Consider the following 54,836-nt stretch of genomic DNA (forward strand, 5'->3'; position numbering starts at 1 on the left):
GCGGGTCGTCGCGCTCGACCTCACCGCGATGGTCGCCGGCACGCGCTACCGCGGCGACTTCGAGGAGCGCATCACGAAGGCGATGGACGAGATCACCGAGCACCGCGACGAGCTGATCGTCTTCATCGACGAGCTGCACACGATCCTCGGCGCCGGGGGCGGCGGCGAGGGCGGCATGGATGCGGCGAACATCCTGAAGCCGCGCCTGGCCCGCGGCGATCTGCACATGATCGGCGCGACGACGCTCGCGGAGTTCCGCCGCATCGAGAAGGACGCCGCGCTCACGCGCCGCTTCCAGCCCGTGCTGGTGGCCGAGCCGAGCGTCGAGGACGCCGTGCGCATCCTCGAGGGGCTGCAGAGCGCCTACGCCGAGCACCACCGCGTCACCTACACGCCCGAGGCGATCCGCGCCGCGGTCGAGCTCTCCCACCGCTACATCAGCGACCGGTTCCTGCCCGACAAGGCCATCGACCTCATCGACCAGGCAGGCGCCCGGCTGCGGCTGAGCCTGGGCGCGAAGGTCGACGTGGATGCGCTGACGAAGGAGCGCGAGCACCTCGAGGAGCAGAAGCGGCAGGCGGTCGAGGCCGAGGAGTTCGAGGAGGCGACCCGCATCCGCGACCGCATCGCCGCCATCCAGGCGTCGATCGAGTCGGGCTCCGGCGAGGACGGCATCGTCGACGAGGAGGAGATCGCGGGCGTCGTCTCGCGCGCGACCGGCATCCCGGCCTCGCGGCTCACCGAGGGCGATCGGCAGCGGCTGGGCCGCCTCGAGGAGGAGCTGCACGAGCGCGTCATCGGACAGGAGGATGCGGTGGGCGCGGTGGCGAAGGCCGTGCGGCGCTCGCGGTCGGGGCTCGGCGACACCGGCCGCCCGATCGGCTCGTTCCTGTTCCTGGGCCCCACCGGCGTCGGCAAGACCGAGCTGGCCAAGGCGCTCGCGTCGAGCCTGTTCGGCTCGGAGCACGCGCTCGTGCGCTTCGACATGTCGGAGTTCGGCGAGCGCCACACGGTCGCCCGCCTCATCGGCGCGCCTCCCGGGTACGTCGGCTACGACGAGGCGGGCCAGCTCACCGAGCGAGTGCGGCGGCAGCCGTACTCCGTGGTGCTGCTCGACGAGATCGAGAAGGCGCACCCGGATGTCTTCAACCTGCTGCTGCAGGTGCTCGAGGACGGCCGGCTCACCGACGGCCAAGGCCGCACCGTCGACTTCCGCAACACGGTCGTGATCATGACCTCGAACCTCGGCGGCGAGTTCCTCGCGTCGAAGTCGGGCCCCATCGGGTTCCAGGCCGGCGACGGCAGCGGCTCGCCCGACGAGCTGCGGGCGAAGGTGATGGGCAGGCTGCGCGAGCAGATGCGGCCCGAGCTCATCAACCGCATCGACGAGATCGTGCTGTTCCACAAGCTCGAGCCGGCGCAGCTGCGGCAGATCGTGACGCTGCTGCTCGACCGCGTCGGCGACCGCCTGCGGGCGCAGGACGTCGAGCTCGAGGTGACGGATGCGGCGCTCGCGTGGCTCGCCGAGCACGGCTACGAGCCGGAGTACGGAGCACGGCCGCTGCGCAGGCTCATCCAGCGCGAGGTCGAGGACCGGGTCGCCGACCTCATCGTCGGCGGGCTCGAGTCGGGCGTCGTGCGGGTGGATGTCGAGGGCGACGGCATCGCGGTGACCACCGCGCCGGCCGAGCACCCGACGCCCGCGATGTAGCCCCCGCCGCCCCTACCCGCGCTGGTCGAGGAGCCGCCCCCTCCGCTGGTCGAGGAGCCGCCGCAGGCGGCGTCTCGAGACCACCCGCCCCCTCCGCTGGTCGAGGAGCCGCCGCAGGCGGCGTCTCGAGACCACCCGACGCCCGCCCCCTCCGCTGGTCGAGGAGCCGCCGGAGGCGGCGTCTCGAGACCACCCGACGCCCGCCCGGCGGCGAGCCCGGGGCACGAGACCCGAACGGACCTCTTGCCCCGGGCCGCACCGCGCCGTCATGCTCTCCTGACGAGGAGGCGACATGGCCGAGCTCTCCCCGCGGCTCGCCGCGGTGCTGGAGGCGCTGCCCCTGCGCCCCGGGATGCGCGTGCTCGAGGTGGGCTGCGGCCCCGGCGCGCTCGCGCGGGCGATGGCCGAGCGGGTCGGTCCCGACGGCTACGTGCTCGGCGTCGACCGCTCGCCGACGGCCATCCAGGCCGCGGAGCGCGTCTCCTCCCACGGCAGCCTCGACTTCCGCGTCTCGACCGCCGAGCAGTTCCGGCTGAAGGGCCGCGAGCAGCCGTTCGACCTCGTCGTCGCGATCCGCGTGGGCGCGCTCGACGGGCGCCACCCCGAGCTCGAGGCGGCGGCGATGGCGCAGCTCGCGGCGGCGACCGTACCCGGCGCGGCCCTCTACATCGACCGCGGCGACCCGCTCGAGGCGGTCCCGCTCCACTGACGCGGCGCATCCGCCGTCCGTCGACCGGCTCCGCGCCGGTCGGGCAGGATGATCCGGTCGGACGAGCACGGAGCCGGTCCGGGAACGGGGGAGCGCGGATGGGCGAGCGGATCGCGGTCATCGGGGCGGGCGTCATCGGCCTCTCGATCGCGCACGAGCTCGCGGCGGCGGGCTGTGACGTGACGGTGCTCGCCGACCTCGCGCCGCTCGAGACGACGTCGGCCGTCGCGGGCGCCGTGTGGTTCCCCTACGCGGCCGAGCGCTCGGCCGAGGTCGACGCGATGCTCGCGGTCTCGCTGCGCCGCTTCGTCGCGATCGCCGAGCGCCCCGAGGCGGGCGTCGACCTGCGCGAGGGGATCGTCGTCGAGCGCGCAGCGGCGCCCGACCGCTCGTGGACGGCGCTGCTGCCCGCCGTCCCGGCCGACGCCGCCGACCTCCCCGTCGGCACCACGGGCATGCGCACGAGCGCCCCGCTCGCGACCATGTCGCAGTACCTGCCGTGGCTGCAGGCGGAGTGCCAGGCGCTGGGCGTGCGCTTCGCGCACCGGCGGGTGGAGGATCCGGATGCGCTCGCGGGCGCCTTCGACGTCGCGGTCGTGGCCGCCGGGGCGCGCGGGGGCGCGCTGCTCGGTGACGACGCGACGGTGGTGCCCATCCGCGGCCAGGTCGTGCGGGTCGAGAACCCGGGCGTCACGACGTTCGTGATCGACGACGAGGATCCGGCGGGGCTCACCTACGTGCTGCCGCGCCGCGACTGCCTCGTGCTCGGCGGCACGCACGAGGCCGGCGCGACCTCGCTCGAGCCCGACCCGGCGATCGAGGCGGGCATCCTCGCGCGGTGCGCCGCGCTGGTGCCGGAGGTGGCCGGCATGCGGATCCTGTCGCGCGCGGTGGGGCTGCGGCCCGGGCGCGCACGGCTGCGCATCGAGGAGGTGCCGGGCAGGGCGCTGCGGGTGATCGCCGCCTACGGCCACGGCGGCAGCGGCATGACGCTGTCGTGGGGCACGGCGGCGCGGGTCGCGGCGATGCTGGCGGGCCCGTGACCGAGCCGGCGACGGTCGGCGACCTGGCCGCGCGCATCCGCAGCCTGATGGCGGAGCGCGCCGTCGTGGTCGTGGGCATCGCCGGCTACGGCGGAGCCGGCAAGACGACGCTCGCGCGCGCCCTCGCGGAGCGGCTGCCGGCGGCGCGCGTGCGCGGCGACGACTTCCTCGACCCGCTCGGCAGCCGCACGGCGAGCGACGACTGGGCGGCGCTGCACCGCGACGAGCTCGCAGCGGTGCTCGCGGCGCTGCGGGCGGGGGAGCCCGCGCGGTTCCGGCCGGTCGACTGGGCGACGGGCGGCCGGCAGCCCGAGCGGCTCGCGCCCGCCGCTCCCGTGCAGCTCGTCGACGCCGTCGGGCTGCTGCACCCGCGGCTGCTGCCGCTGCTCGACCTGGCCGTCTGGGTCGACGTGCCGCTCGAGGTGGCGGTGGAGCGCGGGATGCGCCGCGACCGGCAGGCTGGGAACGACCACGACGCGCTGTGGCGCGAGGTGTGGGCGCCGACGGAGCGGGCGTTCGAGCGGCGGTTCCGGCCGCGCGAGGCGGCCGACGTCAGGGTCGCGGGCGGTCGCTAGCGGTCGTCGGAGTGGCGGCCGTGAGCGGGCCCCGCGTCGCCGGGCGACGCGTCGGGCGTCGAGCCGTAGGGCGCGGCGCCGTACGACTGCCCGCCGTAGCTCTGGCCGCCGTACGACTGGCCGCCGTAGGCCGGGCTGCTGTACGGCTGCTGCTCCGCCCGCGGTGGGTCGTACGGCGACGACTGGCCGGACGCGGCGCCCTGCCCGTAGCCGCCGCCCTGCCCGTAGGCGGCAGGCGCCCCGTACCCGCTTGCCGCGTACGGCTGCGCGAGCGACGGCTGGCCGGCGTCCCACGCCTGCGCCGTCGCGCCGCGGTCGAAGCGCGCGCCCAGCGGGTTCGACGGGAAGAAGCACATCACGAGCGGCACGATGCCGAGGCCGACGAGCGACAGCAGGGCGAACGCGCCGTGGAAGCCGGCATCCTGCACGCGCCGCCACATCACCGCGTAGGTGGGCACCGCGAGCGCGAGCGAGACCACGACGAGCAGCGCGAGCCATCCGAACATCGCGCCGAGGGGCGCCAGCAGCGCCTCCTGGTCGGCGCCGACGCCCGCGGCCTCGACCGACACCGCCTGCATCATGAAGCCGATCCATGCGATCCAGAACGGCACCTGCGACAGGAGCGAGACGAGGAAGGTGAACAGCATCGCCCACCAGAACTCGCTGCGGCTCGCGCGTCCCGAGAAGACGAGGAAGCCCTGGAAGAAGCGCCGGACGGACTGGCCGAAGGACGCGCCCGGCAGCGGCTGGCCGACGGGGACTGCAGAGGTGCTCACGGGGGACATCATCGCCCATCCGCGGCGCGGCGCGCCGCGCCGCGCGCGGGCGGATCCTGCGACTACGGAGCGAGGCCCGCCCGCAGCACCGCCGCCGCGAGCGCGCGGTCGCCGCGCACCTCGATGCCGCCGTCGGCGTCGGCCGCCTCGGCGAGCGGCACCCGGCCCCACGCCAGCAGCGCGAGCGAGCGGGCGGGCCCGGCGAGCACCATCTCCGGCGCACCCGGTGCCGAACCCGTGAGCGCGAGCCGCGCATCCGTCTCGGTCGGGGCGAAGACCAGCCGCGCGGCCGGCGCCTCGACCCGGCCGAGCCGCAGCTGCCGGGGGTGCATGACGGTCACGAGCTCGTCGAGGCAGTCGATCCACGCGCCCGCGTCGACGTCGAGCGGCTCGCCGATCGCCGTGCGCAGATCCCACAGGTGCACGAGCGTCTCGAGCGCCTGCCGCCGGTGCCAGAACCGCACGGTGCCGGTGTGCTCGTCGCGCGGCACGCCGTCGTCGACGAGCGCCCACGCCCGCGCGTCGGGGTCGAGCTCGGCGAGCGCCTCGCGCACCTCGAGCGCGCACGCGGCGTAGAGCTCGGGCAGGTCGAACGGTCCGCGGCCGAGCGGCTCCTCCTGCACGCGGCGCGCCTGACCCGCCGCCCAGTGGTGCACACGGGCGAGGTGCACGACGAGCTTCTCGACCGTCCACGGCGCGAGCCACGGGATCGGCGTCGCGGGGTCGGCGCGCCGCAGGGTCCCGAGGAACTGCGCCTGCCAGTCGGCGAGCGCCGCCAGGTGGTCGAGGGGCCGGATGCCGTCGGTCGCCATCGGCGCCTCAGCCCCGGCCGGTGAACGTGGGCGTGCGCTTCTGCTGGAACGCCGCGAAGCCCTCGCGGTAGTCGGCGGTCTCGGCGAGCGCGGCCTGCGCGGCGCTCTCGCCGCCCATCGACTGCCACAGGCCCAGCCGCTCGTCGCGGAGGCCCCGGATGAGCTCCTTCGAGGCGATGAACGCGAGCGTCGGCCCTTGCGCGGCATGCGCGGCCGCGGCACGGGTGGCGGCGAGCACCTCGTCGTCGGGGAAGACCTGCGAGAAGAGCCCAGCGGCGACCGCCTCGGCGCCCGTCAGCAGCCGGCCGGAGTAGATGAGGTCGAGCGTGCGGTGCGCGCCGAGCCGCTCGAAGAAGAGCGCGTGGCCGCCGGAGTCGAGCGTGGCGCCGAGCGCGGCGAACGGGCTGCCGAGCTTCGCGGTCTCGGCGACGTAGACCACGTCGGTCGCGATGAGCAGCCCGAGCCCCACGCCCAGGCACGCGCCGTGGGCGACGGCGAAGGTGGGCGCGGGGAACGCGGCGAGCTGCTGCAGCAGCGGCTGCACGCGGTCCTGCAGGAACCCGATCGTGTCGTCGGTGCGCGGATCGACCTGCGAGATGTCGCGGCCGGCGCAGAACGCCTTGCCCTCCCCGCGCAGCACGAGCGCGCGCACACCCGCCCGCTCGGCCTCGGTCAGCGCATCCGACATCGCCTGCAGGGCGGATGCGTCGACGGCGTTGCGCCGCTCGGGCGCGTTCAGCACGATCTCGGCGATGCCATCGGCGAGCTGCAGCTCGATCATGGGGCTCCCTCCGTCGGGCGCGGAGCCGGGGCGCCGGCGTCGTCGCGCGTCGAGACCATCATGGCCGAGCGCGGGCTGCATGGCCGGGCGCGGGCGGGCAGTTCTCCCCATCGCCGACGGGGCGCGTCGCGGCCTACCGTGGAGCCGTTCGGTCGACCGGGGGGTGATGCAGCGTGGCGATGAACCTGCCGGGCGAGCTCGTCTGGGTGCTCGACATGCTCGGCTACGACTGGCCGCCGCTCGACGAGGACGAGATGCGGCGCGCGGCGAGCATCATGCGCCAGTTCAAGGACGACGTCGAGGGCACCGTCGAGGTGGCCGAGACGCGCGTCAAGACCGGCGTGGCGACCGCGCTCACCGGCCAGGCGTCGACGTCGTTCGCCAACGCGTGGGACACCGACCGGGCGACGAACATCCAGCAGCTCGTCGACGCGCTCGACCCGGTCGCGGGCGGCATCGAGGTGGGCGCCGACGCCGTCGTCGCGCTCAAGGTGAAGGTCATCGCCGAGCTCGTCATCACCGCCGCGCAGATCGCCGCCGCGGCGGCGAGCGCGATCATCACGCTCGGAGCCTCCGCCGCCGCGAGCGCAGCCATCATCGCGCTGCGCAAGAAGGCGCTCGACGTGCTCACGAACATCGCCGTCGACCAGCTCGCGCAGCAGCTGCTGCCGCTGATCATCGAGCCCCTGCAGGGGCCGATGATGGACGGCATCACCGCCATGCTCGAGGCCGAGCTCGTCGAGGGCGCGATCGGCGACGTCTCCGAGTTCCAGGCCGACCTCGACGCGCTCGACCAGGCCGCCGGCGACCTCGAGTCGAACGCCGCCGACCAGGAGCGGCTCGCCGACGACTTCATCGTGCAGCTGTCCTCCTGCCAGATCTTCACGGGGTGATGCGGGATGTCGACCATCAAGATCGTCATCAAGGAGGCCCTCGACGTCATCGAGGAGCTCGTGCCGGAGGCGGCCCGCGCGGTCGCGAAGAAGTCGACGAGGCTCCGCGCGAAGACCCGGCAGATCCGCCAGCAGATCGAGGCGAAGGACGTCGAGCTCTCGCGCTCCCAGCGCACGCCCGACCGGGCGCCCGACCACGACGCGCCCGAGCGCACGACCCCGAGCGCCCCGGGCCTCCGCGATCCCGACGCCGCACCGGATCCGGATGCGCCGCCGTCGACCTGGCCGGACGCCGACACCGAGGCGGCGAACGCCGCGACCGCGGCCGCTCGGCAGGCCGCGGTGGAGGCCGGCGACCTCACCGCGCCCGACTTCGGCGAGCTGACGACCACGTTCCACGGTCCCCGCCCGCCCGACATGGAGGCCCCGCACGGCCACCACATCGTCTTCAAGAAGGGCGTGGGTGCGCGCCAGCAGGCGCTCATCGCGCAGGCGAAGGAGATCCTGGAGCGCAACGGCGTCGACTGGTACACCGGGCCGCACAACCTCACGTGGGCGCCGAACGTGGCCGGGCAGCACAACATCGCGAACGTGCGCGAGGTGCTGCAGCGCCTGCAGGCCGCCGACGGCGCGGGCCGCGAGGCGGTCATCGACGCGCTCCGCGGCGCCGGGCGAGACGTCTTCGGCGGCCGCCCGTGACCGGGATGCGCTCGGCGGCCGTCGGTAGGGTGACGCCATGACCGCAGACCTCGCCGCCTGGCAGGCGGAGCTCGCCGACCGGATCCAGCCGATGCTCGAGGCGGCCATGCTCGCCGCCGCCGGGTCACGGCCCGACGGCGAGATCGCGGGCGTCGGCATCTCGACCGACGCGGACGCGACCTCGGTCGTCGCGTTCGCCAACTCCCGGCAGAACCTCGACGCGATGGTCGCCGACGAGCCCGAGTTCGCCCTCGACTCGAAGTGGCACATCGGCGAGTGGGATCTCGACGTCACCGGCAGCGGCGAGCCCGATCCGCTCGAGCACCTGCGGGCCGAGCTCGTGCAGGCGAAGCCGAGCGCCGACGGGTCGACGGGGACCGCCGGGTTCGCGGTGCCGGGCATGCAGGAGTTCCGGCACGCGGTGTGGGGCGCGATCGCCGCCGCGATGGCGGCATCTGCGGCCGAGGGCTTCTTCGACCGCTGGCCGACCGCCGCGCACGTGTTCATGCCGCTCGACGCCGACGTCGACGAGCAGCAGCTCGCCGACTGGAGCGCGCCGCTCAACGACGCCGAGGGCGTCGCCGAGCTGCGCGCGTTCCTGCAGCTCGACTGAGCGCGCCGGGGCGCGCCCGGCGCGTCACACGTCGTAGTCGACGACCACCTTCGCCGTGTCGCCCTTGGGGTGCGACTGGCACGTGAGCACGTAGCCGCGCTCGAGCTCGTCGGGCTCGAGGGCGTAGTTCTCGGTCATCTGCACGCTGCCGGAGACGACCTTCGCGCGGCACGTGCCGCAGACGCCGCCGGCGCACGCGAACGGCACGTCGGGCCGCACCCGCAGTGCCGCGTTGAGGATCGACTCGCGCGCCGCGACCGGGCTCTGCACCTGCGACGACTGCCCGTCGAGCGTGAAGTCGAGCGTCCAGGTCTCCTCGCCCGCCTCCAGCTGCACGGGCCGTCCGCGGTCGCCGCCCGCCGCATCCGGCTTGCCCGTCGTGAAGAGCTCGAAGCGCACGTGGGCCTCGTCGACGCCCTTCGCCGCGAGCACGTCGCGGCACAGCTGCACGAGCTCGAACGGGCCGCACAGGAACCACTCGTCGACGCTCTCGGGGCGGATGAGCTCCGACAGGATGCGCTCGAGACGCTCCTCGTCGATGCGGCCCGACATGAGCGGCGCAGCCCGCTGCTCGCGCGAGAGCACGTGGTGCAGGGCGAGCCGGGCCGGGTAGCGGTCCTTGAGGTCGGCGAGCTCCTCGATGAACATCACGTCGAGGGTCGAGCGGTTGGAGAACACGAGCGAGAAGGTCGAGGTCTCGGAGCGCGAGAGCACCTCATGCGCGAGCGCCATCATCGGCGTGATGCCGCTGCCGGCCGCGATGCCGACGACGTGCGCGCCGTCGACCTGCTCGAGCGCCGACGTGAAGGTGCCCTGCGGCACCATGACGTCGATGCGGGCGCCCGGCTGCAGCTCGCTGTTGGCCCAGGTGGAGAAGCGGCCGCCGAGGTCGCGCTTGATCGCGACCGAGATGGATCCCGGGGTCGGCGGGCGGCAGATGGAGTACGAGCGCCGCACCTCCTGCCCGTCGATCGTGGCGCGGAGCGCCAGGTGCTGGCCGGCGACGTAGCCGAAGTCGTCGTGCAGCTCGCCCGGCACCGCGAAGGTGACCTCGACGGCGTCGGCGGTGAGCGGGCGCACGTCGGCGACCTCGAGCTCGTGGAAGCGGGCGCGGCGCCGCGAGGTGCTGCTGCCGAGGTTGATCGCGGCCATCTCAGTGCACCTTGAAGTGGTCGAAGGGCTCGAGGCACGCGAGGCACTCGAAGTGGCTCTTGCAGGCGGTCGAGCCGAAGCGCGACACTTCCCGCGTGCGGAGCGACCCGCAGCGCGGGCACTTGACGCCGAGCGACAGCGGGATCGGGCCGCTGCGCTCGCCCGCGCGGTGCGTGGGCGGTGCGATGCCGTACTCCTCGAGCTTCGCCTTGCCGGCGTCGCTCATCCAGTCGGTCGTCCAGGCGGGGCTGAGCGTGAAGTCGACGCGCACGTGGCGGAAGCCCTCCGCCGTGAGCGCGAGCAGCACGTCGTCGCGCATCTGGTCGATCGCCGGGCAGCCGGAGTAGGTCGGCGTGAGCGTGACGACCACCGTCTCGCCGTCGAGCCGCACGTCGCGCAGCACGCCGAGGTCCTCGATCGTCAGCACGGGCACCTCGGGGTCGACGACGGCGGCGGCGACGCGTCGGGCGCGCTCCATCCGCTGGTCGAGTAGCCGGTCGGAGACCGGCGTATCGAGACCACTGGCGCGCGGCGTCTCGATACGGCCCTGCGGGCCTACTCGACGAGCGGGGGATGCCTGCGGGCCGACTCGACGAGCGGGGGACGCGGCGGCGGGGGAGGGAGCCATCGTCACCACGTCGCTCCCGGGTGCCGGCGAGCCAGCACCTGCATCTCGGCGAGCATCGGGCCGAGGTGCGTCGAGTGGTTCCCGTGCCTGCCGCCGCCCGACGACTGCCCGATGCGCGGGTGCACGAAGTCGGACTCGACGATCCCGGCCTCGGCGAGCACCGCATCCCACACCTCGTCGAAGCCTGCCCGCAGGCTCGACGGCCGCGGCGCGACGCCCTCGAGGCGGTCGTGCAGCGCGTCGTCGCGGAAGAGCTCGTCGGTGTACGGCCACAGGTCGGCGAGCGCGACGAGCATGCGCCGGCGCGACTCGTCGGTGCCGCCCGCGAGCCGCAGCGTCCACTGCACGGCGTGGTCGCGGTGGTAGGCGACCTCCTTCACGGCCTTCGCCGCGATGGCCGCGAGCGTCGCATCCGTCGACTGCGACAGCGCCGTGTAGAGCTCCTGCATCCAGATCGACGCGATCAGGCCGCGCGCGATCGTGTGCGCGAAGTCGCCGTTCGGCTGCTCGAACAGCCACGCGCAGCGGAACTCGTGCTCGTCGCGCCAGTAGGCGAGGTCGTCCTCGGAGCGGCCGGATGCGGTGCCGGCGTAGTGCAGGAGGCTGCGGGCGTGCCCGAGCAGGTCGAGCGCGATGTTGCCGAGCGCCATGTCCTCCTCGAGCTCGGGGGCGCGCGAGATCCACCAGCCGAGGCGCTGCGAGAGGATGAGCGCGTCGTCGCCGAGCCGCAGCGCGTACTCCGCGACGTCGTCGCTCGCCGTCGCCGACGCATCCGCCCCCGTCAGCTCGGCCGAGAGCGCGAGCTCGTCGACCGAGACGTCGCCGTGCACATCGGCGGCCTCGGCCTCGTAGGCGGCCGCGACGGCGGCGGCGTCCCTGGGCTTGATGTCGCTCACAGGTGCGGCACCTCCGCGCTCTTCTCGTAGTACTTGGCGTGGCGGTAGTTCTTGCCTGCCGGGCTCTCGAAGAAGGCGCCCTTCTGGTCGGGGTCGCTCGTCGTGATGGCGCTCGAGCGCACCACCCACACCGAGACGCCCTCGTTGCGGCGGGTGTAGAGGTCGCGCGCGTTGCGCAGCGCCATGTCGTCGTCGGGCGCGTGCAGCGAGCCGACGTGCACGTGGCTCAGGCCGCGGTTGGCGCGCACGAACACCTCGTACAGCGGCCAGCCCTCGCCGGCGACGTCTCCGGGTGTCGACATCCTCGTCTCCTCGTTCGTTCGTCTCTTCGTCGAACTTCCCTCGAGCGCGGGGTCTCGGGGTCGAGACCCGCGGTTCGGGGAAGCTCGGTGATCTCGGTGGGGTCAGGCGGCCGCGCGGTCGCGGGCGGCCTGCTTCTCGGCGTAGGCCGCGGCGGCCTCGCGCACCCACGCGCCCTCCTCGTGGGCGTCGCGGCGGTGCTGGATGCGCTGGGCGTTGGCGGGGCCGCGGCCGGCGAGCACCTCGTTGAACTCGGTCCAGTCGATCTCGGACATGTCCCAGGCCTGGCGCTCCTCGTTCCAGCGCAGGTTCGGGTCGGGCAGCGTGAGCCCGAGCACCTCGGCCTGCGGCACGAGCATGCCGACGAAGCGCTGGCGCAGCTCGTCGTTCGAGAAGCGCTTGATCTTCCACGCCATCGACTGCGCCGAGTTGGGCGACTCGTCGTCGGGCGGGCCGAACATCATGAGCGCCGGCCAGTACCAGCGGTCGACCGACTCCTGCGCCATCGCGTGCTGCTCGGGCGTGCCCTGGCTCAGCTCGAGCAGGATCTCGAAGCCCTGCCGCTGGTGGAACGACTCCTCCTTGCAGATGCGCACCATCGCGCGGCCGTAGGGGCCGTAGGAGGCGCGGCACAACGGCACCTGGTTGCAGATCGCGGCGCCGTCGACGAGCCAGCCGATCGCGCCCATGTCTGCCCAGGTCGGCGTCGGGTAGTTGAAGATCGACGAGTAGCGGGCGCGCGCGGTGATGAGCTGCTCGGTCATCTCGTCGCGGCTGATGCCGAGCGTCTGCGCGGCGGAGTAGAGGTAGAGCCCGTGGCCGGCCTCGTCCTGCACCTTGGCCATGAGGATGGCCTTGCGCTTCAGGCTCGGCGCGCGCGAGATCCAGTTGCCCTCGGGCTGCATGCCGATGATCTCGGAGTGCGCGTGCTGCGAGATCTGCCGGATGAGCGTCTTCCGGTAGGCGTCGGGCATCCAGTCGCGCGGCTCGATGCGCTGGTCTGCCTCGATCAGCGCGTCGAAGCGCGCCTGCAGCTCGGCCTCCTGCTCCGCGTCGATGCGGGCGGATGCGTCGGGTGCGGTGAGCGTCATCGTCGACTCCGTCTCCATCACGGTCCGGAATTAGTGACCGAACGTTCAGTAAGTATAGACTGGCCGCATGCGGGCCTGCAACGGGGCCCGGAGAGCGGACGCAACGGAGCGCGCATGGCACTGCAGACGACCCGGGACGACACGTGGCTCGCCACGGTCATGGCCGAGACCGACCGCGCCAAGGAGGCGTTCGGGATCGAGATCGCCGAGCTCGCGCGCGGCCGCGCCGTGCTCACGATGCCGGTCACCGACCGCATGGTGAACGGCTTCGGGATCACGCACGGCGGCCTGGTCTTCACGCTCGCCGACACCGCCTTCGCCTACGCGTGCAACGAGGACGCCACCGTCACCGTCGCATCCGGCGCCGACATCACCTTCGCCAAGGCCACCCACGCCGGGCAGACGCTCACGGCCACCGCCGAGCGGCGCTGGCGATCGGGCCGCAACGGGCTCTACGACGTCACGATCGTCGACGAGACCGGCGAGACGGTCGCGGAGTTCCGCGGCCGCTCCTTCTCCACCAACCGCACCGCCCCCGCCGCGCCCGAGGGCGCCGGCGGCCCCGCCTGACCAGACCCATCCCCCCGTCGGTCGAGCAGCCGCCGCAGGCGGCGTGTCGAGACCACGACCGATCGCCATCTCGACACGGCCCTTCCGGCCTCCTCGATGACCGCAGAGACAGGAGCAACGATGCTCGACCAGCCCACCGCATCCGCCGACCTCCGCGACGCCGGCGAGCGCGTCACGCTCGACGAGCTGCGCGCGCTGCAGCTCGAGCGGCTGCAGCAGACCGTGCGCCACGCCTACGCGAACGTGCCGACGTACACGCGGAAGCTCGACGAGGCGGGCGTGCACCCCGACGACATCCGCGCGCTCGACGACCTGCAGCGGCTGCCGTTCACGACCAAGGAGGACCTCCGCGCCTCGTACCCGTTCGGCATGTTCGCGGTGCCGATGGAGCAAGTGGCGCGCATCCACGCCTCCTCCGGCACCACCGGCCGCCCCACGGTCGTCGGCTACACGAAGGACGACCTCGACGTGTGGGCCGACGTCGTCGCGCGCTCGCTGCGCGCCGCCGGCGTGCGGCCCGGCATGAAGGTGCACAACGCCTACGGCTACGGCCTCTTCACCGGCGGGCAGGGCGCCCACGCCGGCATCGAGCGGCTCGGCGCGACCGTCATCCCCGTCTCCGGCGGCCAGACGGCGCGGCAGGTGCAGCTCATCCGCGACTTCGAGCCCGACGCGATCATGTGCACGCCCTCGTACCTGCTGACGATCGCGGATGCGTTCGAGGAGGCCGGGCTCGACCCGCGCGAGACGTCGCTCAAGGTGGCGATCTGCGGCGCCGAGCCGTGGACGAACGAGATGCGGGCCGAGCTCGAGCGGCGGATGGGCCTCGATGCGGTCGACATCTACGGCCTGTCGGAGGTCATGGGGCCGGGCGTCGGCAGCGAGTTCGCGTCGACGAAGGACGGCCCGACCATCTGGGAGGACCACTTCCTGCCCGAGGTGATCGACGGCGAGACCGGCGAGCAGCTGCCCGACGGCGAGATGGGCGAGCTCGTCTTCACGTCGCTCACGAAGCAGGCGTTCCCCGTGATCCGCTACCGCACCCGCGACCTCACCCGGCTGCTGCCGGGCTCGGCGCAGTCGACGATGCGCCGCATCGAGAAGATCACCGGCCGCAACGACGACATGCTCATCGTGCGCGGCGTCAACATCTTCCCGACGCAGATCGAGGAGATCGTGCTCGAGATCGAGCACCTCACGCCGCACTTCATCCTCGAGCTCGTCAAGCGCGGGCGGATGGACGGGCTCGTCGTGAAGATCGAGAGCACGCCGGGCGTGAAGCCGGTCGTGTCGACGGCCGCCGCCGAGATCCTGAAGCTGCGCGTGAAGGAGCGCATCGGCACGACCGTCGACGTGGAGATCGTGCCGACGGGCTCGCTGCCGCGCTCGGAGGGCAAGTACAAGCGTGTGTATGACCTCCGCTGACCCGCCAGCGGTCGAGCGCCGCTGAGATGATGTCCCGATGACCACCGCCACCGAGCCCGCCCGCCGCGGCCGCCCCGGCTACGACCGCGACTCGATGCTCGAGGTCGTCGTCGAGGCGTTCAACGAGCGCGGCTACGACGCGACCTCGCTCGGGGTGCTCGCCGAGCGGCTCGGCCTGTCGAAGTCGGCGATCTACCACCACTTCGCCTCGAAGGAGCAGATGCTCGAGGTGGCCCTCGGCAAGGCGCTCGACGCGCTCGAGGCCGTCTTCGACGCACCGGAGGCGACGAGCGGACCGGTCGTCGACCGCATCCGCCACGTCATCCGCGGCGCGGTGCTCGTGCTGTGCGAGCACCGGGCGTTCGTCACGCTGCTGCTGCGGCTGCGCGGCAACACCCCGATCGAGCTCGAGGCGCTGCGGCGTCGGCGCGAGATCGACCGCAAGCTGCGCGCCATGTTCGAGCAGTCGCGAGCCGAGGGCACGCTGCGGCCCGACATCGACCCGCGCGTGGCCGAGCGGCTCACCTTCGGCATGGTCAACTCGATCGTCGAGTGGTACCGCCCCGACGGCCCGATCACGCCGCAGCAGCTCGCCGACTCGGTGCTCGAGCTCGTGCGCACGGGCCTGCGCGAGCCGTCGTCGCTGTAGCAGGAAGCGGAGCGTGCGCTGACCGGCTTGCTACGCTCGGGTCGATGCAGGAGCCCGACAGCGCACAGGTGGAGATGGCAGCGCTGGGCGCTGCGCTCAAGGTGGAGCGGCAGCGGCAGGGTCTCAGCCTGCAGTCGCTGAGCGCTCGGGCAGGCGTGAGCTTCGGCCTGATCAGCGAGCTCGAGCGAGGGAGGGGCAACCCGTCGTTCTCGTCGCTGCACCGGGTCGCGACGGCGCTCGGCGTGAGCCTCTCGAAGCTGCTCGGCGGGATCGCCGGCGATGCGATGGTGGTGCGCGCGGCAGAGCGCCACGTGCTGCCGATCCCGCCCGATGCGGCCCCGGAGCAGCGGGTCGAGCGCGAGCTGCTCACACCGCGCACGCACAGCAACCTGCAGCTCATCCGCAGCACCATCCCCGCACGATTCTCCAACGAGGACCAGCCGTTCCGGCATCTCGGCACGGAGAGCGTGACCGTCGAGCAGGGCGCCCTGCTCGTGGTGCACGGCGACCGTCGCGTGCGACTGGAGGTCGGCGACACCATGACGTACGGCTGCTCCACGCCGCACTGGTGGGCGAACGCCTCCGACGGCATCACCGTCGTGCTCGGCGCCGTGACGCCGCTCGAGGTCTGAGCGGCCCTAGCGTGGCTCGAGCGCTCCCCGCGAGCGGTCGTCGACGAGGATCTCCTCTGGGCGCTCGAAGCGCCGTGCGAGCAGTCGCTGGAGCTGCTCGAGCGGCTGCGGATCGTGGTCCGCGCGGAGATCCACCGCGAGCTCCGGCGGCCACTCGCGGCGCGCGGCGACGCGCGCGACCTGGAGCGCCGCGCTCTCGCGACCACGAGCATCGCCGCCGGCGCGCTCGCCAGCGGCGACGGCGGCGAGGAGCCGCGAGGCGAACGCGTGCAGCACGTCCTGCTCGCTGCCGAGCGCACCGGCAGGAGCCGATGCCGTGAACGATGAGCGCATCGCTTCGAGGACCGCGCCGCCGGTCAGCAGGTTGCCGGTCACCACGCCCTGCTCGAAGCTGCGGCCGCCGGCCCAGCCAGAGCACTCCGCGCCGGTGAAGTGGGCGCTGCGGCCTCCGATGTCGAGCACCGCGACCTGCCGCAGCGCCGCGCCGTCGTCCCAGTCCGGGATGCGTTCGACGACCTGCTGCGGCGACAGGCCCGCCGCGAGCGCATCGAGCGCCCGCGCGCGCAGCCGACGATTCGTCCACGCCTGCGAGACGACGGCGCCCACGGCCGGATCGATCGCAGGCACGGCGTTGCCCACGGCGAGGGAGCGGCTGGCGGTCGCGACGCCGATCAGTCCCGCAGACGTGTCGACCGCCATCAGCGAATACGTCACTGGGCCCCATCCCTCCGCTCCATGCTCCTCGACCAGCGCCGCCATTGTCACGATCGTGTTTCGAACCGGTCCACCGCTTTGCGCTTGCCTCATGGTGGCACATAATGATGCAATCATCAGCATTCTGATGGGTAGCCCATCCGGGCTCTCCCTCCGAGGAAGCGGGCAGTCATGCGAAAGATCCAAGCGCTTGCGGCAGGTGCCGCAGTCGTCACCCTCACCCTGGTCGGCTGCAGCGCCGGCGAATCGGTCGACCTGGGCACCTCCTCCTCCGATGGCGCGGCCCCAGGCGAGACGTTCGTCGCCGCCATCGGCGGAGAGCCTGACCAGCTCGACCCGCACAAGACCTCCTCCTACTTCTCCTTCCAGGTGCTCGAGAACGTCTTCGACACGCTCGTCGAGCCGGACGAGAACCTCGAGATGCAGCCCGCGCTCGCCGAGTCGTGGGAGCTGAGCGACGACCAGCTGACCTGGACGTTCGCGCTCCGCGATGGCGTGACCTTCCACGACGGCTCCGAGTTCACCGCCGACGACGTCGTCTACTCCTTCAACCGGATCATCGACGAGGAGCTCGCGAACGCCTGGAAGTTCGGCACCGTCGAGTCGGTGACCGCGGTGGACGACGCCACGGTCGAGATCCGGGTGACCCAGCCGAGCCCCAACCTGCTGTCCAGCCTCGGCGGCTTCAAGGGCATGGCGATCGTCGAGCAGGAGAACGTCGAGAGCGGCGAGATCAGCACCCACCCGGTCGGCACGGGACCGTTCGCCTTCGAGGACTACGCGAGCGGCGACTCCATCTCCCTGACTGCGAACGAGGACTACTGGGACGGTGCACCCGAGGTCGCAGGTGTCGAGTTCCGCTTCATCTCCGAGTCGTCGACCGCGATCTCCGCGCTCCGCGGCGGCGACATCCACTGGACCGACGTGATCGACCCGCAGCAGCTCGGCAGCCTCGAGGGCGACGACGCGCTCGTGGTCGGGCAGACGCCCAGCAGCGACTACTGGTACCTCGCGCTCAACCAGAACCGCGAGCCGTGGAACGATGTGCGGGTGCGGCAGGCGATCGCCTACGCCATCGACCGCGAGTCGATCATCCAGGCCGTGAGCTACGGCACCGCCCAGGCCAACCAGCTGGCCATCCCGGAGGCGAGCTTCTGGCACACCTCCTACGACGGCTACGGGACCGATTCCGACCGGGCGGCACAGCTGCTCGAGGAGGCGGGCGTGAGCGGGCTGGAGCTCGACATGCTCGCGACGTCCGACTACCCGGAGACCGTCACCGCGGCGCAGATCATCGCCGACAACCTCGCGCCGCTCGGGATCACGGTGAACATCCGCCAGCCGGACTTCGGCACCTGGCTCGACGAGCAGAGCTCCGGCAACTTCGACATGCTGATGATGGGCTGGCTCGGCAACATCGACCCGGACGACTTCTACTACTCGCAGCACCACTCCGAGGGCGGCTCGAACGCCCAGGGCTACTCGAACCCGGAGGTCGACCAGCTGCTGGACGACGCCCGTGTCGAGACCGACCCGGAGGCGCGCAAGGAGCTCTACGCACAGGCGGCGACCATCATCGCCGACGAGGCGAGCTACATCTACCTGTACAACCCTGCTGTGCTCCAGGTCTGGAGCGCCGACCTCGAGGGCTACGAGGCCCGCGGCGACCGCGCCATCCGGTTCCGAGACGTGAGCCTCGCGGGCTGATGATCCGGAGCTCCACGGCACGCTTCCTGGCAGGGCGGCTGCTGCATTCGCTGCTCGTCCTGCTCGGCGTCGTCGTCGTGGTGTTCCTCCTCATCCACCTGGTGCCGGGTGACCCGGTGCGCATCGCGCTGGGCACCCGGTACACCCAGGAGGCCTACGACGCGCTGCGGGCGGCGAGCGGCCTCGACCGCCCGCTGCTCGAGCAGTTCGTCACCTACCTCGTCGACGTCGTGCGCGGCGACCTCGGCGTGAGCTTCCGCAGCGGCCAGCCGGTCTCGCTCAGCCTGCTGGAGCGGCTGCCCGCCACCGCATCGCTCGCGCTCTTCGGCATCGTGCTCGCCCTCATCATCTCGATCCCGGCCGGCACGTGGGCCGCGATGCGCGAGGGCCGCATCAGCGACGGCATCATCCGCGTGACGAGCCAGTTCGGCGTCTCGGTGCCCGACTTCTGGATGGGCCTGCTGCTGATCACGCTGTTCGCCTCCGTGCTCGGCTGGCTGCCCTCGTCGGGGTATGCAGCGATCACCGACGATCCGGTGCAGTGGCTGCGCCGAGTCGTGCTCCCCGGCGCCACCGTCGGCCTCGTGGCAGGGGCGATCCTCACTCGCTACGTGCGCGCGGCGGTGCTCGACGTGCTCTCGGCGACCTACGTCCGCACAGCCAAGGCGAAGGGCCTCCCGCCGCGCATCGTGACCGTGCGCCACGTGCTGCGGAACGCGCTCATCCCGATCATCACCGTGGCGGGCATCCAGCTCGCGACCATCCTCGGCGGCGTCATCGTCGTCGAGGTGGTCTTCGCGTGGCCGGGGCTCGGCCGGCTGGTCTATGACGCGGTCGCCGCCCGCGACTACCCGCTCGTGCAGGGAGCCGTGCTGCTCATGGCCGTGCTGTTCCTCGCCATCAACCTGCTCGTCGACGTCCTGTACGCCGTCGTCGACCCGAGGATCCGCCTCTCATGACGAATGCTTCACCGGTGGCGCCGGCCGTCGCGCCCGACGAGCGCCGCATCGCCGCATGGCGGCTGCTCGCGGGCAACCCCGTCACCCTCGCGAGCGCCGTCGTGCTCGCCCTGACCGTCGTCGTGGCGCTGCTCGGGCCGCTCCTGGCGCCCTACGGGGTGAACACGATCGACGTGCCCGACGCGCTGCAGCCGCCGAGCGCTCAGCACTGGTTCGGGACCGATGATCTCGGGCGCGATGTGCTGTCGCGGGTGCTGATCGCGACGAGAGCGTCGCTGCTCGTCGCCGTGGCGAGCGTCGCCTTCGCCCTCCTGGTGGGCGTGCTCGTGGGGGTCGTCGCCGGCTACGCCGGAGGATGGGTCGACACGGTGCTCATGCGGGCCAACGACGTCCTGTTCGCGTTCCCGGTGCTGCTCCTGGCGCTGGCCATCGTCGCGATCCTCGGCCCCGGCGTGCCGACGACGATGCTGGCGATCGGCGTCGTCTACACGCCGATCTTCGCGCGCGTCGCCCGCGGCAGCACGCTCGGCGTGAGGGTGGAGCCGTTCGTGCAGGCCTCCCGCACGATGGGCACCGGACACGGCTACATCATGGCGCGCCACATCCTGCCGAACATCGCCGGCCCGATCATCGTGCAGACGTCCCTCTCGCTCGCCTTCGCGATCCTCTCCGAGGCGGCCCTGTCGTTCCTCGGCCTCGGCATCCAGCCGCCCGAGCCCTCCTGGGGGCGGATGCTGTTCGACGCGCAGGGGTTCCTCGACATGGCGTGGTGGCTGAGCGTGTTCCCGGGGGCTGCGATCTTCGTCACCGTGCTGGCGTTCAACCTGGTCGGCGACGGGCTCCGCGACGTGCTGGACCCGAAGCAGCGCACGATGCTGGAAGCGAGGCGACGCCGATGAGCGCCCCCATCTTCTCGGTGCAGGACCTCGGCGTCCGGATCGGCAGCCGGCAGATCGTCGAGGGCATCTCCTTCGCCCTCGAGCCCGAGCAGACGCTCGGCATCGTCGGGGAGTCCGGGTCGGGCAAGTCCATGACCGTCCTCGCGGCGACCGGGCTCCTCGACGCGCCCGGCGCCGAGATCCGCGGATCCAGCGTGCTCGAGGACACGCAGCTCGTCGGGGCGAGCGCACGCACGCTGCGATCGGTGCACGGCGATCGAGTGGGATTCGTCTTCCAGGATCCGAGCACGTCGCTGAATCCGCTGCTCACGCTCGAGCGCCAGATCACCGAGGCGCTCGAGGTGCATCGCGGGATGACGCGTCGGCAGGCGCGCGCTCGGGCGCTCGAGCTGCTCGAGGCCGTCGGCATCCCGGGGGCCGAGGACCGGCTCGGCAGCTACCCGCATCAGCTCAGCGGAGGCCAGCGCCAGCGCGTCATGATCGCGATCGCGCTCGCGTGCGACCCGGCGCTCCTCGTCGCGGATGAGCCGACGACCGCGCTCGACGTCACGACGCAGGCCCAGATCGTCGAGCTGGTGCGCGCCCTGCAGCGCGACCGCGGCACGGCCGTCGTCTGGATCAGTCACGACCTGGGCGTCATCGGTCAGGTCGCGGACGACGTCGTGGTGCTGCGCGCGGGCGAGGCCGTCGAGCATGCCGGCACGCAGGCGATCTTCGAGGCGCCGCAGCATGCCTACACGCGGGAGCTGCTGCTCGCGCGGCCCGTGCTCGGCAAGTCGGCACCGCCCGCTCCGCCGGTGGCTGACGAGCCGCTGCTGCAGGTGCGCGACCTCGATGTGCGCTTCAGCGTGCACGCGCCGGCCGGCCGCTCGGTCGTCCACGCGGTGCGCGGCGTCTCCTTCGACGTGCGTGCCGGGCGCACCCTCGGCATCGTCGGCGAGTCGGGCTCGGGCAAGTCGACCATCGCGAACGCGCTCACCGGTCTCATCACGCCGCACGGCGGCACCGCCGAGCTGCGGGGCATCGACCTCCTGGGCGCTCGCCGCGGCGAGCGCAAGCAGGTGCGCCGCAGCATCAGCATGGTCTTCCAGGATCCGTTCTCCTCGCTCAACGGCCGCAATCCCGTCGAGGTCTCCCTGCAAGAGCCGTTGCGGGTGCACAGGCTCGTGCGCGGACGGGCGGAGGAGCGCCGCCGCATCGTCCAGCTGCTCGACATGGTGGGATTGCCGGAGGCGTTCGCCGGGCGCTACCCGCACGAGCTCTCGGGCGGGCAGCGGCAGCGGGTGAGCATCGCCCGGGCGCTCGCGCTCGAGCCCCAGCTGATCGTCCTCGACGAGTCCACCGCATCGCTCGACGTGTCGATCCAGGCTCGTGTGCTCGACCTGCTCACGTCGCTGCAGCGAGACTTGGGTCTCAGCTACCTCTTCATCGCGCACGATCTCGCGATCGTGCAGGAGATGAGCCATGACGTGCTCGTGCTGCGCGACGGAGCGGCAGTCGAGCACCGGCCGGCAGCGGATCTTTTCGAGGAGCCACAGCACCCCTACACGCAGCAGCTCCTCGCCGCGATCCCGCCGCTTCGGCCCCGCGTCGCGGACTGAGCCTCAGGCGTCGCGGTGCGTGGCGCCCGACAGTCCTGGTAATCGCGGTCGATTGTTATCGAATCGTGATCTTTGGTAGCGTAGCCGGCTTGAACCGCGAAGGACGGCCGTCGCATCCGCCCCTGGAGTCCTCCGCGCCATCGAATCGAGTCATTCCGGTCGGGCGGTCGGATGCGCGGGATCGCGCGCCGAGACGGGGCCGTGGAGTTCAGCTCATGCAGAAGCACACCACCGACGACGCCCGCCGATCGAAGCGATTCCTGCGCGGCGGCGCCGTGACGGCCGCCGGCGTGGCCGTCTTCGCGGGCGCGATGCTCGTGCCGACCGCGGCGAACGCCGCGAGCGACGCCACCTGGGACGCGCTCGCCGAGTGCGAGTCGGGCGGCAACTGGTCGATCGACACCGGCAACGGCTACTACGGCGGCCTGCAGTTCTCGCTGTCGACGTGGCAGGCCTACGGCGGCTCGGGCAACCCGGCCGACGCGTCGCGCGAGGAGCAGATCCGCGTGGCTGAGAACACGCTCGCCGGCCAGGGCTGGGGCGCATGGCCCTCCTGCTCGGCGCAGATCGGCGCCTCGGGCGCTGCCGAGCCGAACTCGACGCCCGTCGACACCGCCACGCAGCAGGCCGCGCCCGCCGAGGCGCCGGCGGCCGCCGAGGCTGCTCCGGCTGCGCAGGCCGCACCGGCCGCGCCCGCCAGCTACGACCTGCCGGACGTCGAGCCGTCGGATGAGCGCGTCACGGTCGAGGCCGGCGACTCGCTGTTCGCGATCGCCAAGTCGAACGACGTCGAGACCGGCTGGCTCGGCCTCTTCGCCGTGAACCAGGACATCGTCGAGGACCCCGACCACATCGAGGTCGGCCAGGAGCTCGTGCTGCCCGCCGAGTGATCGGTCGCACGGGGGCGGAGATCCGGTCGGGTCTCCGCCCTTCGTGCTGTGGCCACCTCGACCCGTCAGGCCACCTCGACCCAGCGCGAGCGCCAGTCGGGCGGGTCGAACGGCTCGCTCCAGTAGGCCGTCTCGCGGGCGATGCGGTCGCCCCGGAACTCGAAGACGAAGACCGTCTTGTAGACGGGGCCGCCGTAGTCGAGCGTCGCCTCGGCCACGACGAGGTCGCCGGCGCTCACGATCCGGCGCGGCGTGATGGTCGGCAGCTGCGGGAACGCGCGGTAGATGCCGCGGCCGTTCTCGCCGCCGACCACCCGCTCGCCCGACTGCGGCCAGTCCATCACCGCATCCTCGTGGAAGAGCTCGTCCATCACCTCGATGCGGCCCTCGTTGATGCAGGCGATGAGCCGCTCGACGACGGCCTCGTGCTGCGCGTTCCTGTCGGCACCGTCCACGGTGCACCCCCTCGTCACGCTGTAGCCGCATTGTCGACCCGCGGTCGGGCGGGCGCCAGGGGCGACTTGGGGGCCGGATGTGCTCCGGTACCGACTCGCGGGTCGTGCGGGCTCGCATCCGCAAATCGGTACCGGCGGCCGGTGCGCGCGGCCGCTCAGGCCGCGGGCTGCTCCTTCGCGACGTAGGTCAGCAGGTCGTACTGCGCGACGGTCTCGTCGTCCTGGTTCGTGAGCACCGCATCCCATCGCACCTCGCCGTAGGGGTCGGTCTCGCGCGGCGTGATCTGCTTCGCCGTGAGCGTCACGCGCAGCGTGTCGCCGGGGGAGACCGGCGTCATGAAGCGCAGGTTGTCGAGGCCCGTGTTCGCGAGCACGGGGCCCGGCGCCGGCTCGACGAAGAGGCCGGCCGCGAACGACAGCAGCAGGTAGCCGTGCGCCACCCGGCCGGGGAAGAACGGGTTGGCCTCGGCGGCCTCCTGATCCATGTGCGCGTAGAACCGGTCGCCCGTGAAGTCGGCGAAGTGCTCGATGTCGTCGAGCGTGATCTCGCGCCGCTCCGAGACGACCTGGTCGCCGATGCGCAGCTCGGCGAGCGACTTGCGGAACGGATGCGGCGCCTCGGTCGACGCCGTCGCCCCCGGGTGCCAGACGCCCGTGAGGGCCGTCAGCATGGTCGGCGAGCCCTGGATGGCCGTGCGCTGCATGTGGTGGAGCACCGAGCGGATGCCGCCGAGCTCCTCGCCGCCGCCGGCGCGGCCCGGCCCGCCGTGCACGAGCATCGGCAGCGGCGAGCCGTGCCCGGTCGAGGCGCGAGCGTCGTCGCGGTCGAGCAGCAGGATGCGGCCGTTGTGCGGCGCGATGCGGCGCGTCAGCTCGCTGACGAACGCGGGGTCGTGCGAGGCGACCGAGGTCACGAGCGAGCCGCCGCCGCGGGCGACGATCTCGGCGGCCTGCTCGGGCGAGCCGTACTCGACGAGCGACGAGACCGGGCCGAACGCCTCGATCTCGTGCAGCGCATCCGCGGCCGGGTCGTCGAAGGCGAGCAGCGTCGGCGCGACGAACGCGCCGCCCGCCGCCTCGCCGAGCGAGCCGTCGGCGAGCGTGACGTTCCCGGCGTCGCCGCCGACCACGATCTGGCCGCCGCCCTCGCGCAGCTTCATCACCTGCCGCAGCACCTCGTCGCGCTGCTCGGTGGAGGCGAGCGGCCCCATCGTGACGCCCTCGGCGCGCGGGTCGCCGACGACCACCTTCGCGGCGATGCGCTCGCGCACCGCGTCGGCCACCGCATCCGTCATGCCCGTCGGCACGATCGCGCGGCGGATCGCGGTGCACTTCTGGCCCGCCTTCGCCGTCATCTCGGCGACGAGGCCGCGCACGTAGGCGTCGAACTCGGGCGTGCCGGGCACCGCGTCGGGGCCGAGCACCGAGGCGTTGATCGAGTCGGTCTCGGCCGTGAATCGCACGCCGCGCGCCTGCACGGCCTCGTGGCGGCGCAGCGAGTCGGCGGTGGATGCGGAGCCGGTGAAGCCGACGGTGTCGCCGAGCCGCAGGTGGTCCATGAGGTCGCGCGCGGAGCCCGAGACGAGCTGGATCGCGCCCGCGGGCAGCAGGCCCGACTCGGCGAGGATGCGCACCATGTGCTCGGCGACGTAGCCGGTCGGCGTGGCGGGCTTGATGAGCGTCGGCATGCCGGCGAGGAACGCCGGTGCGAGCTTCTCGAGCGAGCCCCAGACGGGGAAGTTGAAGGCGTTGATCTGCACCGCGACGCCCGGCAGCGTCGTGCAGATGTGGCGGGCGAGGAACGAGCCGTCCTTCGACAGCGGCTCGACGGGCCCGTCGAGGTAGATCGTCGACTGCGGCATCTCGCGCCGCCCCTTCGACGAGTAGGTGAAGAGCACGCCGATGCCGCCGTCGATGTCGACCCACGAGTCGCTCTTCGTCGCGCCGGTGCGGCTCGAGAGCTCGTACAGCTCGCTCTTGCGCTCGGTGAGCGCGAGCGCCATCTGCTTCAGCAGGATCGCCCGCTGGTGGAACGTGAGGGGCGCGAGGCCGTGCTGACCGACGGTGCGGGCGTGCTCGAGCGCGGCGGCGGTGTCGAGGCCGGTGGTCGAGACGCGCACGACCTCCTCGCCGGTCGAGGCGTCGCGCACGACGGTCGCGTCGGCGGCGTCGGCCTCGGTCGGCTCCCACCAGGCGTCCTGGATGTAGCTGGGCAGCAGTCGGGCCCGGGTCATCGTGTCGGTCATCGTCGATCCTCTCCTCCCCGTTCGTCGAGCAGGCCCGGAGGGCCGTATCCAGACGGAGTGCGGTGTGCTCGGTCCTCCCCGTTCGTCGAGCAGGCCCGAAGGGCCGTATCGAGACGGAGTGCGGTGTTCGGTTGTCGCGACTGGTCTCGACACGCCGCCTGCGGCGGCTGCTCGACCAGCGGGGGTCAGTCCCAGTCGTAGAAGCCGCGCCCGCTCTTCTTGCCGAGGCGGCCCTCGGCGACCATCTGGCGCAGCAGCGCCGGCGGCTCGAAGCGCGGCCCGAGCTCGCGGTGCAGCTGCTCGGCGATGCCGAGCCGCACGTCGAGCCCGACGATGTCGGTCGTGCGCAGGGGCCCGACCGGGTGCTTGTAGCCGAGCTCCATCGCGGTGTCGATGTCGCCGGGGCTCGCGACGCCCTCCTCGACCATGCGGATCGCCTCGAGCCCGAGCGCGACGCCCAGCCGGCTGCTGGCGAAGCCGGGCGCGTCGTGCACCGTCACCGGCGCCTTGCCGATCGCCTCCACCCACGCGCGCGCGTCGTTCGCGAGCCGCGGCTCGGTGGCGTCGCCGAGCACGATCTCGACGAGCGCGGATGCGGGCACGGGGTTGAAGAAGTGGAGCCCCAGGAAGCGCTCGGGGCGGGCGAGGCCGCGCGCGAGCCGGTCGATCGAGATCGACGACGTGTTGCTCGCGAGCGCAGCGCGGTCGTCGAGCACCGCCTCGACGCGGGCCAGCGCATCCGCCTTCAGCCCCTCGTCCTCGGGCACCGCCTCCACGACGAGGCCGCAGCCGCCGAACGCGGCGACGTCGACGGCGACGCTCAGTCGCCCCTCGAGCTCGTCGAGCGGCTCGGCCCAGCCGCGCTCGACGCTCTTCGCGAGGCTCGCGGCGACGCGCTCGCGGGCGGCGTCGGCCGCCGCCTCGTCGCGCTCGACGACGACCACCTGGCTCCCGGCGAGCACGAACGCGTGCGCGATGCCGGCGCCCATGCGGCCGCCGCCGAGCACGCCGACGCGCTCGGGGGCGCCGGCGCCGACCTGCGCGTCGGTGTCGTCGGCGGCCGGGCTCGTGCGGGCCGTGCCGTGCCCGCCGTCGGGGGCCGTCGCATCCGTCACATCGGTCATCGGGTCTCCTGGGTGCGCTTGGCCGAGCGGCGCTCGAGGAACGCCGTCATGCGCCGGTGCTTCTCGGGGCTCTCGAAGAGCACCGCCTGCTCGGCGAGGTCGATCTCGGGGTGGGCGCTCGCGGGCGCGAGCAGCGAGCGCTTCGTCGCCTGCGTCGCGGCCGGGTCGAGCGCGGCGATGCGGTCGGCGAGCTCAACCGCGTGCGCGAGCGCGGCCTCGGGCTCGAGCACCGCGCTGACGAGCCCCGCGGCGAGCGCCTCGTCGGCGCCCAGCAGGCGCCCTGTGAGCAGCATCTCGCTCGCGAGCGCGTCGCCCACGATCTCCTTGAGGCGCCAGGTGGCGCCGGCCGCGGCGATGATGCCGAGGCCCGTCTCGGGGTTGCCGATCGTGAGCGTCGGCGTGCCGATGCGGATGTCGGCGGCGTAGGCGAGCTCGGCACCGCCGCCGAGCGCGTAGCCGTCGAGCACGGCGATCACCGGCATCGGCAGGGCGCGGATGCGCTGGAAGCAGCGGGTGTTGATGCCGGCCAGGGCGTCGGTCGCGCGCCGCTCGCGCAGCTGAGCGATGTCGGCGCCGGCCGCGAAGGTGCCGCCGGACCCGGCGAGCACCAGGGTGCGCCGCTCGACCTCGAGCCGCGCGCAGAGCCGGTGCAGCGCGTCGACGAGCTCCTGGTCGATCGCGTTGCGCTTCTCGGGCCGGTCGAGCACGGCCAGCACGTGGCTGTCGCGCTCCTCGATGCGCAGCCCCCCGCTCATGCGCGCCCCGCCCATGCACCGGTCGTCGAGGAGCACTCGAAGCGCGCGCAACGAGACGAGACCCGGTTCAGGTCTCGATACGGGCGGCTCCGCCGTCCTGCTCGACCAGCGAAGGGGCGGACGGGAGTCACGGGCGCTCCAGCAGGATCGCGGTGCCCTGGCCGACGCCGACGCACATCGTCGCGAGGCCGCGGTCGGCGCCCTCGCGCTCCATGCGGCCGAGCAGCGTGACGACGAGCCGCGAGCCGGAGGAGCCGAGGGGGTGGCCGAGCGCGATCGCGCCGCCGTCGGCGTTCACGATCGCGTCGTCGAGGCCGAGGCGGCGCATGCTCGCGAGCGACTGGGTCGCGAACGCCTCGTTGAGCTCGACCGCGCCGATCTCGTCGATCGCGACGCCCGTGCGGGCGAGCAGCTTCTCGGTCGCCGGCACAGGGCCGAGCCCCATGATCTCCGGCGCGATGCCGGCGCTCGCGCCGCCGACAATGCGGGCGCGCGGCGCGAGGCCGAGCCGCGCGACGGCGGCCTCGCTCGCGACCACGATCGCCGATGCGCCGTCGTTGAGGCTCGACGCGTTGCCCGCGGTGACCACCGACCCGCCGGCCACGACGGGCCGCAGGCGCGCGAGCGCATCCATCGTCGTCTCGCGGCGCGGGCCCTCGTCGACGGTCACGTCGCCGGCCCGCGTCGGCACGGCGACGATCTCGTCGGCGAAGCGGCCGGCATCGATCGCGGCGATCGCGCGCTCGTGCGATCGCAGCGCGAAGGCGTCGGCGTCGTCGCGGGTGATGCCGTCGACGCGCGCGACCTCCTCGGCGGTCTCGGGCATCGAGAAGGTCGCCTTGTCGCGGGCGAGCAGCCGCGGGTTGGCGAAGCGCCAGCCGATCGACGTGTCGAACGCCTCGCCCGGCTTCGCCCACGCCTTCTCGGGCTTGGCCTGCACCCAGGGTGCGCGCGTCATCGACTCGACGCCGCCCGCGACGACCACGTCGGCGTCGCCGGCGCGGATCATCTGCGACGCCATGATGATCGCCGACATGCCGGATGCGCACAGGCGGTTGACGGTGATGCCCGGCACCGCGTCGGGCAGGCCCGCGAGCAGGACGGCCATGCGCGCGACGTTGCGGTTGTCCTCGCCGGCCTGGTTGGCGCCGCCGAGGATCACCTCGTCGATGAGGGCGGGATCGATGCCGGCGCGGGCGACGGCCTCGCCGACGACCAGGGCTGCGAGGTCGTCGGGGCGAACGCCGGCGAGGGCGCCGCCGTAGCGGCCGACCGGGGTGCGCGCGCCGCCGACGAGGAAGGCCTCGGGCATGGGACTCCTGACTCCGTCGTCACTGCAGGTGATGCGACCGGTCGCGAATTAGTGACCGATCGTTCAGGAATACAGTAGGCCGCCGACGATGCCGCCCGCAACATGGAGACGCCGTCCGGCGCCGCGCGCCCTGCGGCTGGCCCTGCTCTGGGACACGTCGTTCGTCGACCGGCCAGGTGCGACGCCGACCGGACTATCCGGTCGGCGCGACGCGGAGCCGGTTGACGAACGGTGGGCAGCGGCTGGCCCGAGGCCCGCTGGTCAGCGCTGCCCGGCGCGGCCCGCCCGCACGCGCCCGAGCTGCGCGATGCCGATGACGACCGCGCCGACCACGACGACGGTGACGGCGGCGAGCGCCAGGACGGAGAGGGCGACGGACGCGAGGGTGGTGAGTGCCATGCTCCGACGCTAGGAATCGGGGCCCGGCCGCCGCGTCCTCCGACCGGCGCGACCGCCTCATCCGCTGGGATGATCCGGCCCGCCGTGCCAGGCTTGCGCCATGCCGATCGAGCCGGACACGAAGGACTGGACCTGGGTGCTGCGCGAGCGGTGCCCCGAGTGCGGGTTCGACCCCGCGGGCGTCGACCGCGGCGACCTCGGCGCGCGCATCCGCGCGGCCGGCGCCGCGATGCACGCACGCCTGCACGGCGAGCGCGTGGTCGAGCGGCCCGACGACGACACCTGGTCGCCGCTCGAGTACGCGGCGCACGTGCGCGACGTCTGCACCGTCATGCGCGGCCGGCTCGACCAGCTGCTCACCGAGGACGACCCCGAGTTCGCGAACTGGGATCAGGATCGGGCGGCGATCGACGGCGACTACGCCGGGCAGGCGCCCGAGCACGTCGCCGTCGAGCTCGACCTCGCGGCGGCGGAGCTCGCGAACGCAGCGGATGCGGTGCCGGCGGATGCGTGGGAGCGGCCCGGGAGGCGCTCCAACGGCTCGGTCTTCACCGTCGAGACGCTGCTCGTCTACGCGCTCCACGACGTCGAGCACCACGTCTGGGACGTGCGGGCCTGAGCTTCCGCCGGTCGAGCCGCGCGGCACTGAGCTTCCGCCGGTCGAGCCGCGCGGCCCTGAGCACCCGCCGGTCGAGCCGCGCGGCCATGAGCTTCCGCCGGTCGAGCCGCGCGGCCGCCTGAGGCGGCTGCGCGAGTCGAGACCACTGGTCGAGCCGGGCTCGTCGAGTGGTCTCGACTCGGCCCGCGCCCTGCGGGCGCGGACCGGCTCGACCGGCGGAGGGGCGGGCGTGCGCCGGCTCGACCGGCGGAGGGGCGGGCGTGCGTCGGCTCGACCAGCGGAGGGGCGGGCGTGCGTCGGCTCGACCGGCGGAGGGGCGGGCGCGGACCGGCTCGACCAGCGGAGGAGCGGGCGTGCGTCGGCTCGACCAGCGCACGGCGCCTCAGCCCCGGAACGCGCTCAGCCCCGTCAGCGCCTGCCCGATGACGAGCGTGTGCACCTCGTCGGTGCCCTCGTACGTGCGCACGCTCTCGAGGTTGGCCGCATGCCGCATCGCGGAGTGCTCGAGCGTCACGCCGTTGCCGCCGAGCAGCGCCCGCGCCTCGCGGCACACGTCGATCGCGGCCCGCACCGAGGCGAGCTTCCCCATCGAGATCTCGTGCGGCCGCAGCAGCCCGGCGTCCTTCCGCCGCCCGAGGTGCAGCGCGAGCAGCTGCGCCTGCTGCAGCGCGAGCGCCATCTCGGCCAGGCGCGCCTGCGTCAGCTGCATGCCGGCGAGCGGGCGCCCGAACACCTCGCGCGCGCCGGCGTAGGAGAGCGCCCCCTCGAGCGCGTCCCGTCCCGCGCCGAGCGCTCCCCAGGCGATCCCGAACCGCGCCTCGCCCAGGCACTCGAACGGCGCCCGCAGTCCGCGCGCATCCGGAAGCCGCATCGACTCGGGCACCCGCACCCCGTCGAGGGCGATGTCGCACTGGATCGAGGCGCGCATCGAGAGCTTCGGCTCGATCGGCGTGGCGGTGAAGCCCGGCGACGACGTCTCGACGAGGAACCCGCGCACCCCCTCGTCGGTCTGCGCCCACACGACGGCGAGGTCGGCGATCGAGGCGAGCCCGATCCACCGCTTGGCGCCGTCGAGCACCCAGTCGTCGCCGTCGCGCCGCGCGACGGTGCGCATCGCGGCCGGGTCGCTGCCGGCATCCGGCTCGGTGAGCGCGAAGCAGCCGATCGCCTCTCCCGCGGCCATGCGGGGGAGCCACGTCCGGCGCTGCTCCTCGGAGCCGTGCTTCGCGATCGCGGTCATCGCGAGCGAGCCCTGCACCGAGACGAACGTGCGGATGCCGCTGTCGCCGGCCTCGAGCTCCTGCATCGCGATGCCGTACTCGACGGCGCTGCGGCCCGCGCAGCCGTAGCCGGTGAGGTGCATGCCGAGGAGCCCCTCGGCGGCGAGCGCCGGCACGAGCTCGCGCGGGAACACGGCGCGCTCGAACCAGTCGGCGATGTGCGGGCGGATCTCGCGGTCGACGAGCGCGCGCACCCGGGCGCGCACGGCGCGCTCCTCGTCGGTGAGCAGCGACTCGAGGTCGAGCAGGTCGGTCGTCATGGCGGCAGTCTGCCGCGCCGCGGGCGTGCGCGCACAACGCAAGCCGGGGAGGCGGCTTCCGCGGCGCGTGCGGGGGCGGCGGCGGATGCGCGGGGAGATCGGGCGGGCGGGCTTGCGTTGTGCGCCGGGGCGCGGGTGGTCTCGACTCGACGGCCCGGAGGGCCGTCGGCTCGACCGGCGGAGGGCGCGGGGGCGCGGGTGGTCTCGACTCGACGGCCCGGAGGGCCGTCGGCTCGACCGGCGGAGGGGCGGAGGTCGTCGGCTCGACCGGCGGAGGGGGCGCAGGCCGCGGCGGGGCGGGCGCGGCGGGCCGGCTACGGGTTCAGGTCGGCGAGGGCCTTGTCGGGGCGGAGGCCGCGCCAGACGGGGTGGCGGAGCGCGCCGGACGCCGTCTGCTCGGTGTGCTCGACCTCGCCGACGGCCGCGCGCACCCAGTTCGCCTTGCGGGCGACGTCGCTCGGCACCCCGTCGATCGCGGGGACGGTGCGCCGCGGCCGCAGCTCGTCGCGCAGTCGATCGCGGTCCTTGCCTGAGAAGCCCGTGCCCACCCGGCCGGCGTAGCGCATCCGCCCGCCCTCGCCGGGCAGCGCGAGCACGAGCGAGCCGACCGTGCCGGCGAGCGAGCCGTTGCCCTCGAGCCAGCCGACGACGACGACCTCCTGGGACTGCTGGTGCTTGAGCTTGCGCCAGTCGTCGCTGCGGCGCCCCGGCTTGTAGCGGCTGTCGTGGCGCTTGGCCATGATGCCCTCGAGGCCGCGCTCGGCGGTCGCCTCGAGGATGCGCTCGAGCCGGCCGCGCAGCGGCTTCGAGATCTTGACGCGGCGGCTCTCGTGCACGAGCCCGTCGAGCCGCGACTGCCGCTCGTCGAGCCGCTCGTCGACGAGCCGCTCGCCGTCGACCTCGAGCAGGTCGAACAGGATGAGCGTGGCCGGCGTCGCCTTCGCGGCGCGCGCGGCCTGCCGCCCCGAGAGCCCGCCGCGCTCCTGCAGCGCCGCGAAGTCGGCCGCGCCGCGCTTGAGCATCACCACCTCGCCGTCGAGCACCGCATCCGCCTCGATCGACGCCGGCACCGCCTCGACGAGCTCGGGGAACGCGCCCGACAGGTCGCGCCCGTTACGGCTCAGCAGCCGCACCGCGGAGCCCCGCCTGTCGACGAGCACCCGCCAGCCGTCCCACTTCACCTCGAACGACCACTCGCGCTCGTCGTCGATGGCGGATGGCTCCGACTGCGTCGCGAGCATCGGCCGCAGGTCGGTCGGCCGGTCGGCCCTGCCTCGCGAGCGGTCGGCCTTCGCGCCGAGCCGCCGCTTCGGCGCGGCAGCGGGGGCCGCCGGCGACTCGTCGTCCTCGCCGCCCCTCGCCGCCCGCGCCGCCGACGCCTTCGACGGCGCGTAGCCCTTCAGCCGTGCGTCGCGCTCGGCGTCCTGCTCCTTCATGCGGTGCACGAGCCACTGCCGCTTGTCGGCGTCGGTGCGGATGAGCGCGAACCGGTACGGGTCGCCGCCGAGGCCGCCGTCGGGCCGCCCGTGCAGGGTCGCGATGACCTCGTCGTCGCGCCACTTCTCGAGCTCGTACGTGCCCGCATCCCAGATCTCGACGACGCCGGCGCCGTACTCGCCCTTCGGGATCGTGCCCTCGAACGAGCCGTACTCGAGGGGGTGGTCCTCGGTCTGCACGCCGAGGCGGTTCTGCTTCGGCGTCGACGGCAGCCCCTTCGGCACCGCCCATGACACGAGCACGCCGTCCTGCTCGAGCCGGAAGTCGTAGTGGAGCCGGCTCGCCCGGTGCTTCTGGATGACGAACGAGCGCCCGTCGGTGGACGCGGGCGGCTCGGCGGGCACGGGCTCCGGCGTGCGGTGCGCCGAGCGCATGCCGCGGTACTTCGCGAGCCGGTCGGGCGGCGGGTCGAGGGCGGCGATGAGGTCGCCGTCGCGCTCGAGCCGGGCGAGCACCTCGTCGTACTCCAGTTGCTCGAGCCCGCCCGCCTCGACCTCGGCCCACGTGCGGGGCGCGGCGACGGTGGGCCGCAGCCGGCCGCGCAGCGAGTAGGGCGCGACGGTGGTCTTCGAGCCGGAGTTCTGGCTCCAGTCGAGCAGCACCTTGCCCTCGCGCAGCGACTTCTTCATGTCGCTCACGATGAGCTCGGGGTGCATCGCCTCGAGCGAGCGCGCGAGCGTGTGCGCCACCTCGCTCGCCTGCTCGCTCGTGACGGTGCCGTCGAGACGGGCGTAGAGGTGGATGCCCTTCGAGCCGCTCGTGAGCGGCATCGGGTGGAGGCCGACGTCCTCGAGCAGCTCGCGCACCCACAGCGCCACCTGCGCGCAGTCGTCGAGGTCGGCGCCCGGCCCCGGGTCGAGGTCGAGCACGAGCCGGTCGGGCCGAGGGGGATCATCACCGTGCCGCTCGCCGTCGAGCATGCGCCACTGCGGCACGTGCAGCTCGAGCGCGCCCATCTGCGCCATCCACGCGAGCACGGCCGGCTCCGACAGCACCGGGTACTGCTTCGGCCCGGTCGAGTGCTGCAGCTCGACGGTCTGCACCCAGTCGGGCGCGCCCCGCTCGAGCGTCTTCTGGAAGAAGACCTGCCCAGGCTTGCGCTCGGTGCCGACGCCCTCCGTCCAGCGCTTGCGCGTGACGGGCCGGCCGCCCGCGTGCGCGATGAGCACGTCGGATGCGCGCAGCACGTACTCGAGCACGTCGCGCTTGGTCGTCCCCGTAGCCGGGTACATGACCTTGTCGGGGCTCGAGAAGCGCAGGCTCCGGCCGCCGACGACGATCCGGTCGGCCGCCGCCACGTCAGGCGGACTTCCGCTTGCTCGCGGCCGGCTTCTTCGCCGCCGCCGCCGTCTTCGCCGCACCCGACTTCGCGGCGGGCTTCTTCGCGGCCGGCGCCTTCGCCGCGGGCTGCTTCGTCGCCGCCTTCGCCGTGCCCGACTTCGCCGCCCCGCGCTTCGCCGGCGCCTTCGCGGCCGGCTTCCGCGCGGAGGAGCCCGACCCCGCATCCGCCTCCGACGACGACGCGGCGCCGCCCGAGGCATCCGACCCCGCCTTCTTCTTCTCGACCGAGCGCTGCAGCGCCTCGAGCAGGTCGATGACCTCGCCGCCCTCCTCGTCGTCGGTCTCGCCGAAGGTCGCGGCCGTGTCGAGCGCGTCGCCCTGCTCGAGCTTGGCCTCGACGAGCGTGCGCAGCTGCTCCTGGTACTCGTCGACGTGGCTGTCGAGGTCGAAGTCGGCCTCGAGCTCGCGCACGATCGACTTCGCGAGGTCGAGCTCGCGCTTGCCGACCGTGACGTCGGCGTCGAGGCTCGCGAACTCGGCCGCCCGCACCTCGTCGGCCCAGCGCATCGTCTGCACGAGCAGCACGTCGTCGCGCACCCGCATCGTGGCGAGCCGGGTGCGCTGCCGCAGCGCCATGCGCACGATCGCGGTGCGCTCGGTGTCCTCGAGCACCTGCCGCAGCAGCACGTAGGCCTTCGGGCTCTTCGAGTCGGGCTCGAGGTAGTAGCTGCGGTCGAGCAGGATCGGGTCGATCTGCTCGTTGGGCACGAACTCGAGCACCTCGATCTCGCGGCTGCGCTCGGCGGGCAGCGCGGCGAAGTCGTCGTCGGTGAGCACGACGGTCTGCTCGCCGTCGTCGTAGGCCTTGTCGATGTGCTCGTAGGCGACCTTCTTGCCGCACACCTCGCACTTGCGCTCGTACCGGATGCGGCCGCCGTCGGCGTCGTGCACCTGGTGGAGCTGCAGGTCGTGCTCCTCGGTCGCCGAGTACAGCTTCACGGGCACGTTCACCAGGCCGAAGGTGATGGAGCCCTTCCAGATCGCGCGCATGCAGACACTGTCGCCCACGGGGCTGGGAGGCACCAGGGGCCCGTTTCCCAGGTTCGCGGCGCCGGCGGGGGTCGTCCTGGCGGCGCGCAGGCGCGTGCGGCATGATCCGGGGCATGACGGTCCTGCTGCCGAACCGGCGCACGCCCCGCACCTTCGGCGTCGAGGAGGAGGTGGTGCTGCTCGAGCCGGGCACGCTCGCGCCGGTCGACGTGGCCGATGCGGTGATCGAGGAGATCGCCGACCTGGATGCGTCGTACGGCTGGGTCGGGCACGAGTTCCTGCGGGCGCAGCTCGAGTTCTCGTCGCCGGTGCTCGACGACGCCGCGGCGGCCGACCGCGTGGTGCGCGAGTGGCGGCGCGTGCTCGCCGGCGCCGCCGGGCGGCGCGGCCTCATCGCCGCGAGCATCGGCACCCCGCACGGACCGGGCGTCTCGAGCGTCGCCCAGGGGGAGCGGTACGAGCGCTTCGTGGCGGAGCTCGGCGCCGTGCGCCCCGACCACAGCATCCAGGGGCTGCACGTGCACGTGGGCATCGCCTCGCGCGAGGAGGGCGTGGCCATCATGCGCGCGCTGCGGCCGTGGCTCGCGCCGCTCATCGCCCTCACCGCCAACTCGCCGTGCTTCGCCGGCCGCGACACCGGCTTCGCGAGCTGGCGCACGCTCGTCGGGCGCCGCTTCACGACCGCGTCGGTGCCGCCCGACTTCGCCGACGCCGCCGACTACGAGCGCCGGGTCGCGGCGCTCGTGGGGCTCGGCACGACCCTCGACAGCGGCGCGATCGCCTGGATGATGCGGCTCGCCGAGCGCTACCCGACGGTCGAGCTGCGCGTGTTCGACGCGCAGCTGAGCGCCGACGACACGATCGAGGCGGCGCTGCTCACGCGCGCGCTCGTCGAGACGGCCGCCGCCGGGGCGCTGCCGCACGACCCGGCCGCAGCCCACGCCGAGCACCTCGACGCCGCGGTGTGGCACGCGGCCCGGCACGGGCTCGACGCCGGCCTCGTCGACCCGACCACCGCATCCGTCGCCCCCGCCTGGGACGTGATCGAGCGGATGCTCGAGGCCGCCTCGCCCGCGCTCGACGGGGCGGGGGACCGGGGCCGGGTCGAGTCGCTGCTCGAGCGCACGCGAGCCGCCGGCAACGGCGCCGCGCGGCAGCGCGCGGCGCTCGCGGAGGGGCTGCCGGCGCTCGAGCGGCTGCTGCGGACGAGCTTCGCCGACCCGGTCGTCGAGTAGGCGCGCGTCAGCCGGCGGGCCGCAGGTGCTGGCGCAGGAACGCGACCGTCGACGCCCAGGCCGCGGCCGACGCATCCGCGTCGTAGCGCCCCGGCACCTGCGCGTTCTGGAACCCGTGCACCGCGCCCGGGTAGTGGCGGATCTCGACGTCGTCGAAGCCCTCGGCCTCGAGCCGCTCGCGGTACGCCTCGGGCGCCTCGCGGCCGCTCCAGTCGTCGTGCTCGGCGAGCTGGAAGAGCGCCGGCACGCGGGGACCCGTCGCCGTGCTGTGCGGTGCGGCGCCGTAGTAGGCGACGACCGCGTCGAGCGAGCCCTGTGCGGCGTACATGAGCGCGATGCCCGCACCCATCGAGAAGCCGACCACGGCGGCCCGCTCGCTGCCGAGCGCCCTCGCCTCGCCGATCGCCTCGCTGACGACGTGCAGGGCGCCGGGGAGGTCGGCGCGCCGCTCGCGCAGCAGCGCGTCGGCCTCGTCGTCGTCGGTGGTCGAACGGCCGTCGTAGAGGTCGAGCACCGCGACGCGGAAGCCCTCGTCGGCCAGCCGCGCGCCGAAGTCGTCGATCCACGGCAGGCGGCCGTTCCAGTCGTGCGCGAGCACGACCACGGGGTCGCCCTCCGCGCCGTGCCAGCGGGTCGCGGTGTCGTCGGTCGTCTCGATCGCCATGGTGCTCCTTCGCTCGCGGGCCACGCTAGCCGACGCGGCCGAGCGCCCCTCAGGCCGCGTCGGCCGGGCGGAGCCGCCCGGTGAGCGCGTACTCGGCGGCCTCGACCGCCCCGTAGTCGCGGCCGCGCTCCTCCGCGGCGCGCAGGCGCGCGGCGTCGCCCCGCTCGGCGAGCTCGTCGAGGTAGCGGGTGTGGAAGACGAACTCGGGGGCGTCGAAGACGGCGGTGCGCCGGCGGATGGCCGACGCCGCCCCGGCGAGCACCCCGGCGCGCTCCTCGTCGTCGCGGAGCGCCGCGATCGCGGCGAGCCCCTCGAGCCCGTACGCGATGCCCTCCTCGTGCCGCAGCGCCACCGAGTCGGCGGTGGCTGTGAGCAGCAGCTGCTCGGCCTCCTCGATGCGGCCGCCGAACAGGTGCATGCGCGCGAGGTGGTGCATCGCCACCGTCGCCGCGAACCGGTCGCCGCTGCCGGCCGCCGCCGCGATCGCGCGGCTCGAGCGCTCGGTCGCCGACGCGAGGTCGCCCGCGAGCGCGTCGATGCGGGCGAGCGCGACGAGCGCGAGGCTCTCGCCCCAGCCGGCGCCCAGCGCGCGGAAGCGCCGCGCGCCCTCCTCGAGCCAGACGCTCGCGCGCGGCAGGTCGTGGTCGGCGGTGGTGATCTCGGCGAAGCCGGCGGTGGCGATGCACATGGCGGCGCCCAGCGCATCCCCCTCGCCCTCGAACGCGTCGGCGGCGGCGAGCAGGGAGGTCGGGATGTCGTGGGAGGGTGCCGCCCACATGTCGCGCCAGCCGACGAAGAAGGCCGCGATCGCCCGAGTGCGGGGCGGCAGCGGCCGGGCGGCGCCGGCGACGGCCTCCTCCATCCAGTGCGCCACCTCGGTCAGGTGCGCGCCCATCCACCAGTAGAGGAAGAGCCGCCACGCGACGTCGGCGGCGGTCTCGGCGTCGCCCGCCCGGGTCAGGTGGCGCACGGCCGTGCGCAGGTTGCCGCGCTCCAGGTTGAGCCTGCCCACCGCATCCATCTGGTCGCTGAACCCCAGGCCGCGGCCCTCGCGCCGGGCGAGCGCCGCGTAGACGGCCGCGTGCGCGTCGCGCGCGGCGTCCTCCTCGCCCGCCGCCTGCAGCTGCTCGACGCCGTGCTCGCGCACCGTCGCGAGCATCGAGAAGACCGCCTGGCCGTCGACGTCGTCCTGCTCGAGCAGCGAGCTGTCGACGAGCGTCTCGAGCGCGGCGTAGACGTCGACGTCCCAGCCGCGCGCCTCGGCGAGCGCCTCGATCGACTCGAGCGAGAAGCCCGGCGAGCAGACCGACAGGTCGCGCAGCATGCGCCGTTCCGGCTCGGCGAGCAGCCCCGTCGACCACTCGATCGTCGAGCGCAGCGTGCGCTGCCGCGGCGGCAGGTCGCGCGACGCGTCGACGAGCAGCGGCAGCTGCCGGTCGAGCCGCTGCAGCATCGCCGCCGGCGTGAGCACGCGGATGCGGGCTGCCGCGAGCTCGATCGCGAGCGGCAGGCCCTCGAGCACCCGGCAGATGCCGACGATCGCGCCGATCGTGGCGGGCGTCGCCTCGAAGTCGGGCTTGACGGCGTGGGCGCGCTCGATGAGCAGCTCGACGGCGGGCGACGTGCTCGCGCGCACGATCGAGTCGGGGGAGGCCGGGTCGTGGGTCGCGAGCGGCGGCACCTCGAACGCGCGCTCGCCGCGCACCCGCAGCAGCGCGCGGCTCGTGACGAGGAAGGATGCGTCGGGCGCGACGGTGAAGAGCCGCACGAGGATCGGCGCGGCCGCGAGCAGCTGCTCGAAGTTGTCGAGCACGATGAGCATCCGCCGGCCCTCGAGCGCGATCGCGAGGCGCTGCTCGAGCGGCTGCTCGCCGGTGTCGCGCACGCCGATCGCGGCGCCGATCGTCGGCAGCAGCAGCTCGGGCTCCAGCACGTTCTCGAGCGCCACGAACGCCGTGCCGTCGGGGAAGCGGTCGCCGGCGGCCTGCGCGACCGCGATCGCGAGCCGGCTCTTGCCGATGCCGCCGGGGCCGAGCAGCGTCACGAGCCGGTTGCTGCGGTCGTCGAGCAGCGCGAGCACGTCGGCGAGCTCGCGCTCGCGGCCGATGAGCCGCGTGTAGGGGGAGGGGATGCGCGCGGCGAGCAGGTCGACGGAGGTCGCCGCGGGCGCCGGGCCGGCGCGCGACGCGTCGAACCGCTCCGCCAGCAGCGTCGCGAGGTCGGCGGCGACGAGCGACGCGAGGTCGTCGGGGGTCGAGAAGGTCTTGTAGGAGGCGGTGTCGTCGCGCTCGATGCGGGCGATGAGCTCGGCGAGCCGCGGCTCCCGCTCGGGGTCGTCGCGCAGGTAGATGAGCCGCGGCATCGTCGGCGGCGCGAGGCGGTACTCGTCCTCGAGGCCAGAGACCTCCTCGCCGGGCGCGACCCAGCCGTAGCGCTCGCCGTAGATGCCGACGAAGACGTCGCTCTGCTCGAGGTAGGCGCGGTAGAGGTCGCGCGGCGGGTGGGGGCGGGCGCCGAGCTCGAACATCACCGGCGCGAGCTGCAGCCGCTCGATCGCGGCGCGGACGGCGCGGCGCTCGGGCTCGAGCTCGCGCAGCGTCGACGAGACGAAGACGCGCAGCCGCTGGTCGGGGGTGCGGATGCCGCTGCCGCGGCCGGGCGCGCCGGTCGCCACTGCGCCAGGGCCGGCGCGATGCGGTCGCGCTCCTCGTCGGGCAGGGCGATCGCGATCGCCTCGGCCACCGTCAGCTCGGCGCCGCGCCGCTCGCCCGCGGCGACCGCGGCCGGGTCGGCCTCCCGCATGGCGTCGAGCTGCGGCGTGTGCACCGTGAACGCCTCCGCGTCGAACACGCCGATGCGCTGCCGGATCGCATCGGCGGCCGCCGCGAGCATCCCCGCCCGTTCGCCGTCGCCGCGCGCGGCCGCGACGGCGCAGAGCCCCTCGAGCCCGTAGGCGATGCCCTCCTCGAAGTGCAGGCGGATGGAGACGAGCAGCGTGCGCACGCAGCCGGCCTCGGCGGCGTCGACCTCGCCGCGCACGAGCTGCAGCCGTGCCTGGTGGTTGCCGGCGACCGAGAGGGTGAAGAGGTCGCCGCTCGCCTCGGCGACCTCGGTGGCGCGGTCGAAGCGCGCCTGCGCGTCGTCGGTGCGGCCGTGCAGCCACGCGAGCCTGCCGCGCGAGACCTCGGTGATGGCCTCGGCCCATGCGTTGCCCAGCTCGTGCAGCTCCTCGACCGCCTCGGCGAGCTCGCGCTCGGCGGTCGCGAGGTCGGGCAGCGGCAGCTGCAGCCGCGCGGTCGCGCGCGCGGCGGTCGCCATCGCGGCGGCGTCGCGGTCGCCGCTCTCGCCGAAGAGCCGCACGCACTCGCCGAGGCCGGCGACGACCTCCTCCGTCGGCCGCTGCCACAGCTCGCTCCAGAGGGCGAAGAACCAGGCGACGGCGCGCGTGTGCGGCGTGATCGGCTGGTCCTTGCCGAGCAGCTCGAGCATCCACACCCGCACCTCGCCGAAGAAGCCGGCGATCCACCAGTAGACGAGCAGCCGCCAGGCGAAGTCGCCGGCGTCGTCGAGCCGCCCGATGTGCACGAGGTGCCGCACGGCCGCGCGCAGGTTGGGCAGCTCCATCCCGAGCTCGACGACCGCGTCGCCCTGCCCCGCGCCGCGCAGGCCCGGCGCGACGCGCGCGACGAGGGCGCTGTAGTGGTCGGCGTGGGCCGCGCGCATCCGGCCGGCCTCGCCGTGCTCCCGCAGCCGCCCGAGCGCGTACTCGCGCACGACCGCGAGCAGCGACAGCACCGGGCGCCCGCCGATCTCCGTCTGCTTCACGAGCGAGCCGTCGACGAGCGCGGCGATGCCGTCGAGCGCCTGCCCGTCCCACGCGCGACCGGCGCCGAGCGCCTCGACCGCCTCGAGCGAGAACTGGCGGGCGAAGACGCCGAGGTCCTCGAGCAGCGCCCGCTGCTCGTCGGGCAGCAGGCTCACGCTCCACTCGATCGCCGCGCGCATCGTGCGGTGGCGCTCGGGCACGTCGCGGGCGGCGGCGGTCAGCAGCGGCAGGCTCTGCTCGAGCCGCTGCGCGATCGCCTGCGGCGTGAGCACGCGCATCTTGGCCGCGGCGAGCTCGATCGCGAGCGGCATGCCGTCGAGCGCTCGGCAGATGTCGGCGACGGCCGCGGCGTTCTCGTCGGTGAGCGCGAAGCCGGGCTTCACCGCCTGCGCGCGGTCGACGAAGAGCGCGACGGCGGCCGAGCGCATCGCCCGCTCGCCGCCCCGCGCGGCCTCGTCGGGCACCGGCAGCGCATCCACCTCGTAGACGCGCTCGCCACGGATGCGCAGCACCGTGCGGCTCGTGACGAGGAAGGTCGCCTCGGGCGCGACGTCGAACAGGCGCACGAGCAGCGGCGCAGCCTCGACGATCTGCTCGAAGTTGTCGAGCACGAGCAGCACGCGGCGGCCCGCGAGCGCGCGCGCGATGCGCTCCTCGAGCGCCGCCTCGCCGTTGTCGCGGATGCCGAGCACGTACGCGATCGTCGGCAGCAGCAGCCCGGGCTCGAAGACGCCCTCGAGCGGCAGGAAGTAGCGGCCGTCGGGGAAGAGGTCGGCGCTCGCGTGGGCGATCTCGATCGCGAGCCTGCTCTTGCCGATCCCGCCCGGGCCGACGAGGCTGATGAGCCGGTCGCCGCGGCGCTCGAGCAGCGCCCGCACCTCCGCCAGCTCGCGCTCGCGGCCGATCGTGACCGTGTAGGGCACGGGGATGTGCGTCGCCGGCGTGGGCGGGATCTCCTCCGGCCCGCCGTCGTCGGCGGGGATCCGCGACTCGTCGAAGCGCTCGGCGAGCAGCGTCGCGAGGTCGCTCGAGACCTGCTCCTCGAGCTGCTCGGCCGTCTCGAACGGCAGGTACGCGGCGGTGTCGTCCGCCTGGATGCGCGCGATGAGCTCGGCGAGCCGGGGGTCGCGCTGCCCGGCGGCGCGCACGTAGATGAGCTTCGGCGTCTCGGGCGGCGCGAGCCGGTACTCGTCCTCGAGCCCCGAGATCGTCTCCTCGGGCGCGACCCAGCCGTAGCTGTCGCCGTAGATGCCGACGAAGACGTCGCTCTGCGCGAGGTAGGAGCGGTACAGCGCGCGCGGCGGGTGCGGGCGGGCGCCGAGCTCGAACATGACGGGGGCCAGGCGCATCCGCTCGATCGCGGCGCGCACCGCACGGCGCTCGTCGGCGAGCTCGCGCAGGGTCGAGCTGACGAACACCCGGATCCGCTGATCGGGCGTGCGGATCACGGGCCGGGGGCGGCCGGTCATGGCCACATCCTCGCGCGCGGCGCCCCGCACGGCAACAGTGTTGCCGAATCATGCTCGGGCGCTGAGCATGGGCTGCGGTGCTCTACCGTTGCACCATGGTCGATGGTGCAGGGGCGCGCGAGGTCGCGTCGGATGCGGTGGATGCGGCTGCCCGCGCCGCCGGCAAGGCGCAGGGCGTCGCGGCGAAGGCCGAGGACCACCGCGCGGCGGGATGGGTCGAGGGCGCCGGGCAGGTCGCCAACGGCATCGTGCACTTCATCATCGGCGCGATCGCGCTGGGCGTCGCGTTCGGCGACGCCGGCTCGGCCGACCAGTCCGGCGCGATGCGGGCGATCGAGCAGACGCCGCTCGGCGCGGTCGGGCTCTGGGCGGTCGGCATCGCCCTGATGGGCCTCGCGCTGCACTCCGCGGTGAGCGCGCTCGCCGCATCGCGCCGCGACTGGAAGGACGCCGCGAAGTCGGCTGGCCGCGCGGTCGCGTACGCCGTCATCGGCGCCACCGCTCTCGTCTACGCGATGGGCGGCACCTCCGACGGCGAGGAGAGCACCGAGTCGCTCTCTGCCGACCTCATGGCGAACCCCTTCGGGCTCGTGCTCGTCGGAGCGATCGGGCTCGCGATCGTCGGCGTCGGCGTCTACTTCGTCGTCAAGGGCGTGCGCAAGAAGTTCCTCGAGGACGTCGCGCCGCCCGCCCGCTGGCGCCGCCTCGTCGAGCGCCTCGGCACGGCCGGCTACGTCGCGAAGGGCGTCGCGGTCGTGGTCGTCGGCGCGCTGTTCGTCGTCGCCGCGCTGCAGGACGATCCCGAGGAGACCGGCGGCCTCGACGGGGCGCTGCAGTCGCTCACCACGGTGCCCGGCGGCGTCGTCGCGCTTGTCGGCATCGCCGTGGGCCTGATGCTCTACGGCATCTACTGCTTCGCCCGCGGCGCCTGGTCGCGCTGAGCGCCCGTGGCTGACGGGGAGCGCTCCCGCGCGGCGCTCTCGGAGGCGGCGGATGCGGCGGGCCGTGCCGCGCGCAAGGCCCAGCGGGCGGCCGCGCAGGCCGAGGAGCACCGCGCCACCTCCTGGGTGGAGGCGGTCGGCCAGTCGGCCAACGGCATCGTGCACATGATCATCGGCGGCATCGCGCTCGGCGTCGCCGCCGGCGCCGGCGGCGCGGCCGACCAGTCGGGGGCGATGGCCGCGCTCCAGCAGACAGTAATCGGCGGGCTCGCGCTGTGGGTCGTCGGCCTCGCGCTCGTCGGGCTCGCGCTGCACGCCTTCGTCGTGGCGGTGGCCGAGTCGCGCCGCAACCGCCGCGACGCGTTCCGGGCTGCCGGCCGCGGCATCGGCCACGCCGTGGTGGGGGCCACGGCGCTCGTGTTCGCGCTCGGCGGCAGGATCGACGGCGAGCAGACCACCGAGGACTTCTCGGCCGCGGTGCTCGCCGGCCCAGTCGGGCCCTGGCTGATCGGCGCCGCCGGGCTCGTGATCGCGGGCGTCGGCGTCGCCTTCGTGGTGCGCGGCGTGCGCCGGAAGTTCTTCGAGGACGTCGCCCCGCCGCGCCGCTTCCGCCGCGTCGTCGAGGTGCTCGGAGCCCCGGGCTTCGTCGCGAAGGGCATCGCGGTGCTCATCGTCGGCGTGCTCTTCGTCTTCGCCGCGGTGCGCGACGACCCGCAGGAGGCGGGCGGCCTCGACGGCGCCCTGCAGTCGCTGACGACCGTGCCGGGCGGCGTGATCGCGCTCGTCGCGATCGCGGTGGGCCTCATCGTCTACGGCGTCTACCTGTTCGCCCGAGGCATCTGGGCCCGCTGACGCTACTTCGCGCGACCGCGGCGCGGGTGCGGCAGGATCGGGTTGCGCAGCCGGGCGAGCCGCTTGGCGACCTCCATCGGCGGCATCGACCCGCGCTCGTGGGGCGGCAGCTCGTCGAGCGTCGGCTGCGGGCCTCGCTCGAGCCCCCACTCGGAGCCCTCGTCCGCATCCTCCGGCGCCTCGGGCACGTGGGGCGCGTGCTCGCCGTGCCCGCGCAGCCGCGCGTCGAGCGCGGTGAGGTCGGTGCCGCTCGCCTGCAGGTCGCGGCCCATCGTGCGCAGCACGCGCACGGTCGTCTCGTAGTCCTCGTCCGAGACGCCCGCCTCGACGCGGCGGGCGACCTCCTCGTCGCCGAGCGAGCGCCGCGCGCGCTCGACGGCGGCGGCGGCGAGCTCGACCCAGTCCTCGAGCCTACGATTGCGGTGCACGGCCATGGCCACCTCCCGGCTCCCATCGTCCTCCTGTCTGCTGGGAACCGCACCTTCGCATCCGCCCGGGAACGCGCGAGCGATACCCTCGGCGTCGTGCTGCTCAGCGATCGCGACATCCGCGCCCGGCTCGCGTCGGGCGACCTCGGCCTCGAGCCCCTCGACCTGGCGATGGTGCAGCCGTCGAGCGTCGACGTGCGGCTCGACCGCGGCTTCCGGCTCTTCGACAACCACAAGTACCCGTTCATCGATCCGGCCGAGGATCAGCCCGACCTCACGCGGCTCGTCGAGGTGGGCGCCGACGAGGCGTTCATCCTGCACCCGGGCGAGTTCGTGCTCGGCGCCACCTACGAGCGCGTCACGCTGCCGGCCGACGTCGCGGCGCGGCTCGAGGGCAAGTCGTCGCTCGGGCGCCTCGGGCTGCTGACGCACTCGACCGCCGGCTTCATCGACCCCGGCTTCTCGGGGCACGTGACGCTCGAGCTGTCGAACGTCTCGACGCTGCCGATCAAGCTCTGGCCGGGCATGAAGATCGGGCAGGTCTGCTACTTCCAGCTCAGCTCGCCCTCCGAGACGCCCTACGGGCAGGGCGGCAACCTCAACCGCTACCAGGGGCAGCGCGGGCCGACGGCGTCGCGCTCGTTCCAGTCGTTCCACCGCACGGTGATCGACGCGCCCGCCGGCGACTGAGGCGGCGCCGATGGCCGGGCCGCTGCGCGTCGAGCACGACGTCGAGGTCGGGCGGTGGCTGCAGGCGGCGCTCGGCCCGTTCGGCACGGTCGGCGCGGTGGTGCCGCCGGTGTTCGAGGCGTACGCGCGCGTCCTGCACCCGGCGATGCTGTCGGTGGCGACCGACCGCACGGATGCGCATGGGGGCCAGGTGCATGAGACGCGCGAGATCACCTGGCGCGAGGCTCGGTCGCTGATCGGCGATCGCCTCGCCGCGCCGCAGCCGTGGACGTCGTGGCTCGCTCGCTTCGGCGAGGACCAGATCGATCTCGGCGGCGGCTCCTGGGTCGGCTCGCCCGACGTCGGCGACATCCCGCTGCCGACCCTCACGACGCTGACCGAGGTGCTGCTCGACGAGCACGGCGACGCCGATGTGCTCGCCGCGGTCTGGGAGGGGAGCGGGCTCGACCCCTCGAGCACCAGCACCTTCTGGCCCATCGACCCGTCGCTCGCGTCCTCCGAGCGCCTGCGCCGCCACCGCGAGGCGGAGGCGGTGCATCGCGAGCTGGCCTGGGTGGCGATCGACCCCGCCGTGCGCGCCGCGATGGAGCAGCAGCGCCTGCTCGGCCTGCCGGGCGAGCGGCAGGGCCGCGGGCACGTGCTGCTGCGCGGCCGGCTCGCCGCCTTCGCCGACCCGGCGTGGGTCGAGACCGCGGGGCTCGGCTGGCGGCAGGGCGACTGGGCCGACCGCGGCCGCACGCCCAACGCCGTCTGGCCTGCGGAGCCGCACGGCGCGCCGGCCTGGATGGTCGCGACCGACCTCGACCTCGACGTGACCTTCGTCGGCGGCAGCGCGCACCTCGTCGGGCGCGTGCTCGCGCATCCGTCGCTCGAGGCGGAGCCGGCGCGCCCCGAGGATCCGCTGGTCTGACGGCAGAGGCGCCCCCGCCGCAGCGGGAGCGCCTCGTGGCCGGTCGTCCGTCAGCGCAGCTCAGCGCCGATCCGGCGCAGCGTGCGCATCGTGGTGATGTAGTCGGCGTGGCTGACCGCGCCCGCGAGCCGGTCGTGCAGCTGGTCGGGCGTCAGACCCGCCCGGCGGATGCGCCGTGCCGACCGCAGGATGCTGCGCTCGAGCGTGGGCCGCGGACGCGCGTCGCCGCGCGGGTGCCGGCCGCTCTGCGGCTCGGGGCCGACGTGCTCGGTGCGGCGCTGGCCGGCGGCCTCGTGGCCGCCGTGGCCGTGGTGCCCGTGGTGCCCGTGGTGACGGTGGTGGCCGTGGTCGGCGGCGCGGGGGCAGCCGTGGCCGTGGTGGTCAAGGGTGTCGGGGGCATGGTGTGCGGATCGCATCGCGATCCTCCTCTCGTCTCTGGAGCCGCCGCGGGAGGCGGCGGATGCATGTCATTCGACATCTCCATGTCACTGTGCATGTACATGTAGAGTGACATGTATGCCGGATGCTCGTCAAGCCCCAGATGCCGAAGTGCTGCAGATCGCCGAGGCGCTCGACCGCCTCGGCATGCGCCGCCCGCCCGGTTCCGGGCGCCCATCCCATCCCGGTCGACCGCCGCGCTCGCACGAGGAGCACGAGCAGCATCACCCGCACAGGCACGGCGCCGACGAGGAACGGCGCGCGCCCCACGACCGCGGACCGCGCGGGGCGATGGGCGCACGGCGCATGCTGCACGCGATCGTGCGCGCCGAGGCGGCCCGCTCGATCTCCGACCTCGGCCGCGACATCGGCGTGGACCAGCCCCGCGCATCCCGGCTCGTCCAGGGCTTGGCCGAGGCGGGGCTCGTGCGGCGCATCCCCGACCCCGCCGACGGACGCCGCGTCGTCATCGAGGCGACCGCGGCCGGCCGACGCCACGTCGCCGAGCACGCCGAGGCGCGCGCCGCGGAGGTCGCGACGGCAGCCGAGGCGCTCTCGCCCGCCGAGCGCGCGACGCTCGCCGCGCTGCTCACCCGGCTCGCCGACGCCTGGCCCGCGCGCTGAGGCTGCCGGGGCGCCGGCGGCGGTTCAGCCGCCGAGCGGCGTGAGCGTCCCGCTCGCGGGATCCCAGTGACGCATGCCGACGGCGCGCGCGTCGATCGGCTCGCCGAGCAGCGCGAGGGCCGTCGGCACGTCGGCGAGCCGCAGCCGGCGCGCGAGCGTCACGTGCGGCACCCAGCGGCCGGCGCGGAAGTGCGCGACGTCGTCCGCAGGACCCGCCGCCTCGACGACCGCCGACTGCAGCGCGAGCAGGGCGGCGCTCGGCACGATCGCGCGGGCGAGCACCCGACGCTCGCCGACGCCGAGCAGCATCGGCTCGCCCAGCACGAGCGGCAGCGGCAGCGGCAGGCGAGCGAGCGGCAGGCGCGCGGGCAGGCCGGGCCGCGCGAGCAGGGTGATGTGCGGGCGGTTGCTCGGCGCGTCGTGCCGGGCGAGGCTCGACAGGCCCGTGTCCGCGAGCGCCTGCCACTCGTCCCGCACGCGCGCCTCGGCAGCCTCGTCGAGCAGCAGCTCGACGCTCGACATCCGCGCCTCCATGCCGACAGCCTGCCCGACCCGCGCTGTGCGTGGGCGCGGCGCACATCCGACTTCCGGTACCGAATCGCGGGTCCCGGCCGCGCGCATCCGCGATCCGGTGCCGGAATCCCCAGCGACCCGCGGCACGCCGGAGGTTCCTCAGGCGTCGACGCCCCGCCGCGCGAGCGCCGAGCGCACCCGCGCGACGAGCCCCGCGCCGCCGTGCCGCAGGTCGGCCTTCGTCGCGCGGATCACGATCCAGCCGAGCGACTCGAGCAGCTCCTGGCGACGGATGTCCTTGGCCCACTGGGCGGGATCCGTCAGGTGGTGCTCGCCCTCGTACTCGACGGCGATGAGCCACTCGGGGTAGGCGAGGTCGATCACCGCGCGCAGCTCGCCGTCGACCCAGACCTCGTGCTGCACGGTCGGCTCCGGCAGCCCGGCCGCGACGATCGCCAGCCGGGACCGCGTCTCGGGCGGCGAGTCGACGCCTGCCCGCACGTCGGCGAGCGCGACGCGGAACGCCCCGCGGCCGTGCACGCCGCGGCAGCGATCAGCGAACGCGGCGAGCTGCTCCACCGACGCGAAGGGGCGCTGCGGCACGCGGAGCCCGGGGTAGTGCTCCGACGGCGTGATGAGCGCGTCGAGCAGCACGACGAGGTCGACGTGCGGGGTCTCTCGAGCCATCGACATGACGGCCGCCGCCGGCCAGAGCGTGCGAAGACCCTCGAGCTCGCCGGGCACGAGCCGTCTCGGATCGAACCTGCGCACCCGCGTGCCCGTGGCGCGCGTCGCTGTCGCCCCGACGGGGACGCCGACGACGAGCGGCTCGTCGGCGCGCCACGGGTGGGCGACCGGCAGGCCCCACAGCCGCGCGGCCGTGACGCCCGCGAAGGCATGGGTCGGCGCCATGCGCGACGCGAACGCCGTGGCGAGCGCGCGCACGTCGGCCGGCTGCTCCCGCGTGCGCACGCCGTGGCGCGGCGCGACGAGGTCGCCCGCGCGCAGGCGCTTGCGCGAGACGCCGAGCCGCAGTGCCTCCGCCGTCGTGAAGGTGCTGCCGAGCGGCTCGGGCAGGGGCTCGGGGGCGACCATGCGCGCATCCTGCGCCTCCCCGCTCGGCCCCGGCGCGCATCCGCTCGGCGCCTGTGGAGAGCGGCGGTCGGAGCCGCCCATTCGGCTCGAGCGATCTGCGCCACCACCTGGCCCCCAGCCGCGGGTGCTGAGGGCCGATCGGTGCCGCAAGTCGCCCACGACGGATGCGCGCGGGCGGTCAGCGCGTCAAGCGGCCGGCTTCGAGGACGTCTCCCGCTCCGCGCCCTCGAGCACCGTCGGGCGCGGGTGCACGGGCAGCACGAGCAGCAGTCCCGCGATGAGCACGAGCACGATGCCGAGGATGCCGAAGCGCGTGTCGCCCGTGAGCGAGACGAACACCGCGAACAGCGTCGGCGCGAGGAACGACACCGCGCGCCCGGTCGTCGCGTAGAGGCCGAACATCTCGCCCTCGCGCCCCTCGGGCGTGATGCGCGCCATGAACGAGCGCGACGCAGACTGCACGGGGCCCACGAAGGTCGACAGCGCGAGCCCGAACACCCAGAACATCGCCTTGCCCTCGACGAAGAGCACCGCGAGGCCCGAGAGCGACAGCACGACGAGCGAGACGACGATCACGATCTTGGGGCCGAAGCGGTCGTCGGCCCAGCCGCCCACGAAGGTGCCCGCGCCGGCGGTGACGTTGGCGGCGATGGCGAAGAGGATGACCTCGGTCGCGCTGAAGCCGAACACCGACGACGCGATGATGGCGCCGAAGGTGAACACGCCCGAGAGCCCGTCGCGGAAGACGGCCGAGGCGGCGAGGAACAGCAGCGTCTTGGGCGCCGTGCGCGCGATGCGGCGGATCGTGCGGAAGAGGATGCGGTACGACTCGACGATGCCGACCTTGGGGGGCGCGGCGCCGGTCGGCGGCAGCTCGGGAACCTTGAGCAGCAGCGGCAGCGCGAAGACGAGGAACCACACGGCGCTCGTCAGCACCGCGAAGCGCACGTCGAGCGCGCCGCCCTCGCGGCCGTTCGGCACCGCGAGCACGCCGCCCGCGTCGGGCGAGGCGAGCGGGAAGATGAACAGCACGAGCAGGAGCCCCAGCAGCACGATGCCGCCCACGTAGCCCATGCCCCACCCGTAGCCCGAGGTGCGCCCGAGCGCTGCCTTCGTCGACACCTGGTGCAGCATCGCGTTGTAGTTGACCGACGCGAACTCGAAGAAGAGGTTGCCGGCCGCGAGCAGCGCCGCGCCGAGCCACAGGTACTCGGGCACGGGGGTCACGAAGAACATCCCCACCATGGCGAGGATGGTCACCCCGGTGTTGACCGCCACCCACAGCTTGCGGCGACCGCCGCCATCCGACCGCTGGCCGATGACGGGCGCCAGGAGCGCGACGAGCAGGCCCGCGATCGCGACCGCCCACGCGACGACCGAGGCGTTGTCGGCGAGCGCCCGGGTCAGCTCGGGCGAGCCGCCCTCGCCGGCGGCGTCGACGATCGCCGGGTCGACGAAGAGGTCGGATGCGATGTACCGGCTGAAGACGAAGGTCGTCACGACGGCGTTGAACGACGCCGAGCCCCAGTCCCACAGCGCCCACGCGGTGGCGCGGCGCCCGAGCTCGCGCCGCGTGACGGGCGCGACCCCGATCTGCGACGGCTGCACGACGTCGTCGGGCGATCCCTTCGCGGCGCCGCCGGAGACGGGGGCGGATGCGGCGGGCGGCTCGTGAGGGACGCTCATGGCATGAGCGTAGGGCCGCGGGGCGCGCGCCGGCCGCAGCCGCGGTGGCGCGCGGGTGTCGCGGCGCCCGCGCGGTGCCAGAATGCGGTCGTGGAGATCACGCAGACGCTGCTGCCCGGGGTCGGGATGCGCTACGACATGAGGACGACGAAGGGCGTGCCGCTCTCGATCGTCGTGCACCGCGAGGGGCAGGCCGACCTGTGCGTGCTGAGCCGCGAGGACCCGGACGACGTGCGCCTCGAGCTGTCGCTCAACGAGGACGAGGTGGATGCGCTCGCCGAGCTCCTGGGCGCGGCCCGGATCGCGGAGGGCATGCTCGACGTGACGCGCGAGATCCCCGGCCTCGAGTCGGCGCGGCTCGCGATCGAGCCCGGCTCGCCGTTCGCGGGGCACCCGCTCGGCAGCACGAAGGCGCGCACCCTCACGGGCTGCTCGATCGTCGCGATCGTGCGCGGCGACGACGTGCTCGCGGCGCCCGGCCCTGAGGAGCCGCTCGCCGCCGGCGACACGCTCGTGGTGGTCGGCTCGGCGACGGGCATCGATCAGCTGCGGGTCAGGCTGCAGCCGGCCTGACCATGCACGACGTCGCCGCCCTCCTGCTCGAGCTGGGCGCCGTCGTGCTCGGGGTGTCGCTGCTGGGGCTCGTGGCGCACCGCATCGGCATCTCGCCCGTGCCGCTCATGCTCGTCGCGGGCGTCGGGCTCGGCTCGGGCGGGCTCGTCGACATCACGCACGCGGAGCCGTTCATCGGCCCGGCGGCCGAGATCGGCGTGCTCCTGCTGCTGCTCATGCTGGGGCTCGAGTTCACCGCGGAGGAGCTCGCGCAGTCGCTCGCCCGGCACGGGCGCTCGGGGCTGGCGGACTTCGCGCTCAACGCGGGCGCGGGATTCCTCATCGGCCTGGCGATCGGGATGCCGCTGCCGGCGTGCCTCGCGCTCGCCGGCATCACGTGGGTCTCGTCGTCGGGCATCGTGGCGCGGCTCCTCGCCGACCTCGGCCGCCTCGGCAACCGCGAGACGCCGGCGGTGCTGTCGATCCTCGTGATCGAGGACATCGCGATGGCGATCTTCCTGCCGGTGCTCATCGCGGTGCTGACGGGCGCCGAGTGGTGGCAGGCGCTCGGCGCGGTGGCGCTCGCGGTGGGCGCGGTCACGACCATCCTCTTCGCCTCGCGACGGGCGTCGGTGCCGCTCGGCCGGCTGCTGAGCCACCCGAGCGACGAGCAGGTGCTGCTGCGGCTGCTCGGGATCACGCTGCTCGTCGCCGGGCTCACGCAGCTGCTCGGCGCCTCGGCCGCGGTGGGCGCGTTCCTCGTCGGCATCGCGGTGCCGCCGTCGCTCGCCGTGCGGGCGCGGAGCATCCTGGGGCCGCTGCGCGACCTGTTCGCGGCGATCTTCTTCTTCTCCTTCGGCCTGCCGATCGTGCCGGCCGAGCTGCTGCCGGTGCTGCCGGCGGCGCTGCTGCTCGCGGTCGTCACGACGTCCACGAAGCTCGGCACCGGCTGGCTCGCGGCGGCCCGCGACGGCGTGCAGCGGCGCGGCCGGCTGCGCGCGGGCGCGGCGCTCGTGCCGCGCGGCGAGTTCTCGATCGTGATCGCGGCGCTCGCGGTGGGCGCGGGCTACCCGGAGGTGGGGGCGCTCGCCGCCTGCTACGTGCTGCTCACGGCGATCGGCGGGCCGCTGCTCGCGCGCTGGATCGTGCCGTCGCCCCGCGCGGTGCTCGCGTAGCCGCATCCGTCGACGCTCCCTGGGAATGCGCCCAGAAACTTGACACGACCCGACTCAAGGTGGAAAAGTTGAGCCATCGCGACTCAAGTCAGCGCCCGCCCGGGCGCGGTCGCAGCCGGGATTCCGGGAGACGAGCCCACCGCCAGGTCATGGGGGGATGACGGTGGGCCGGTCTGCCGGAATCAGGCACGAGCGCAGCGCGAGCTGCGAACAGGAGGCAGACACCATGGCACGAGCAGTCGGCATCGACCTCGGCACCACCAACTCCGTCGTCGCGTTCCTCGACGGCGGCGAGCCCACGGTCATCGCGAACGCCGAGGGCTTCCGCACGACCCCCTCGGTCGTCGCGTTCGTCAAGGAGGGCGAGACGCTCGTCGGCGAGCCGGCCAAGCGCCAGGCCGTCACGAACGTCGACCGCACCATCTCGTCGGTCAAGCGCCACATGGGCACCGACTGGAAGCAGGAGATCGACGGCAAGCAGTACACGCCGCAGGAGATCTCGGCCCGCATCCTCGGCAAGCTCAAGCGCGACGCCGAGACGTACCTCGGCGAGAAGGTCACCGACGCGGTCATCACCGTCCCCGCGTACTTCAACGACGCCGAGCGCCAGGCGACGAAGGAGGCCGGCGAGATCTCCGGCCTCAACGTGCTGCGCATCATCAACGAGCCCACCGCGGCCGCGCTCGCCTACGGCCTCGACAAGGGCAAGGAGGACGAGCTCATCCTCGTCTTCGACCTCGGCGGCGGCACGTTCGACGTCTCCCTCCTCGAGGTGGGCAAGGACGACGACTTCTCCACGATCCAGGTGCGCTCGACCGCGGGCGACAACCGCCTCGGCGGCGACGACTGGGACGACCGGATCGTCGAGTGGCTCAAGCAGCGCTTCAAGGACCAGACCGGCGTCGACGTCTCGAACGACAAGATCGCCATGCGCCGCCTGAAGGAGGCCGCCGAGCAGGCCAAGAAGGAGCTCTCCTCGTCGTCGAACACGAGCATCCAGCTCCCGTACTTCTCGCTCACCGAGAACGGCCCCGCCAACCTCGAGGAGTCGCTGACGCGCGCCCAGTTCGAGAACATGACGAAGGACCTGCTCGAGCGCACCCGCAAGCCCTTCGAGGACGTCATCCGCGAGGCCGGCATCAAGGTCGACGACATCGCGCACGTCGTGCTCGTCGGCGGCTCGACCCGCATGCCCGCCGTCACCGAGCTCGTCAAGCAGCTCACCGGCGGCAAGGAGCCCAACAAGGGCGTCAACCCGGATGAGGTCGTCGCCGTGGGCGCGGCCCTCCAGGCCGGCGTGCTGAAGGGCGAGCGCAAGGACGTGCTGCTCATCGACGTCACCCCGCTCTCGCTCGGCATCGAGACCAAGGGCGGCATGATGACGAAGCTCATCGAGCGCAACACCGCCATCCCGACGAAGCGCTCCGAGACCTTCACGACCGCCGAGGACAACCAGCCCTCGGTCGCCATCCAGGTCTTCCAGGGCGAGCGCGACTTCACCCGCGACAACAAGCCGCTCGGCACGTTCGAGCTCACCGGCATCGCGCCGGCGCCCCGCGGCGTGCCGCAGGTCGAGGTGACCTTCGACATCGACGCGAACGGCATCGTGCACGTGTCCGCCAAGGACAAGGGCACCGGCAAGGAGCAGTCGATGACGATCACCGGCGGCTCGAGCCTCTCGAAGGAGGACATCGAGCGCATGGTGAAGGACGCCGAGGAGCACGCGGCGGCCGACCACGCCCGTCGCGAGGCCGCCGAGATGCGCAACACCGGCGAGACCCTCGTCTACTCGGTCGAGAAGGTGCTGACCGACAACGGCGAGCAGCTGCCCGACGACGTGAAGACCGAGGTGCAGGCCGATGTGGATGCGGTGAAGTCGGCCCTCGCGGGCGATGACGACGAGGCGGTCAAGACGTCGGTCGAGAAGCTGCAGCAGTCGCAGTCGAAGCTCGGCGAGGCGATCTACCAGCAGCAGGCGCAGGGCGAGCAGCCGGGCGCCGGTGCTGAGGAGCCGCAGGCCGGCGCGTCGTCGGAGGACGACGACGTGGTCGACGCCGAGGTCGTCGACGACGAGGACGAGAAGAAGTAGCCGTGGCCGAGCACGAGGAGTTCCCGGTGCCCGGCGCCGACGACGAGGGCCGCGACGCGGCGTCGCCCGAGGGCCAGGACGAGCCGAAGGTCACCGACCCTTCGACAGGCTCAGGGCAGGCCGACGGGTCTGGCGACCCGTCGCGGAAGATCGACCCGGAGACGGGCGAGCCCCGCGAGGCTGCTTCGGGCGACGCCCCGGCGGCGGAGGGCGGCGAGCCCGCTCCCGCCGCCGCGGGCGCGCCCGACGCGGGCGCCGCATCCGACGACCTGAGCGACGAGGACCGCGCCCTGCTCGAGGGCGAGGCCGCGGCGATCGAGGCGGAGCGGGCCGCGTTCGAGGCGAAGTCGGCGCAGCAGCTCGACGAGCTGCAGCGCCTGCGCGCCGAGTTCGTCAACTACCGCAACCGCACCGAGCGCGACCGCGCGGGCGACCGCGACGCGACCACGGCATCCGTCATCAGGACGATGCTGCCGGCGCTCGACGACCTCGACCTCGCCGAGAAGCACGGCGACCTGGCCGAGGGGCCGCTGGCGATCGTCGCGCAGAAGCTGCGCGCGTCGTTCGACCAGCTCGGCGTCGTGCGGCTGGGCGAGGTCGGCGAGGCGTTCGACATCGACAAGCACGAGGCCGTCGCCCAGCTGCC

At 73.8% G+C, this 54,836-nt stretch carries 53 protein-coding genes (2 of these 53 only partly in view); 27 read left to right on the plus strand and 26 right to left on the minus strand.

Annotation, left to right across the window (positions count from 1 at the left end):
• From AC1RNL_RS02365 to AC1RNL_RS02380, 4 genes are all read left to right on the plus strand, one after another.
• Positions 1-1,711, plus strand: partial view of an ATP-dependent Clp protease ATP-binding subunit gene (locus tag AC1RNL_RS02365; RefSeq protein WP_492934298.1) — the 3' portion only. The gene continues 830 nt to the left of window position 1, outside the view; the window shows 1,711 of its 2,541 coding nt (coding positions 831-2,541); its start codon lies beyond the left edge, outside the window; the stop codon is at positions 1,709-1,711.
• A gap of 292 nt (positions 1,712-2,003) precedes the next feature.
• The gene (locus AC1RNL_RS02370; RefSeq protein WP_146354771.1) at positions 2,004-2,420 is read left to right on the plus strand and encodes a methyltransferase domain-containing protein; all 417 of its coding nucleotides are present in this window, start codon (positions 2,004-2,006) and stop codon (positions 2,418-2,420) included.
• A gap of 98 nt (positions 2,421-2,518) precedes the next feature.
• Positions 2,519-3,463, plus strand: coding sequence for an FAD-dependent oxidoreductase (locus AC1RNL_RS02375; protein WP_492934299.1), 945 nt, complete (start codon positions 2,519-2,521; stop codon positions 3,461-3,463).
• Positions 3,460-4,038 (plus strand): uridine kinase family protein, encoded by a 579-nt coding sequence (locus tag AC1RNL_RS02380; protein WP_492934300.1) that lies wholly within the window; start codon positions 3,460-3,462, stop codon positions 4,036-4,038. The genes AC1RNL_RS02375 and AC1RNL_RS02380 overlap by 4 nt, the downstream gene beginning before the upstream one ends.
• On the opposite strand, the gene AC1RNL_RS02385 is transcribed toward AC1RNL_RS02380, so the two are convergent.
• The 3 genes from AC1RNL_RS02385 to AC1RNL_RS02395 all read right to left on the minus strand — a co-directional run bounded on the left by AC1RNL_RS02385 (position 4,035) and on the right by AC1RNL_RS02395 (position 6,407).
• Positions 4,035-4,814 carry a DUF805 domain-containing protein gene (locus AC1RNL_RS02385; RefSeq protein WP_492934301.1) on the minus strand — a complete coding sequence of 260 codons (780 nt, stop codon included), beginning with the start codon at positions 4,812-4,814 and terminating at the stop codon, positions 4,035-4,037. The two genes, AC1RNL_RS02380 and AC1RNL_RS02385, sit on opposite strands and share 4 nt — an antisense overlap.
• A 62-nt stretch (positions 4,815-4,876) precedes the next feature.
• Complete coding sequence (locus tag AC1RNL_RS02390; RefSeq protein ID WP_492934302.1) at positions 4,877-5,626, minus strand: maleylpyruvate isomerase family mycothiol-dependent enzyme; 750 nt, start codon at positions 5,624-5,626, stop codon at positions 4,877-4,879.
• Positions 5,627-5,633: 7 nt separating this feature from the next.
• A complete protein-coding gene (locus AC1RNL_RS02395) occupies positions 5,634-6,407 on the minus strand; it encodes an enoyl-CoA hydratase/isomerase family protein (RefSeq protein WP_246992659.1) in 774 nt (257 codons plus the stop codon).
• A gap of 179 nt (positions 6,408-6,586) precedes the next feature.
• On the opposite strand from AC1RNL_RS02395, the gene AC1RNL_RS02400 reads away from it, so the two are divergent.
• From AC1RNL_RS02400 to AC1RNL_RS02410, 3 genes are read left to right on the plus strand one after another with little or no spacing between them, the layout of a single operon-like run.
• The gene (locus AC1RNL_RS02400; RefSeq protein ID WP_449683233.1) at positions 6,587-7,300 is read left to right on the plus strand and encodes a WXG100-like domain-containing protein; all 714 of its coding nucleotides are present in this window, start codon (positions 6,587-6,589) and stop codon (positions 7,298-7,300) included.
• A 6-nt stretch (positions 7,301-7,306) separates the two neighbouring features.
• Positions 7,307-7,999, plus strand: coding sequence for a hypothetical protein (locus AC1RNL_RS02405; protein ID WP_492934303.1), 693 nt, complete (start codon positions 7,307-7,309; stop codon positions 7,997-7,999).
• A gap of 37 nt (positions 8,000-8,036) precedes the next feature.
• On the plus strand, positions 8,037-8,612 hold the full coding sequence (locus tag AC1RNL_RS02410) for a DUF4303 domain-containing protein (RefSeq protein ID WP_492934304.1): 576 nt from the start codon (positions 8,037-8,039) through the stop codon (positions 8,610-8,612).
• Between the two features lie 24 nt (positions 8,613-8,636).
• Here the strand turns inward: AC1RNL_RS02410 and paaE are convergent, their stop codons facing one another.
• The 5 genes from paaE to paaA form a co-directional block, all read right to left on the minus strand.
• Complete coding sequence (gene paaE, locus AC1RNL_RS02415; protein WP_146354785.1) at positions 8,637-9,764, minus strand: 1,2-phenylacetyl-CoA epoxidase subunit PaaE; 1,128 nt, start codon at positions 9,762-9,764, stop codon at positions 8,637-8,639.
• A gap of 1 nt (position 9,765) precedes the next feature.
• Positions 9,766-10,242 carry a 1,2-phenylacetyl-CoA epoxidase subunit PaaD gene (paaD, locus tag AC1RNL_RS02420; RefSeq protein WP_146354787.1) on the minus strand — a complete coding sequence of 159 codons (477 nt, stop codon included), beginning with the start codon at positions 10,240-10,242 and terminating at the stop codon, positions 9,766-9,768.
• 152 nt (positions 10,243-10,394) lie between these two features.
• Positions 10,395-11,279 carry a 1,2-phenylacetyl-CoA epoxidase subunit PaaC gene (gene paaC / locus AC1RNL_RS02425; protein ID WP_310123982.1) on the minus strand — a complete coding sequence of 295 codons (885 nt, stop codon included), beginning with the start codon at positions 11,277-11,279 and terminating at the stop codon, positions 10,395-10,397.
• Between the two features lie 5 nt (positions 11,280-11,284).
• Positions 11,285-11,590 (minus strand): 1,2-phenylacetyl-CoA epoxidase subunit PaaB, encoded by a 306-nt coding sequence (gene paaB / locus AC1RNL_RS02430; RefSeq protein ID WP_123696538.1) that lies wholly within the window; start codon positions 11,588-11,590, stop codon positions 11,285-11,287.
• A gap of 102 nt (positions 11,591-11,692) precedes the next feature.
• Complete coding sequence (paaA, locus tag AC1RNL_RS02435) at positions 11,693-12,679, minus strand: 1,2-phenylacetyl-CoA epoxidase subunit PaaA (protein WP_492934305.1); 987 nt, start codon at positions 12,677-12,679, stop codon at positions 11,693-11,695.
• A gap of 114 nt (positions 12,680-12,793) precedes the next feature.
• Here paaA and paaI point away from each other — a divergent pair, with 114 nt between their 5' ends.
• The 4 genes from paaI to AC1RNL_RS02455 all read left to right on the plus strand — a co-directional run bounded on the left by paaI (position 12,794) and on the right by AC1RNL_RS02455 (position 15,955).
• Positions 12,794-13,249 (plus strand): hydroxyphenylacetyl-CoA thioesterase PaaI, encoded by a 456-nt coding sequence (gene paaI / locus AC1RNL_RS02440; protein WP_225792641.1) that lies wholly within the window; start codon positions 12,794-12,796, stop codon positions 13,247-13,249.
• Positions 13,250-13,369: 120 nt separating this feature from the next.
• A complete protein-coding gene (paaK, locus tag AC1RNL_RS02445) occupies positions 13,370-14,674 on the plus strand; it encodes a phenylacetate--CoA ligase PaaK (protein ID WP_492934306.1) in 1,305 nt (434 codons plus the stop codon).
• Positions 14,675-14,711: 37 nt separating this feature from the next.
• Entirely contained in the window at positions 14,712-15,323 is a 612-nt protein-coding gene (locus AC1RNL_RS02450; protein ID WP_128188965.1) for a TetR/AcrR family transcriptional regulator, read from the plus strand.
• Between the two features lie 44 nt (positions 15,324-15,367).
• The gene (locus AC1RNL_RS02455; protein WP_246992647.1) at positions 15,368-15,955 is read left to right on the plus strand and encodes a helix-turn-helix domain-containing protein; all 588 of its coding nucleotides are present in this window, start codon (positions 15,368-15,370) and stop codon (positions 15,953-15,955) included.
• Between the two features lie 6 nt (positions 15,956-15,961).
• On the opposite strand, the gene AC1RNL_RS02460 is transcribed toward AC1RNL_RS02455, so the two are convergent.
• Positions 15,962-17,011: a DUF1028 domain-containing protein gene (locus AC1RNL_RS02460; protein ID WP_492934307.1), complete on the minus strand. Its 1,050-nt coding sequence runs from the start codon at positions 17,009-17,011 to the stop codon at positions 15,962-15,964.
• A 27-nt stretch (positions 17,012-17,038) separates the two neighbouring features.
• Here AC1RNL_RS02460 and AC1RNL_RS02465 point away from each other — a divergent pair, with 27 nt between their 5' ends.
• The 5 genes from AC1RNL_RS02465 to AC1RNL_RS02485 all read left to right on the plus strand — a co-directional run bounded on the left by AC1RNL_RS02465 (position 17,039) and on the right by AC1RNL_RS02485 (position 22,725).
• Positions 17,039-18,376, plus strand: coding sequence for an ABC transporter substrate-binding protein (locus tag AC1RNL_RS02465; protein ID WP_246992643.1), 1,338 nt, complete (start codon positions 17,039-17,041; stop codon positions 18,374-18,376).
• Positions 18,376-19,335, plus strand: a complete 960-nt coding sequence (locus AC1RNL_RS02470) for an ABC transporter permease (RefSeq protein ID WP_246992641.1) — start codon at positions 18,376-18,378, stop codon at positions 19,333-19,335. The genes AC1RNL_RS02465 and AC1RNL_RS02470 overlap by 1 nt, the downstream gene beginning before the upstream one ends.
• Positions 19,332-20,234, plus strand: coding sequence for an ABC transporter permease (locus AC1RNL_RS02475; RefSeq protein WP_246992639.1), 903 nt, complete (start codon positions 19,332-19,334; stop codon positions 20,232-20,234). Before AC1RNL_RS02470 ends, AC1RNL_RS02475 begins: the two co-directional genes overlap by 4 nt.
• Entirely contained in the window at positions 20,231-21,835 is a 1,605-nt protein-coding gene (locus AC1RNL_RS02480; protein ID WP_246992637.1) for an ABC transporter ATP-binding protein, read from the plus strand. Before AC1RNL_RS02475 ends, AC1RNL_RS02480 begins: the two co-directional genes overlap by 4 nt.
• A gap of 215 nt (positions 21,836-22,050) precedes the next feature.
• Entirely contained in the window at positions 22,051-22,725 is a 675-nt protein-coding gene (locus tag AC1RNL_RS02485) for a transglycosylase family protein (protein ID WP_281440021.1), read from the plus strand.
• A gap of 65 nt (positions 22,726-22,790) precedes the next feature.
• Here the strand turns inward: AC1RNL_RS02485 and AC1RNL_RS02490 are convergent, their stop codons facing one another.
• The 6 genes from AC1RNL_RS02490 to AC1RNL_RS02515 form a co-directional block, all read right to left on the minus strand.
• Positions 22,791-23,180 carry a nuclear transport factor 2 family protein gene (locus AC1RNL_RS02490; protein WP_246992635.1) on the minus strand — a complete coding sequence of 130 codons (390 nt, stop codon included), beginning with the start codon at positions 23,178-23,180 and terminating at the stop codon, positions 22,791-22,793.
• Between the two features lie 155 nt (positions 23,181-23,335).
• Positions 23,336-25,426: a phenylacetic acid degradation bifunctional protein PaaZ gene (paaZ, locus tag AC1RNL_RS02495; protein ID WP_492934308.1), complete on the minus strand. Its 2,091-nt coding sequence runs from the start codon at positions 25,424-25,426 to the stop codon at positions 23,336-23,338.
• A gap of 185 nt (positions 25,427-25,611) precedes the next feature.
• Positions 25,612-26,550 carry a 3-hydroxyacyl-CoA dehydrogenase family protein gene (locus tag AC1RNL_RS02500; protein WP_492934309.1) on the minus strand — a complete coding sequence of 313 codons (939 nt, stop codon included), beginning with the start codon at positions 26,548-26,550 and terminating at the stop codon, positions 25,612-25,614.
• A complete protein-coding gene (locus AC1RNL_RS02505; protein ID WP_492934310.1) occupies positions 26,547-27,305 on the minus strand; it encodes an enoyl-CoA hydratase/isomerase family protein in 759 nt (252 codons plus the stop codon). The genes AC1RNL_RS02500 and AC1RNL_RS02505 overlap by 4 nt, the downstream gene beginning before the upstream one ends.
• A gap of 127 nt (positions 27,306-27,432) precedes the next feature.
• Complete coding sequence (locus tag AC1RNL_RS02510) at positions 27,433-28,617, minus strand: thiolase family protein (RefSeq protein WP_492934311.1); 1,185 nt, start codon at positions 28,615-28,617, stop codon at positions 27,433-27,435.
• A 261-nt stretch (positions 28,618-28,878) separates the two neighbouring features.
• A complete protein-coding gene (locus AC1RNL_RS02515) occupies positions 28,879-29,016 on the minus strand; it encodes a hypothetical protein (RefSeq protein ID WP_164877066.1) in 138 nt (45 codons plus the stop codon).
• 100 nt (positions 29,017-29,116) lie between these two features.
• Between AC1RNL_RS02515 and AC1RNL_RS02520 the strand changes: the two genes are divergently transcribed.
• Positions 29,117-29,635: a DinB family protein gene (locus AC1RNL_RS02520; protein ID WP_364193636.1), complete on the plus strand. Its 519-nt coding sequence runs from the start codon at positions 29,117-29,119 to the stop codon at positions 29,633-29,635.
• A gap of 382 nt (positions 29,636-30,017) precedes the next feature.
• Here the strand turns inward: AC1RNL_RS02520 and AC1RNL_RS02525 are convergent, their stop codons facing one another.
• The 3 genes from AC1RNL_RS02525 to ku form a co-directional block, all read right to left on the minus strand.
• The gene (locus tag AC1RNL_RS02525; protein WP_492934312.1) at positions 30,018-31,175 is read right to left on the minus strand and encodes an acyl-CoA dehydrogenase family protein; all 1,158 of its coding nucleotides are present in this window, start codon (positions 31,173-31,175) and stop codon (positions 30,018-30,020) included.
• Between the two features lie 314 nt (positions 31,176-31,489).
• Positions 31,490-33,970, minus strand: a complete 2,481-nt coding sequence (locus AC1RNL_RS02530) for an ATP-dependent DNA ligase (protein WP_492934313.1) — start codon at positions 33,968-33,970, stop codon at positions 31,490-31,492.
• 1 nt (position 33,971) lies between these two features.
• Positions 33,972-35,003 (minus strand): non-homologous end joining protein Ku, encoded by a 1,032-nt coding sequence (ku, locus tag AC1RNL_RS02535; RefSeq protein WP_492934314.1) that lies wholly within the window; start codon positions 35,001-35,003, stop codon positions 33,972-33,974.
• A 113-nt stretch (positions 35,004-35,116) separates the two neighbouring features.
• Here ku and AC1RNL_RS02540 point away from each other — a divergent pair, with 113 nt between their 5' ends.
• Entirely contained in the window at positions 35,117-36,238 is a 1,122-nt protein-coding gene (locus AC1RNL_RS02540) for a carboxylate-amine ligase (protein ID WP_492934315.1), read from the plus strand.
• 7 nt (positions 36,239-36,245) lie between these two features.
• Here the strand turns inward: AC1RNL_RS02540 and AC1RNL_RS02545 are convergent, their stop codons facing one another.
• From AC1RNL_RS02545 to AC1RNL_RS02555, 3 genes are read right to left on the minus strand one after another with little or no spacing between them, the layout of a single operon-like run.
• A complete protein-coding gene (locus AC1RNL_RS02545; protein ID WP_492934316.1) occupies positions 36,246-36,902 on the minus strand; it encodes a dienelactone hydrolase family protein in 657 nt (218 codons plus the stop codon).
• Positions 36,903-36,951: 49 nt separating this feature from the next.
• On the minus strand, positions 36,952-39,543 hold the full coding sequence (locus AC1RNL_RS02550; RefSeq protein WP_492934505.1) for an ATP-binding protein: 2,592 nt from the start codon (positions 39,541-39,543) through the stop codon (positions 36,952-36,954).
• On the minus strand, positions 39,429-42,197 hold the full coding sequence (locus AC1RNL_RS02555) for an ATP-binding protein (RefSeq protein ID WP_492934317.1): 2,769 nt from the start codon (positions 42,195-42,197) through the stop codon (positions 39,429-39,431). The genes AC1RNL_RS02550 and AC1RNL_RS02555 overlap by 115 nt, the downstream gene beginning before the upstream one ends.
• 95 nt (positions 42,198-42,292) lie before the next feature.
• Here AC1RNL_RS02555 and AC1RNL_RS02560 point away from each other — a divergent pair, with 95 nt between their 5' ends.
• Both AC1RNL_RS02560 and AC1RNL_RS02565 read left to right on the plus strand, forming a co-directional pair.
• Entirely contained in the window at positions 42,293-43,138 is an 846-nt protein-coding gene (locus AC1RNL_RS02560) for a DUF1206 domain-containing protein (RefSeq protein ID WP_492934318.1), read from the plus strand.
• A 6-nt stretch (positions 43,139-43,144) separates the two neighbouring features.
• Positions 43,145-43,990 carry a DUF1206 domain-containing protein gene (locus AC1RNL_RS02565; RefSeq protein ID WP_246992617.1) on the plus strand — a complete coding sequence of 282 codons (846 nt, stop codon included), beginning with the start codon at positions 43,145-43,147 and terminating at the stop codon, positions 43,988-43,990.
• A gap of 2 nt (positions 43,991-43,992) precedes the next feature.
• Here AC1RNL_RS02565 and AC1RNL_RS02570 read toward each other — a convergent pair whose 3' ends face one another.
• On the minus strand, positions 43,993-44,424 hold the full coding sequence (locus AC1RNL_RS02570) for a hypothetical protein (RefSeq protein ID WP_146354820.1): 432 nt from the start codon (positions 44,422-44,424) through the stop codon (positions 43,993-43,995).
• A gap of 90 nt (positions 44,425-44,514) precedes the next feature.
• Between AC1RNL_RS02570 and dcd the strand changes: the two genes are divergently transcribed.
• Entirely contained in the window at positions 44,515-45,108 is a 594-nt protein-coding gene (gene dcd, locus AC1RNL_RS02575; RefSeq protein WP_146354822.1) for a dCTP deaminase, read from the plus strand.
• A gap of 10 nt (positions 45,109-45,118) precedes the next feature.
• Positions 45,119-46,018 (plus strand): hypothetical protein, encoded by a 900-nt coding sequence (locus tag AC1RNL_RS02580; RefSeq protein WP_492934319.1) that lies wholly within the window; start codon positions 45,119-45,121, stop codon positions 46,016-46,018.
• Positions 46,019-46,068: 50 nt separating this feature from the next.
• On the opposite strand, the gene AC1RNL_RS02585 is transcribed toward AC1RNL_RS02580, so the two are convergent.
• Positions 46,069-46,434, minus strand: coding sequence for a hypothetical protein (locus tag AC1RNL_RS02585; RefSeq protein ID WP_492934320.1), 366 nt, complete (start codon positions 46,432-46,434; stop codon positions 46,069-46,071).
• A 328-nt stretch (positions 46,435-46,762) separates the two neighbouring features.
• Here AC1RNL_RS02585 and AC1RNL_RS02590 point away from each other — a divergent pair, with 328 nt between their 5' ends.
• Positions 46,763-47,080 carry a MarR family winged helix-turn-helix transcriptional regulator gene (locus tag AC1RNL_RS02590; RefSeq protein WP_364195938.1) on the plus strand — a complete coding sequence of 106 codons (318 nt, stop codon included), beginning with the start codon at positions 46,763-46,765 and terminating at the stop codon, positions 47,078-47,080.
• 24 nt (positions 47,081-47,104) lie between these two features.
• Here AC1RNL_RS02590 and AC1RNL_RS02595 read toward each other — a convergent pair whose 3' ends face one another.
• The 3 genes from AC1RNL_RS02595 to AC1RNL_RS02605 form a co-directional block, all read right to left on the minus strand.
• Positions 47,105-47,614, minus strand: coding sequence for a 2'-5' RNA ligase family protein (locus AC1RNL_RS02595; protein ID WP_364195935.1), 510 nt, complete (start codon positions 47,612-47,614; stop codon positions 47,105-47,107).
• A gap of 138 nt (positions 47,615-47,752) precedes the next feature.
• The gene (locus tag AC1RNL_RS02600) at positions 47,753-48,688 is read right to left on the minus strand and encodes an endonuclease domain-containing protein (protein WP_492934321.1); all 936 of its coding nucleotides are present in this window, start codon (positions 48,686-48,688) and stop codon (positions 47,753-47,755) included.
• 186 nt (positions 48,689-48,874) lie between these two features.
• A complete protein-coding gene (locus AC1RNL_RS02605) occupies positions 48,875-50,374 on the minus strand; it encodes an MFS transporter (protein WP_492934322.1) in 1,500 nt (499 codons plus the stop codon).
• 90 nt (positions 50,375-50,464) lie between these two features.
• On the opposite strand from AC1RNL_RS02605, the gene AC1RNL_RS02610 reads away from it, so the two are divergent.
• The 4 genes from AC1RNL_RS02610 to AC1RNL_RS02625 form a co-directional block, all read left to right on the plus strand.
• The gene (locus AC1RNL_RS02610; protein WP_246992602.1) at positions 50,465-50,947 is read left to right on the plus strand and encodes a cation:proton antiporter regulatory subunit; all 483 of its coding nucleotides are present in this window, start codon (positions 50,465-50,467) and stop codon (positions 50,945-50,947) included.
• Between the two features lie 2 nt (positions 50,948-50,949).
• Entirely contained in the window at positions 50,950-52,101 is a 1,152-nt protein-coding gene (locus AC1RNL_RS02615; protein WP_246992600.1) for a cation:proton antiporter, read from the plus strand.
• 226 nt (positions 52,102-52,327) lie between these two features.
• On the plus strand, positions 52,328-54,190 hold the full coding sequence (dnaK, locus tag AC1RNL_RS02620) for a molecular chaperone DnaK (RefSeq protein WP_128188941.1): 1,863 nt from the start codon (positions 52,328-52,330) through the stop codon (positions 54,188-54,190).
• A gap of 2 nt (positions 54,191-54,192) precedes the next feature.
• On the plus strand, positions 54,193-54,836 hold the 5' portion of the coding sequence (locus tag AC1RNL_RS02625) for a nucleotide exchange factor GrpE (RefSeq protein ID WP_492934323.1). It continues 112 nt past the right edge of the window; only the first 644 of its 756 coding nucleotides appear in the window; its start codon is at positions 54,193-54,195; the stop codon falls past the right edge of the window.

It is taken from the genome of Agrococcus sp. GW821-FHT14H11 (genome assembly GCF_058803545.1).

Excerpts from the sequence above, each read along its gene's own strand:
- AC1RNL_RS02370 (WP_146354771.1), top strand. The coding sequence starts at position 2,004 with ATGGCCGAGCTCTCCCCGCGGCTCGCCGCGGTGCTGGAGGCGCTGCCC.
- AC1RNL_RS02375 (WP_492934299.1), top strand. The coding sequence starts at position 2,519 with ATGGGCGAGCGGATCGCGGTCATCGGGGCGGGCGTCATCGGCCTCTCG.
- AC1RNL_RS02390 (WP_492934302.1), bottom strand. The coding sequence starts at position 5,626 with ATGGCGACCGACGGCATCCGGCCCCTCGACCACCTGGCGGCGCTCGCC.
- AC1RNL_RS02395 (WP_246992659.1), bottom strand. The coding sequence starts at position 6,407 with ATGATCGAGCTGCAGCTCGCCGATGGCATCGCCGAGATCGTGCTGAAC.
- AC1RNL_RS02400 (WP_449683233.1), top strand. The coding sequence starts at position 6,587 with ATGAACCTGCCGGGCGAGCTCGTCTGGGTGCTCGACATGCTCGGCTAC.
- AC1RNL_RS02405 (WP_492934303.1), top strand. The coding sequence starts at position 7,307 with ATGTCGACCATCAAGATCGTCATCAAGGAGGCCCTCGACGTCATCGAG.
- AC1RNL_RS02410 (WP_492934304.1), top strand. The coding sequence starts at position 8,037 with ATGACCGCAGACCTCGCCGCCTGGCAGGCGGAGCTCGCCGACCGGATC.
- paaE (WP_146354785.1), bottom strand. The coding sequence starts at position 9,764 with ATGGCCGCGATCAACCTCGGCAGCAGCACCTCGCGGCGCCGCGCCCGC.
- paaD (WP_146354787.1), bottom strand. The coding sequence starts at position 10,242 with ATGGAGCGCGCCCGACGCGTCGCCGCCGCCGTCGTCGACCCCGAGGTG.
- paaB (WP_123696538.1), bottom strand. The coding sequence starts at position 11,590 with ATGTCGACACCCGGAGACGTCGCCGGCGAGGGCTGGCCGCTGTACGAG.
- paaA (WP_492934305.1), bottom strand. The coding sequence starts at position 12,679 with ATGACGCTCACCGCACCCGACGCATCCGCCCGCATCGACGCGGAGCAG.
- paaI (WP_225792641.1), top strand. The coding sequence starts at position 12,794 with ATGGCACTGCAGACGACCCGGGACGACACGTGGCTCGCCACGGTCATG.
- paaK (WP_492934306.1), top strand. The coding sequence starts at position 13,370 with ATGCTCGACCAGCCCACCGCATCCGCCGACCTCCGCGACGCCGGCGAG.
- AC1RNL_RS02450 (WP_128188965.1), top strand. The coding sequence starts at position 14,712 with ATGACCACCGCCACCGAGCCCGCCCGCCGCGGCCGCCCCGGCTACGAC.
- AC1RNL_RS02455 (WP_246992647.1), top strand. The coding sequence starts at position 15,368 with ATGCAGGAGCCCGACAGCGCACAGGTGGAGATGGCAGCGCTGGGCGCT.
- AC1RNL_RS02470 (WP_246992641.1), top strand. The coding sequence starts at position 18,376 with ATGATCCGGAGCTCCACGGCACGCTTCCTGGCAGGGCGGCTGCTGCAT.
- AC1RNL_RS02475 (WP_246992639.1), top strand. The coding sequence starts at position 19,332 with ATGACGAATGCTTCACCGGTGGCGCCGGCCGTCGCGCCCGACGAGCGC.
- AC1RNL_RS02480 (WP_246992637.1), top strand. The coding sequence starts at position 20,231 with ATGAGCGCCCCCATCTTCTCGGTGCAGGACCTCGGCGTCCGGATCGGC.
- AC1RNL_RS02485 (WP_281440021.1), top strand. The coding sequence starts at position 22,051 with ATGCAGAAGCACACCACCGACGACGCCCGCCGATCGAAGCGATTCCTG.
- paaZ (WP_492934308.1), bottom strand. The coding sequence starts at position 25,426 with ATGACCGACACGATGACCCGGGCCCGACTGCTGCCCAGCTACATCCAG.
- AC1RNL_RS02500 (WP_492934309.1), bottom strand. The coding sequence starts at position 26,550 with ATGACCGATGTGACGGATGCGACGGCCCCCGACGGCGGGCACGGCACG.
- AC1RNL_RS02505 (WP_492934310.1), bottom strand. The coding sequence starts at position 27,305 with ATGAGCGGGGGGCTGCGCATCGAGGAGCGCGACAGCCACGTGCTGGCC.
- AC1RNL_RS02510 (WP_492934311.1), bottom strand. The coding sequence starts at position 28,617 with ATGCCCGAGGCCTTCCTCGTCGGCGGCGCGCGCACCCCGGTCGGCCGC.
- AC1RNL_RS02515 (WP_164877066.1), bottom strand. The coding sequence starts at position 29,016 with ATGGCACTCACCACCCTCGCGTCCGTCGCCCTCTCCGTCCTGGCGCTC.
- AC1RNL_RS02520 (WP_364193636.1), top strand. The coding sequence starts at position 29,117 with ATGCCGATCGAGCCGGACACGAAGGACTGGACCTGGGTGCTGCGCGAG.
- AC1RNL_RS02525 (WP_492934312.1), bottom strand. The coding sequence starts at position 31,175 with ATGACGACCGACCTGCTCGACCTCGAGTCGCTGCTCACCGACGAGGAG.
- ku (WP_492934314.1), bottom strand. The coding sequence starts at position 35,003 with ATGCGCGCGATCTGGAAGGGCTCCATCACCTTCGGCCTGGTGAACGTG.
- AC1RNL_RS02540 (WP_492934315.1), top strand. The coding sequence starts at position 35,117 with ATGACGGTCCTGCTGCCGAACCGGCGCACGCCCCGCACCTTCGGCGTC.
- AC1RNL_RS02545 (WP_492934316.1), bottom strand. The coding sequence starts at position 36,902 with ATGGCGATCGAGACGACCGACGACACCGCGACCCGCTGGCACGGCGCG.
- AC1RNL_RS02555 (WP_492934317.1), bottom strand. The coding sequence starts at position 42,197 with ATGACCGGCCGCCCCCGGCCCGTGATCCGCACGCCCGATCAGCGGATC.
- AC1RNL_RS02560 (WP_492934318.1), top strand. The coding sequence starts at position 42,293 with ATGGTCGATGGTGCAGGGGCGCGCGAGGTCGCGTCGGATGCGGTGGAT.
- AC1RNL_RS02570 (WP_146354820.1), bottom strand. The coding sequence starts at position 44,424 with ATGGCCGTGCACCGCAATCGTAGGCTCGAGGACTGGGTCGAGCTCGCC.
- AC1RNL_RS02580 (WP_492934319.1), top strand. The coding sequence starts at position 45,119 with ATGGCCGGGCCGCTGCGCGTCGAGCACGACGTCGAGGTCGGGCGGTGG.
- AC1RNL_RS02585 (WP_492934320.1), bottom strand. The coding sequence starts at position 46,434 with ATGCGATCCGCACACCATGCCCCCGACACCCTTGACCACCACGGCCAC.
- AC1RNL_RS02590 (WP_364195938.1), top strand. The coding sequence starts at position 46,763 with ATGCTGCACGCGATCGTGCGCGCCGAGGCGGCCCGCTCGATCTCCGAC.
- AC1RNL_RS02595 (WP_364195935.1), bottom strand. The coding sequence starts at position 47,614 with ATGGAGGCGCGGATGTCGAGCGTCGAGCTGCTGCTCGACGAGGCTGCC.
- AC1RNL_RS02600 (WP_492934321.1), bottom strand. The coding sequence starts at position 48,688 with ATGGTCGCCCCCGAGCCCCTGCCCGAGCCGCTCGGCAGCACCTTCACG.
- AC1RNL_RS02605 (WP_492934322.1), bottom strand. The coding sequence starts at position 50,374 with ATGAGCGTCCCTCACGAGCCGCCCGCCGCATCCGCCCCCGTCTCCGGC.
- AC1RNL_RS02615 (WP_246992600.1), top strand. The coding sequence starts at position 50,950 with ATGCACGACGTCGCCGCCCTCCTGCTCGAGCTGGGCGCCGTCGTGCTC.
- dnaK (WP_128188941.1), top strand. The coding sequence starts at position 52,328 with ATGGCACGAGCAGTCGGCATCGACCTCGGCACCACCAACTCCGTCGTC.